Source organism: Prosthecobacter sp. (genome assembly GCF_044222345.1).
Lineage (GTDB): Bacteria > Verrucomicrobiota > Verrucomicrobiia > Verrucomicrobiales > Verrucomicrobiaceae > Prosthecobacter.
The window spans coordinates 57,672-114,126 of the sequence record NZ_JBGANL010000009.1 but is presented as its reverse complement, the minus strand read 5'-3'; the positions used below and the strand labels follow the sequence as shown (position 1 = coordinate 114,126).

The 56,455-nt window shown below is 61.6% G+C and carries 54 protein-coding genes and 1 pseudogene (2 of these 55 only partly in view); 36 read left to right on the top strand and 19 right to left on the bottom strand.

Annotation, left to right across the window (positions count from 1 at the left end):
* Positions 1-487, bottom strand: partial view of a GDSL-type esterase/lipase family protein gene (locus ACILSL_RS07590; protein ID WP_395731403.1) — the beginning only. Its footprint begins 797 nt before the window's first position; 487 of the gene's 1,284 nt are visible here — the first part of the coding sequence; its start codon is at positions 485-487; its stop codon lies off the left edge, out of view.
* Between the two features lie 48 nt (positions 488-535).
* Between ACILSL_RS07590 and ACILSL_RS07585 the strand changes: the two genes are divergently transcribed.
* Positions 536-1,555 (top strand): dihydrodipicolinate synthase family protein, encoded by a 1,020-nt coding sequence (locus ACILSL_RS07585; RefSeq protein ID WP_395731402.1) that lies wholly within the window; start codon positions 536-538, stop codon positions 1,553-1,555.
* A 166-nt stretch (positions 1,556-1,721) separates the two neighbouring features.
* Complete coding sequence (gene tnpA / locus ACILSL_RS07580; protein WP_395731401.1) at positions 1,722-2,168, top strand: IS200/IS605 family transposase; 447 nt, start codon at positions 1,722-1,724, stop codon at positions 2,166-2,168.
* 162 nt (positions 2,169-2,330) lie between these two features.
* Here tnpA and ACILSL_RS07575 read toward each other — a convergent pair whose 3' ends face one another.
* Together ACILSL_RS07575 and ACILSL_RS07570 are read right to left on the bottom strand one after the other, a co-directional pair.
* Positions 2,331-3,572 carry an NlpC/P60 family protein gene (locus tag ACILSL_RS07575; RefSeq protein ID WP_395731400.1) on the bottom strand — a complete coding sequence of 414 codons (1,242 nt, stop codon included), beginning with the start codon at positions 3,570-3,572 and terminating at the stop codon, positions 2,331-2,333.
* A 321-nt stretch (positions 3,573-3,893) separates the two neighbouring features.
* Positions 3,894-4,742: an alpha/beta hydrolase gene (locus ACILSL_RS07570; RefSeq protein WP_395731399.1), complete on the bottom strand. Its 849-nt coding sequence runs from the start codon at positions 4,740-4,742 to the stop codon at positions 3,894-3,896.
* Positions 4,743-4,899: 157 nt separating this feature from the next.
* On the opposite strand from ACILSL_RS07570, the pseudogene rpmH reads away from it, so the two are divergent.
* The 6 genes and pseudogenes from rpmH to ACILSL_RS07540 form a co-directional block, all read left to right on the top strand.
* Positions 4,900-5,034 (top strand): annotated as a pseudogene (gene rpmH / locus ACILSL_RS07565) (50S ribosomal protein L34); the annotation flags it as partial.
* 78 nt (positions 5,035-5,112) lie between these two features.
* Positions 5,113-5,484 (top strand): ribonuclease P protein component, encoded by a 372-nt coding sequence (gene rnpA, locus ACILSL_RS07560; protein ID WP_395731398.1) that lies wholly within the window; start codon positions 5,113-5,115, stop codon positions 5,482-5,484.
* A complete protein-coding gene (yidD, locus tag ACILSL_RS07555) occupies positions 5,481-5,717 on the top strand; it encodes a membrane protein insertion efficiency factor YidD (protein ID WP_395731397.1) in 237 nt (78 codons plus the stop codon). The genes rnpA and yidD overlap by 4 nt, the downstream gene beginning before the upstream one ends.
* Before the next feature lie 156 nt (positions 5,718-5,873).
* Entirely contained in the window at positions 5,874-7,682 is a 1,809-nt protein-coding gene (gene yidC / locus ACILSL_RS07550) for a membrane protein insertase YidC (protein WP_395731396.1), read from the top strand.
* A gap of 6 nt (positions 7,683-7,688) precedes the next feature.
* Positions 7,689-8,144, top strand: a complete 456-nt coding sequence (locus ACILSL_RS07545) for a protein jag (protein ID WP_395731395.1) — start codon at positions 7,689-7,691, stop codon at positions 8,142-8,144.
* Between the two features lie 133 nt (positions 8,145-8,277).
* Positions 8,278-9,897, top strand: coding sequence for a PTPDL family protein (locus ACILSL_RS07540; RefSeq protein WP_395731394.1), 1,620 nt, complete (start codon positions 8,278-8,280; stop codon positions 9,895-9,897).
* A 599-nt stretch (positions 9,898-10,496) separates the two neighbouring features.
* On the opposite strand, the gene rplS is transcribed toward ACILSL_RS07540, so the two are convergent.
* Positions 10,497-10,856 (bottom strand): 50S ribosomal protein L19, encoded by a 360-nt coding sequence (gene rplS / locus ACILSL_RS07535; RefSeq protein ID WP_395731393.1) that lies wholly within the window; start codon positions 10,854-10,856, stop codon positions 10,497-10,499.
* Positions 10,857-11,005: 149 nt separating this feature from the next.
* Between rplS and nadC the strand changes: the two genes are divergently transcribed.
* On the top strand, positions 11,006-11,842 hold the full coding sequence (gene nadC, locus ACILSL_RS07530; RefSeq protein ID WP_395731392.1) for a carboxylating nicotinate-nucleotide diphosphorylase: 837 nt from the start codon (positions 11,006-11,008) through the stop codon (positions 11,840-11,842).
* Between the two features lie 145 nt (positions 11,843-11,987).
* Here nadC and ACILSL_RS07525 read toward each other — a convergent pair whose 3' ends face one another.
* Positions 11,988-12,773: a DUF1080 domain-containing protein gene (locus ACILSL_RS07525; protein WP_395731391.1), complete on the bottom strand. Its 786-nt coding sequence runs from the start codon at positions 12,771-12,773 to the stop codon at positions 11,988-11,990.
* Positions 12,774-12,907: 134 nt separating this feature from the next.
* Between ACILSL_RS07525 and ACILSL_RS07520 the strand changes: the two genes are divergently transcribed.
* Positions 12,908-13,708: an SDR family oxidoreductase gene (locus ACILSL_RS07520; protein ID WP_395731390.1), complete on the top strand. Its 801-nt coding sequence runs from the start codon at positions 12,908-12,910 to the stop codon at positions 13,706-13,708.
* A gap of 91 nt (positions 13,709-13,799) precedes the next feature.
* Complete coding sequence (locus tag ACILSL_RS07515; RefSeq protein WP_395731389.1) at positions 13,800-15,086, top strand: nitrous oxide reductase family maturation protein NosD; 1,287 nt, start codon at positions 13,800-13,802, stop codon at positions 15,084-15,086.
* Positions 15,087-15,137: 51 nt separating this feature from the next.
* Here ACILSL_RS07515 and ACILSL_RS07510 read toward each other — a convergent pair whose 3' ends face one another.
* Together ACILSL_RS07510 and ACILSL_RS07505 are read right to left on the bottom strand one after the other, a co-directional pair.
* The gene (locus ACILSL_RS07510; RefSeq protein ID WP_395731388.1) at positions 15,138-16,268 is read right to left on the bottom strand and encodes a DEAD/DEAH box helicase; all 1,131 of its coding nucleotides are present in this window, start codon (positions 16,266-16,268) and stop codon (positions 15,138-15,140) included.
* Positions 16,269-16,315: 47 nt separating this feature from the next.
* Positions 16,316-17,626: a hypothetical protein gene (locus tag ACILSL_RS07505; RefSeq protein WP_395731387.1), complete on the bottom strand. Its 1,311-nt coding sequence runs from the start codon at positions 17,624-17,626 to the stop codon at positions 16,316-16,318.
* A gap of 55 nt (positions 17,627-17,681) precedes the next feature.
* Between ACILSL_RS07505 and ACILSL_RS07500 the strand changes: the two genes are divergently transcribed.
* From ACILSL_RS07500 to ACILSL_RS07455, 10 genes are all read left to right on the top strand, one after another.
* On the top strand, positions 17,682-18,527 hold the full coding sequence (locus ACILSL_RS07500; RefSeq protein WP_395731386.1) for an alpha/beta hydrolase: 846 nt from the start codon (positions 17,682-17,684) through the stop codon (positions 18,525-18,527).
* A 48-nt stretch (positions 18,528-18,575) separates the two neighbouring features.
* On the top strand, positions 18,576-20,054 hold the full coding sequence (locus tag ACILSL_RS07495; protein WP_395731385.1) for a sulfatase: 1,479 nt from the start codon (positions 18,576-18,578) through the stop codon (positions 20,052-20,054).
* A 45-nt stretch (positions 20,055-20,099) separates the two neighbouring features.
* Positions 20,100-21,572 (top strand): sulfatase, encoded by a 1,473-nt coding sequence (locus ACILSL_RS07490; RefSeq protein ID WP_395731384.1) that lies wholly within the window; start codon positions 20,100-20,102, stop codon positions 21,570-21,572.
* 11 nt (positions 21,573-21,583) lie between these two features.
* Positions 21,584-22,903 (top strand): sulfatase-like hydrolase/transferase, encoded by a 1,320-nt coding sequence (locus ACILSL_RS07485; RefSeq protein ID WP_395731383.1) that lies wholly within the window; start codon positions 21,584-21,586, stop codon positions 22,901-22,903.
* On the top strand, positions 22,900-24,426 hold the full coding sequence (locus ACILSL_RS07480) for a sulfatase-like hydrolase/transferase (RefSeq protein WP_395731382.1): 1,527 nt from the start codon (positions 22,900-22,902) through the stop codon (positions 24,424-24,426). Before ACILSL_RS07485 ends, ACILSL_RS07480 begins: the two co-directional genes overlap by 4 nt.
* Positions 24,423-25,772 (top strand): sulfatase, encoded by a 1,350-nt coding sequence (locus ACILSL_RS07475; protein WP_395731381.1) that lies wholly within the window; start codon positions 24,423-24,425, stop codon positions 25,770-25,772. The genes ACILSL_RS07480 and ACILSL_RS07475 overlap by 4 nt, the downstream gene beginning before the upstream one ends.
* Positions 25,769-27,109, top strand: a complete 1,341-nt coding sequence (locus tag ACILSL_RS07470) for a sulfatase-like hydrolase/transferase (protein WP_395731380.1) — start codon at positions 25,769-25,771, stop codon at positions 27,107-27,109. The genes ACILSL_RS07475 and ACILSL_RS07470 overlap by 4 nt, the downstream gene beginning before the upstream one ends.
* 20 nt (positions 27,110-27,129) lie before the next feature.
* Entirely contained in the window at positions 27,130-28,557 is a 1,428-nt protein-coding gene (locus tag ACILSL_RS07465; protein ID WP_395731379.1) for a sulfatase-like hydrolase/transferase, read from the top strand.
* An 81-nt stretch (positions 28,558-28,638) separates the two neighbouring features.
* Positions 28,639-28,983 (top strand): hypothetical protein, encoded by a 345-nt coding sequence (locus ACILSL_RS07460; RefSeq protein WP_395731378.1) that lies wholly within the window; start codon positions 28,639-28,641, stop codon positions 28,981-28,983.
* Between the two features lie 61 nt (positions 28,984-29,044).
* Positions 29,045-30,604 carry a WD40 repeat domain-containing protein gene (locus ACILSL_RS07455; protein ID WP_395731377.1) on the top strand — a complete coding sequence of 520 codons (1,560 nt, stop codon included), beginning with the start codon at positions 29,045-29,047 and terminating at the stop codon, positions 30,602-30,604.
* Positions 30,605-30,609: 5 nt separating this feature from the next.
* Here the strand turns inward: ACILSL_RS07455 and ACILSL_RS07450 are convergent, their stop codons facing one another.
* Positions 30,610-31,113, bottom strand: coding sequence for a hypothetical protein (locus tag ACILSL_RS07450; RefSeq protein ID WP_395731376.1), 504 nt, complete (start codon positions 31,111-31,113; stop codon positions 30,610-30,612).
* 270 nt (positions 31,114-31,383) lie between these two features.
* On the opposite strand from ACILSL_RS07450, the gene ACILSL_RS07445 reads away from it, so the two are divergent.
* The 12 genes from ACILSL_RS07445 (at position 31,384) to ACILSL_RS07390 (ending at position 42,947) form a co-directional block, all read left to right on the top strand.
* Positions 31,384-31,542: a hypothetical protein gene (locus ACILSL_RS07445; protein ID WP_395731375.1), complete on the top strand. Its 159-nt coding sequence runs from the start codon at positions 31,384-31,386 to the stop codon at positions 31,540-31,542.
* Positions 31,543-31,922: 380 nt separating this feature from the next.
* A complete protein-coding gene (locus ACILSL_RS07440; protein WP_395731374.1) occupies positions 31,923-32,168 on the top strand; it encodes a hypothetical protein in 246 nt (81 codons plus the stop codon).
* 78 nt (positions 32,169-32,246) lie between these two features.
* Positions 32,247-32,990 carry an RNA polymerase sigma factor gene (locus ACILSL_RS07435; protein WP_395731373.1) on the top strand — a complete coding sequence of 248 codons (744 nt, stop codon included), beginning with the start codon at positions 32,247-32,249 and terminating at the stop codon, positions 32,988-32,990.
* A 6-nt stretch (positions 32,991-32,996) separates the two neighbouring features.
* Complete coding sequence (locus ACILSL_RS07430; RefSeq protein WP_395731372.1) at positions 32,997-34,832, top strand: protein kinase domain-containing protein; 1,836 nt, start codon at positions 32,997-32,999, stop codon at positions 34,830-34,832.
* A gap of 81 nt (positions 34,833-34,913) precedes the next feature.
* Positions 34,914-36,476 (top strand): sulfatase, encoded by a 1,563-nt coding sequence (locus tag ACILSL_RS07425; protein WP_395731371.1) that lies wholly within the window; start codon positions 34,914-34,916, stop codon positions 36,474-36,476.
* Positions 36,473-37,531 carry a metallophosphoesterase gene (locus ACILSL_RS07420; protein ID WP_395731370.1) on the top strand — a complete coding sequence of 353 codons (1,059 nt, stop codon included), beginning with the start codon at positions 36,473-36,475 and terminating at the stop codon, positions 37,529-37,531. The genes ACILSL_RS07425 and ACILSL_RS07420 overlap by 4 nt, the downstream gene beginning before the upstream one ends.
* Before the next feature lie 12 nt (positions 37,532-37,543).
* Complete coding sequence (locus ACILSL_RS07415; RefSeq protein ID WP_395731369.1) at positions 37,544-39,190, top strand: sulfatase-like hydrolase/transferase; 1,647 nt, start codon at positions 37,544-37,546, stop codon at positions 39,188-39,190.
* Between the two features lie 63 nt (positions 39,191-39,253).
* Entirely contained in the window at positions 39,254-39,529 is a 276-nt protein-coding gene (locus ACILSL_RS07410) for a hypothetical protein (RefSeq protein ID WP_395731368.1), read from the top strand.
* Positions 39,526-39,912, top strand: coding sequence for a type II toxin-antitoxin system VapC family toxin (locus ACILSL_RS07405; protein WP_395731367.1), 387 nt, complete (start codon positions 39,526-39,528; stop codon positions 39,910-39,912). The genes ACILSL_RS07410 and ACILSL_RS07405 overlap by 4 nt, the downstream gene beginning before the upstream one ends.
* 69 nt (positions 39,913-39,981) lie before the next feature.
* Positions 39,982-40,677 (top strand): family 16 glycoside hydrolase, encoded by a 696-nt coding sequence (locus tag ACILSL_RS07400; protein ID WP_395731366.1) that lies wholly within the window; start codon positions 39,982-39,984, stop codon positions 40,675-40,677.
* Positions 40,678-40,693: 16 nt separating this feature from the next.
* The gene (locus ACILSL_RS07395) at positions 40,694-41,659 is read left to right on the top strand and encodes a peptidyl-alpha-hydroxyglycine alpha-amidating lyase family protein (RefSeq protein WP_395731365.1); all 966 of its coding nucleotides are present in this window, start codon (positions 40,694-40,696) and stop codon (positions 41,657-41,659) included.
* A 115-nt stretch (positions 41,660-41,774) separates the two neighbouring features.
* The gene (locus tag ACILSL_RS07390; protein WP_395731364.1) at positions 41,775-42,947 is read left to right on the top strand and encodes a sialidase family protein; all 1,173 of its coding nucleotides are present in this window, start codon (positions 41,775-41,777) and stop codon (positions 42,945-42,947) included.
* 286 nt (positions 42,948-43,233) lie between these two features.
* On the opposite strand, the gene ACILSL_RS07385 is transcribed toward ACILSL_RS07390, so the two are convergent.
* The 11 genes from ACILSL_RS07385 to ACILSL_RS07335 form a co-directional block, all read right to left on the bottom strand.
* Positions 43,234-43,656 carry a hypothetical protein gene (locus tag ACILSL_RS07385; RefSeq protein ID WP_395731363.1) on the bottom strand — a complete coding sequence of 141 codons (423 nt, stop codon included), beginning with the start codon at positions 43,654-43,656 and terminating at the stop codon, positions 43,234-43,236.
* Positions 43,653-44,201, bottom strand: coding sequence for a ribonuclease H-like domain-containing protein (locus ACILSL_RS07380; protein WP_395731362.1), 549 nt, complete (start codon positions 44,199-44,201; stop codon positions 43,653-43,655). Before ACILSL_RS07380 ends, ACILSL_RS07385 begins: the two co-directional genes overlap by 4 nt.
* Positions 44,202-44,225: 24 nt before the next feature.
* A complete protein-coding gene (gene infA / locus ACILSL_RS07375; protein WP_395731361.1) occupies positions 44,226-44,573 on the bottom strand; it encodes a translation initiation factor IF-1 in 348 nt (115 codons plus the stop codon).
* 342 nt (positions 44,574-44,915) lie between these two features.
* Positions 44,916-45,086 (bottom strand): hypothetical protein, encoded by a 171-nt coding sequence (locus ACILSL_RS07370; RefSeq protein WP_395731360.1) that lies wholly within the window; start codon positions 45,084-45,086, stop codon positions 44,916-44,918.
* 54 nt (positions 45,087-45,140) lie between these two features.
* Complete coding sequence (locus ACILSL_RS07365) at positions 45,141-46,034, bottom strand: hypothetical protein (protein WP_395731359.1); 894 nt, start codon at positions 46,032-46,034, stop codon at positions 45,141-45,143.
* Positions 46,035-46,091: 57 nt separating this feature from the next.
* Positions 46,092-46,340: a hypothetical protein gene (locus tag ACILSL_RS07360; RefSeq protein ID WP_395731358.1), complete on the bottom strand. Its 249-nt coding sequence runs from the start codon at positions 46,338-46,340 to the stop codon at positions 46,092-46,094.
* On the bottom strand, positions 46,333-46,485 hold the full coding sequence (locus ACILSL_RS07355) for a hypothetical protein (RefSeq protein WP_395731357.1): 153 nt from the start codon (positions 46,483-46,485) through the stop codon (positions 46,333-46,335). Before ACILSL_RS07355 ends, ACILSL_RS07360 begins: the two co-directional genes overlap by 8 nt.
* Before the next feature lie 7 nt (positions 46,486-46,492).
* Positions 46,493-47,779 carry an SEL1-like repeat protein gene (locus ACILSL_RS07350; protein ID WP_395731356.1) on the bottom strand — a complete coding sequence of 429 codons (1,287 nt, stop codon included), beginning with the start codon at positions 47,777-47,779 and terminating at the stop codon, positions 46,493-46,495.
* 209 nt (positions 47,780-47,988) lie between these two features.
* Positions 47,989-48,177: a DUF2256 domain-containing protein gene (locus ACILSL_RS07345; RefSeq protein WP_395731355.1), complete on the bottom strand. Its 189-nt coding sequence runs from the start codon at positions 48,175-48,177 to the stop codon at positions 47,989-47,991.
* Positions 48,174-49,175, bottom strand: a complete 1,002-nt coding sequence (locus tag ACILSL_RS07340; protein ID WP_395731354.1) for a TIGR03915 family putative DNA repair protein — start codon at positions 49,173-49,175, stop codon at positions 48,174-48,176. Before ACILSL_RS07340 ends, ACILSL_RS07345 begins: the two co-directional genes overlap by 4 nt.
* A gap of 9 nt (positions 49,176-49,184) precedes the next feature.
* Positions 49,185-50,474, bottom strand: a complete 1,290-nt coding sequence (locus tag ACILSL_RS07335; protein ID WP_395731353.1) for a putative DNA modification/repair radical SAM protein — start codon at positions 50,472-50,474, stop codon at positions 49,185-49,187.
* A gap of 216 nt (positions 50,475-50,690) precedes the next feature.
* Here ACILSL_RS07335 and ACILSL_RS07330 point away from each other — a divergent pair, with 216 nt between their 5' ends.
* The 3 genes from ACILSL_RS07330 to ACILSL_RS07320 all read left to right on the top strand — a co-directional run.
* Entirely contained in the window at positions 50,691-51,077 is a 387-nt protein-coding gene (locus ACILSL_RS07330; RefSeq protein ID WP_395731352.1) for a hypothetical protein, read from the top strand.
* Positions 51,078-51,338: 261 nt separating this feature from the next.
* Positions 51,339-55,529, top strand: coding sequence for a PVC-type heme-binding CxxCH protein (locus ACILSL_RS07325; RefSeq protein WP_395731351.1), 4,191 nt, complete (start codon positions 51,339-51,341; stop codon positions 55,527-55,529).
* Between the two features lie 131 nt (positions 55,530-55,660).
* Positions 55,661-56,455, top strand: the 5' end (the start) of a protein-coding gene (locus ACILSL_RS07320) for a family 16 glycoside hydrolase (RefSeq protein WP_395731350.1). 2,541 nt of this gene lie beyond the right edge of the window; only the first 795 of its 3,336 coding nucleotides appear in the window; it begins with the start codon at positions 55,661-55,663; its stop codon lies off the right edge, out of view.

The following is a 56,455-nucleotide window of genomic DNA, read 5'->3' as shown; positions in this document are numbered from 1 at the left end:
GCATCGCAGGCACCAGCGCTTCAGTCACGGTGTACACAAAGCAGATGTCACACTCCGGCAGTGCCTTCCACGTCTGCCGCACGATGCCTTCCATGCAGCGGAAGATCTGCTCCGGCGAGGCACCACCATCATTCACCGCGAACTCGACGAACATCAGGTCCGGCTTGTGATCCAGCACATCCTGCTTCAAACGAAACACACCCAGGTCCGAGCCTGTGCCACCGATGGCCGCATTGATCTCGCTGAACTTCGCTTTGGGATACGTCTGCTGAAAATACGCCAGCGTCTTCGGCCGCCAGCCAGGCTGCGCCGTGATGGAGCCACCGAGGTAGCCGATCTTGATCTCCGCGCCCGCCGTGTTCGCCTTCGCAAAGAAGTTGGGTAGTCCATTGCGCGGATGGCACTCCTGCGCAGGCACGAGCGGGAACTCATCCGCAGCATGAAGAGTGGCGGTGGCAAAAAGCAGAAACAGGAAGTGGCGCAGCATAAGGACTCAGTTGAAAGGTTGAGTCCTCAGCATGCGAAGCAAAATTTCATGAACAACTTCGACTTTCGCTCCCCGCTCCAGCACGGCATCGCCATCCCCGCCCATCCGCTCGCCTTGAACGCGCAGAGAAATCTCGATGAACGGCGGCAGCGCGCGCTGGCACGCTACTACATCGCCGCAGGTGTCGGTGGCCTCGCCGTCGGTGTGCACACCACCCAGTTCGCCATTCGCGATCCGCAGATCGGTTTGTTCAAGCCGGTGCTCGAACTGGCGAAGGAAGAGATGGACCGCTCAGGAAAACCCCTCGTGCGCATCGGCGGCATCTGCGGAGCCACACCGCAAGCCGTCGGTGAGGCCGAACTGCTGCGCGAGCTCGGCTACCACGCCGGACTTCTCAGCCTCGGCGCGCTGCCTGCGGCCACCGAGGATGAACGCATCGCGCACTGCCGCGCCGTAGCCGAGGTGCTGCCCGTCGTTGGCTTCTACTTGCAACCCAGCGTCGGCGGCCGCGTGCTGCCCTACTCGTTCTGGCGTCGCTTTGCCGAGATCGAAAACATCGTCGCTATCAAGATGGCCCCGTTCAACCGCTATCAAACTCTCGACGTCGTGCGCGCCGTCATCGAAGCCGGGCGCGACGACATCGCCCTCTACACCGGCAACGACGACAACATCGTCGCCGACTTCCTCACCCCCTACCGCTTCGCCGGAAAAGAGCGCCGCATCGTCGGCGGCCTGCTTGGCCACTGGTCCGTGTGGACCCGCCGCGCCGTCGAGCTGCTGGAGCTGTGCCGCAACGCCGAAGCCACCTCCGCCCTCCTGCGCCTCGGCATCGAAGTCACCGACAGCAACGCCGCCTTCTTCGACGCCGCCAACGCCTACCACGGCTGCATCGCCGGCCTCCACGAAGTCCTCCGCCGCCAAGGCCTCCTCGAAGGCCTCTGGTGCCTCAATAAACACGAATCCCTCAGCCCCGGCCAGATGGAAGAGATCAACCGCGTCTATGCCGCCTATCCGCATCTGAATGACGACGCGTTTGTGGCGGAGCACCGGGATGCGTGGCTGCGGTAAGTAGGAGTGACAGGGGAGAGAACGTGTTCTTTGCAGCGGTCCCGGAGGGACCAGAGAAATTAGCCGGTGATGAAGGGAGCGAAGCGACCGAAAATCACCGGACCCATCGCCCACCATCCCGCATAGCAGAAGGTTGCGCCCCGGCAGGGGCGCGAGAAGCTGCCGCATGCCCTCGACGCACCTCTCGCTGCATTACCATTTCGTCTTCAGCACCAAGAACCGTGAGCCCTGGCTGGCCCCCACCGCACGCAAGCGCGTGCATGAATACATTGGCGGCATCCTGCGCAACATGAACGGCGTTGCGCATGCTGTCGGCGGCACGGGAGATCACATCCACATCGCGGCAGGTCTGCGCGCCACGCATTCCGTCGCGGATGTGATGCGTGAGATCAAAAGCGAGTCGTCACGCTGGATTCACGAAGAGCTGCGTTTGGCCGGGTTCACCTGGCAGGAGGGCTACGGGGCGTTCACCTTTGCGGCTCCAGATCTGGAGGCCGTGCGTGCCTATGTGCTGAACCAGGAGGAGCACCACCGCGTGAAAACGTTTCAGGAAGAATATGTGGCGATGCTGAAGCGCGGCATGGTGGAGCATGACGAGCGGTTTGTGTGGTAAGCGAAGGCGCGACGTGGTCCGGACGCTTCTCGCGCCCCTTCAGGGCGCAACCAAAGAACACGATGGGCGTTGCGGCGGGTCCGGTGATTCCCGGTCGCTGCGCTCCCTTCATCACCGGCTAATTTCTCGCGAGCCTCCGGCTCGCAAAGCAGTGCCACACCCTCACTGCTGAAAAAACCTCCGCACCGAACTCACAGCCCGCTCAACCTTCTGCTCAATGACGCTCTTCGGCGGTGCCGGGGGCGTGCGGCGGCGGGTCGTGCTGGCGGCGGTCGTCGAGCGTTTCTTGGTCGTGGTGGCAGTCTTGGGTTTGGTGGAGGACGATGATTTAACGTCTGCGGATGCGACGGCGGTTTTCTTGACCTCCGGTTTTGGAGCGGTGGTGGATGCAGTGGATGTTTCAGGCGAGTCTGTCGATGCTACGATGGCTTTGCGCACTTCCTCCTTGGGTGCGGTCTTTGCTTCTCTGACTGCGGGCGTTTCCTTCGGCGTGGCGGATTCCTTGAGCACCACGGATGTTTTGGACGCAGGTGGTTCCTTCGATGCAGTGGATGTCTTCGGAGCAGGCACTGCCTTGATCACGGTGGTGTCTTCCGAAGCGGTGGCTGATTTCGTCACCGCCGCAATCACCGGCTGCTCCGGCTCAGGCTCCACCGGCAGCAGACCCGGAGCCGGGCCATAACCATAAAAGCGCGAGGTGCTGTCGGGCTTGGGCAGGCTGAAGTCAAAGACGCTGACCCCGCTGCGGCGTTCGCCCATGTAGCTGCGGCCATCGCTGGAGCCGAAGACGACGCGCTTGCCGCTTTTCTTGAGCTCGCCGAGATAGATCATGACATGGGTCACGGGCAGCTTGCGCGTCTTTTCGGTGGTGTTCGTCCAGAACAGCAGGTCGCCGGGTTTGAGGTTTTTGAACTCCTCGCTGTCGAAGCTGGTGGCGGTGGGCGTGAGGTAAAGGTGGCTTTTCTTGTCCACCCACTGGCACATCTCGTCGGACTGGCGCGGCACGTCTTTGAGCCCCTGAAAGTGCAGCACATGATAAATGGTGCCGGAGCAGTCCATGCCGCCTTTGCTGGGTTCACTGGAGCCATACATGTAGCCGAGTTCCAGATGCGTCAGTGCCAGGCAGCTTTGCACCAGGCTTTGAATCTGCTTCGGGTATTGATCAAAACCACGGATGTCCTCGATGCTGAGCGTGGAAACCGCCGCCGGAGTCGGCACGGAGGTGGGGGGATCTTCGTTCACCGGCTCGGATGGCGGAGGCGGGCTCTTTTTCACCGCAGGGGAGTCGGTTTCCGACTTGGAAGACTTTTTCCCCTTCGATGTAGTCGTGGCCCCCAGCAGCGGAGCGCCACCTGTGCCTCCCACGACAAGCATGACCAGCAGAAGGCGCAGAGAAGTGTGCATGAGGTTTCGGGAGGCTGAGAGTTTGTGACACTCTTTTAGACGCTGGAGGGGGGCAAACTGATCAAATCAATTCGAAAGGCCTGCCATGAACAGATCGCAAATGAAAAGGTGCTCGCGTCTATGGAGACAAGCATGGCCCTGGGAAGGATGTGGCGACAGCCCTCCCCTCTGTGAACTTGTGAAGCCGCGACGGACCTCGCCACCCTCAGAGCCGGGTGGTTTGGCGGGACTGGCTGTGGAGATGAAACAGCACGGAGTGCCAGATCCACCTGATGGCCGCACAAACTCCCCTCCGACTTTGGATTCGCCTCGCTCGGCTCTTCACTTCGCCGTCAGCAAACCGCTGTCCGTCAGCCACTCAGTAAACCGCATCGGCCAGCGGGAGGCGGCGGTGGGTTTGGCATCATGTTTGTAGCCGAAGCCATGCCCGGCGTTCGCGAAGATGTGCATCTCCGCCTTCACGCCGGCGGCTTTGTATTTGAGGTAGAGCGTCGCCATGCCTTCGGAGATGTCCGGGCGGTCGCTGTAGCCCGCAGCGATGAAAAGCGGAGGCATGCCCTTGGTGGCATTGAAGAGTCCGGAGGTGCCGGGGTAGATGAGGCCTTGGAAATCCGGGCGGCTGCTCTGCTGCTCGATGGGATCAGCGGCGTCTTTCTGGCCCGGATCATTCGTCATGGCGGCAAAGGCGGCCAGCTCCCCCCCGGCGGAGAAGCCGAGGATGCCGATGCGGTCCGGCTGGATGTGCCACTCGGCGGCACGGCTGCGTATCGTGCGGATGGCCCGGCGCGCGTCCGCCATGGCATGCTCCTGAATGGTGTAGGTGCTGCCGGGTTCGCGGGCCAGGCGGTATTTCAGTACAAAGGCCGCGATGCCGTGATCACGGAACCACTCCGCCAAGGCATAGCCTTCATGCCCAAGGCAGAGCTTCGAGTGCCCCCCGCCGGGGCAGATGATGACGGCAGTGCCGGTGGCTTTGTCCGCAGCAGGAATGTATGGAGTGATCGTGGGCTTGTGCACGTTGCAGACATTGCTGCCCTCGATTTTCTCCGGCTCGGCCGCGCGTGCTTCAGAACCGGGGGCCCCATGGGCCCACAGCGGGAGGGCGGCGGGAGTCTCTGCGGCGCAGAGGGCGAGGGGCAAAAACAGGCTGGCGAGGAGGGGGCGGATCATGGGTCAAATGTAACGCTGAGAAAACCGAAGTTTACTGGAAATCATCGCATGATTGACAAATCAAAGACTCCCGCTAGTTTCGCGCCCCCTTTTCGAGGGGAGGCCGTGATTTGTCCGGTCTGAGCTCCCACTTCCCCTTTCACCACCCCACACGCCCATGCCAAAGACATTCAGGACCTACCAGCCTTCCAAGCGCACGCGCAAGCAGCAGTTTGGTTTCCGCGCACGCACGAAGACCGCGAATGGTCGCGACATCCTGCGCCGCCGCCGCCGTGCCGGCCGCAAACGCCTCCTGCCAAAGGGCGTGGAACTCCACTTCAAGCGTCACACCCAGCAGCACTCCTAATTCTGCTGCGGCGCGCTCCTTATCATGCGCCTTCCCTCAAGCCTGCGGATGAAACTCGCGTGCGATTTCGCACGCGTCAAAACGCAGGGCAGCAGCCAGGCCGGAAAATTTCTGGTGCTGGGTGCTTTGCGTGTGGAGGCGCTGAAGGAGTTCCAGTTTGGTCTCATCACCGGGGGCAAGCTGGGTAATGCCGTGGTACGAAACCGCATCCGCCGGCTGCTGCGCGAGATCGTACGTGCACACCGTGCGGAAATCGCTCCGGGCTGGCAGTTGGTGATCATCGCGCGCTGGCGTGCCCCCAAGGCCACGCTGGCCGAACTTGAAAGTGACTGGCTGCGGCTGGCGCGGCGCATGAATCTGCTCACCCAGAAGCTCCCCGCCCCGCCCGCACCATGAAATGGCTCATCCGAATTTTCATCCGCGGTTACCAAGTGTTCATCTCCCCCGTCATTCACGCCATTGGCGGTCCCGGCTCCGGATGCCGCTACACCCCGACCTGCTCGGTCTATTTTTTGCAGGCGGTGGAAACCCACGGCGTACTGCGTGGCTGCTGGCTGGGCCTCTGCCGCATCGGCCGCTGCCACCCTTGGGGTGGTCACGGGCATGATCCCGTGCCTGAGAAAAAATGACGCATGACGAATTTTGCCAGACAATGTAGTCGCGGAGGCCGGGGTCACTCGCCATTTGTCAGCCTGTTTTCGACATTGTTTGCAAGCCGCGTCTCCGATCTGCCCCAGGAGGCCCGCATTTTAAAAACAACCTCTCTCACCCAAAGCTAAAATTTCATGGATCGCAAAAGTTGGATCATCGTGACGCTCTGCGTCATCCTCGCGGGGGTCAACCTGTACTACGTGCAGGAAAATCAGAAGCTCGCCCAGGCCGAAGCGGCGCGCATCAAGCAGGAGCAGGCCGCTAAAAAGGCCGCCGAAACACCCGCTGCGCCGACGGCCGCCACCCCTGCCGCTGGCACCACTCCTGCAGCCCCTGCGAAACCCACGGCTGCTGACGTGCCGGTGGAAACTCACTCCATCAAAGCGGGCACTGTCACGTTTGAGCTGACCTCCAAAGGCGGCGGTATCGCCCGCGCCGCACTGGCCGGCACGGATCAGGTGACCTTGAACAAGAACGGTCTGGAAGCCATCGGCGCCCTGCGTCGTGAAGCCTCCGGCATGGATGCGCTGGCCTACAAGCTGACGGAAAAGACCGACAAGAGCGCCACCTTTGAAGCCACCACCGCCGAAGGGATCGTGGTGACCAAAAAATACACCCTGACCGAGGGCGAGGGCAGCGACGAGCATCTCATTGATCTCAAGATCACCCTCAAAAACACCGGCACTGCGCAGCATCGCTCCGAGGAATACTACCTCTACGCCGGAGCTGCGACTGCTCTGAAACATGACGAAGGACGCTATGACGGCTTCTTCTGGAACAACGCCGGAGACACAGATCACGAGCTGTCGAAATACTTTGGCAAGGGCGTCTTCAGCGAAGCACCGGCGGAGTACCGCCATTCCTACAATGCACTGCGCTACGCAGGCGTGATGAGCCGCTTTTACACGCACATCATCACCCGCATCGCGGAGAAAGATGCACCGGCAAAGCTCTGGGCGGGCCGCCGGAAACTCGCACAGCCGATTGATGCGGCGAGCGTGGGCAAGGCGGAGATCGAAGACTTCGCCTACGATGCATCGATGGGGCTGCCGGTGGTGGATCTCGCCCCAGGTGCCTCGGTCACGGAAAATTACCAGATCTACCTCGGCCCGAAGGAATACGACCGCCTCAGCCGCATCGGCCACCAGCGCAGCTACGCGATGTTTTACGGCTACTTCAAGATCGTCAGCATCGCCCTCTCCAAAGTCATGCGCTGGATGCACAACATCAGCGGCAGCTGGGGTCTCGCAGTCATCCTTCTGACGATTTTCGTCCGCCTCTGCCTCTGGCCCATCCATGCCAAGTCCACCATGACCATGAAGCGCATGGGCCTCCTCGGTCCGCTCATGAAAGAGCTGCAGGAGAAGTACAAGGACAACCCGCAGCAGCAGCAGATGGAGACGATGAAGCTCTACAAGGACTACGGCGTCAATCCGCTCGGCGGCTGCCTGCCCTTGTTCCTGCAGTTCCCCATTTTCATCGGTCTCTACAGCGTGCTGGAAGTGGCGGCGGAGCTTCGCGGCCAGTCCTTCTGGTGGGTGCGGGACCTTGCCGCAGCCGACACCCAGGGCCAGCTCCTGGGCTTCAACATCAACCCGCTGCCGATCATCATGGGCCTCACCATGGTGGCCCAGATGAAGCTCACCCCGCAGCCCGCCACGGTGGACAAGACGCAGCAGCGCATCTTCATGCTCATGCCGCTGTTCTTCCTGTGGATCAGCTATGACTTCGCCGCCGCCCTGGCCTTGTACTGGTCCACCCAGAACATCTTCAGCGTTTTCCAGACCCGGATCATGAAGCTTTACATGCCTGAGCCCAAGCTGGAAAAGGTGGCGCTGAAGCCCGCAGCCAAAGCCGCGCCGGCACAGAATCCCTTCTTCAACTCAGGAGCCCCCGCAAAAGACAAGAAAAAAGGCCCGAAACCACCACGTCTGGGAGGTTAGAGATCCATGACGCCCCTCGAACACTCACGCCATATTCTTGACACGATGCTCGGCTATCTGGGCTTCGTGGTTCAGATCGAGGAGGACAACGGCCCGGACGGACCCACGTTGCAGGTGCTCACGGATGATTCGGACGCGCTCATTGGCCGCCGGGGTGAAACTCTCGAAGACATCCAGTATCTGGTGAACCGCGTCCTGCAGCGCCATATCAAAGACGCCCCGCGCGTCCGCGTGGACGTCGAATTCTACCGCTCCATGCGCGAGGACAAGATGGTCGCCCGTGCCAAGGAACTCGGCGACCGCGTGCGCGCCACCGGCCAGAGCGCCGACCTGCCGCCGATGAACAGCTACTACCGCCGCCTCATTCACAACGTCTTCGTCAACGATCCCGAAGTCATGAGCGTCAGCCAGGATGGCAGTGCCCGTTTCAAGCGCATCGTGCTCCAACGCCGCTCCAGCTAGCTCATTTCCTCCCTGCACAGAGGAAAATCAGCTTCGTTCTTTACTCGCGGCGTGGTTTTGAGTTATTTCTCGTAACCCGCGCAAATTGCCGCGCGCCTGCCATCCCCCTTCTCTCATCCAACCCCGCATTCCCATGAAATTGAGCCGCTACCAGTCTGTCGTTCTTGCCCTTGCCAGCAGCGCCGGATTTTTGCACGCCGACGTCGTGACCCTCAAAGACGGCAAAAAGCTGGAAGGCAACATTCTCTCCGAGACCCCCACCTCCATTCGGATGAGGTACCACCTGACTCCGAAGATCATGGATGAAAAGGACATCCCACGCACCGACATCGCGGAAGGCGGCATCCTCAAGCAAAAGCCGGAAGAAGTGGAGATTCTCGAAATCCGGAAAGCCGTCCCCACCCCGGACCTGATGTCGGCGGAGAAGTACGAGCAGCTCATTCAGGATCGCCTGCGTCCCTTCGTGAACCGCTACCCCGGCACCAAGGAAGCCGCGGAAGTGGAAAAAATGATCTCCGAAGCTCAGCTCGAAAAAGAAAAGGTCGTGGCCGGCGGCGTGAAGCTCGAAGGCAAGTGGCTCACCCGTGAAGAGGCCAAGGCGGAAGCTCTCAACATCAAGGCCTACACCATCCGTGGGGCGATGCTCGAGAAAATCCAGGCCAAGGACTTCACCGGCGCGCTCAAGGAATTCGACAAACTCAACGATCCCGCCAGCGGCAACACCGCCTCCGTCTATTATCCCAAGGCCGTTGCAGAGATCCTTGCTGTTCTAACATCGTACGACAAGCAGATCGCGCAGATGATTCAGGACCAGCCTGCCTTGCAGAGGATCCGTGAGGAGGGAATCAAAAAGCTCATCGAGCCCGACCTGACACGGATGAAGGACGCCATCAAGAAGGAGAGGGACGCCTGGACCTCCACCTACGAGCAGGAGCGCAAGACCAGCAAATGGTACACCCCTTACAAGTACGATTTGGAGAGCTTGAAGGCCCTTGGCAAGTCCATCGCCGAAGCCAAGGATGCCCTGAGCAGTCTCGACCTTGCCGTCATCACCAAGGTCAACGAAGCCATCCAGCGCATGATTCGTGCGGATGCCAAGGCTGGCAAGGACAAGGCTGAACTCACCAAGATGGGTGAGGCCATCATCGAAGGTGAAGCCGCCGCAGGAACCGCCGATGCCAAAAGCAAAGAATTCTACCGCAGCGTCTTCACCAACTACCGTGCACGCCATGCCTACTTTGCCCAGCAGGTGAACACCCCGCAGGGTCAGACGCAGCCCGCCGCCGCTGGTGCTGCCGGCGGCTCCTCAGCCATCGCTGGCACAGCCGAACCCGGCATGGATGACAAAGTGGCCGCAGCACTTGCTGCCGCCGCTGGTGGCACTCCCGCCCCTGCTGCTGCACCCGGTGCCGCCCCGGCGCCTGGAGCCATGCCCGCAGCACAGCCCAATGGCTACCCAGCCCAGCCGGGTGCCGTTCCCCCTGTCGGCCAGCCCCAGCAGCCCGGCTACGCCCAGCCCCAGCAGCCTGGGTATGCTCAGCAGCCCCAGCAGCCCGGCTACGGCCAGCCTCAGCAGCCAGGATATGCGCAGCAGCCTCAGCAGCCCGGCTACGCCCAGCCTCAGGCAGCAGCGCCAGCGCCTGTCCCAGAGGAAGAAGGCATGAGCATGATGAACATGATCCTCATCGGCATTGGTGTGGTCGCGCTGGTGCTCTTGCTTACCCTCCTCGGCGGTAAGAAGAAGAAAAAGTAATCTCGCTGCGGGTGCGGCGGGCACAGGCCCGCCTCACCGCTGCCGTTAAAAATCTGATTTAGAGCGCTTTTCAAACGGCTTTGTTCCTCGGCACAGCCGGGGTGCGGGCCAGGAATTGAATTCAGCCGCCGTAGGACGGGTGTGGCGACAGCCCGTGCATCCTTCGAAGCACGCAGTGCGAAGAATGGACCCTTCCATCAGCGTGCGGCAAACAATAAGGCCTACGAACGTCCTGGTGACCGGGCGGTTTGGCTGAGAGCGTCGTGGAGCATGAGACGCGCCTGACGCCAAACACACCTCAACCTACGGAACTGAGCACCGCGCCGTTCACCTGTTCGATTACAGCCTCTGCTGCGACAGGAATACAGACCTGTTTTCAACGGCGTTTGGTATGACGCCCTGTGCATCCCGACCCGGCAGGGCCGCGTCATGTCGACGGTCGATCAGTTTTGGGACTCTCTCCATGATGGGTCTGGAATGCCTTTTGATGAGGCTGTCCATTCGCAAAAAATGCCATACCCCTTCAGCCCAGTTCACCGGCACAAAAAAGGGAGAGCCTCGCAGCTCTCCCTTTTTTTAAAATACCAACAATCGGAAAATCAACCTTCGCTCTGGGCCAGTTCCTTGACGGACATGGCTTCCTTGCCCTGGCGCTGACGCAGGTAGTGCAGGCGGGCGCGACGCACGCGGCCGTTCTTGGTCACTTCCACCTTGGCCACCTTGGGGCTGTGCACGGGGAACACACGCTCCACGCCTTCTCCATAGGAGATTTTGCGGACGGTGAAGGCTTCGTTGATGCCGTAGCCTTTGCGGGCGATGACGATGCCAGCGAAGATCTGGATACGTTCCTTGTCACCTTCGACGACTCGGGTGTGGACCTTGACGCTGTCACCCACGGTGAAAGCGGTGACTTCCTTCTTCAACTGCTCTTGATTGATCTTTTCGATGATGTTGCTCATGACACGCTCCTATGGCCACGCTACGCAAGGCCATGAATCAGTCAGGCCGGGGGCGAGGGGCGGGGAAGATGGAGAGTTTTTAAAATTTGGCAACCTGTTTTTCCCCGCACTGGAAACCTCTCCCGGTACAGCCTATGATTCGCGCATCCATGGAACCCTCTGTTTTAGCCCTGATCCGCGCCGCCATTGCCGAAGATGTCGGCACGGGAGACGTCACCTCCCTCTACTTCACGCCCGAAAATTCACGCTCCCGGGCGGAGATCGTCGCTCGGGAACCCGGCATCGTTTCCGGGGCTGAAATCGCCGTGACCGTCTTCAAAGAAATTGACCCTGCGCTCGAAGTCGAGGTCTGCATTCCCGATGGCAGCCCCTTTGTGCGGGGCAGCATCCTCATGAGAGCCGCTGGCAGCACCCGCTCCCTGCTCACTGCCGAACGCACCGCGCTGAACTTCCTCCAGCGCCTCTGCGGCGTGGCCACCCAGACCCAGCGCTACGTGGAGGCCGTGAAGCCACACCCCGTGCAGATCTGGGACACCCGGAAAACCACCCCGGGCTGGCGTTTGATCGAAAAAGCCGCCGTGAAGGACGGCGGCGGCACCAACCACCGCATGGGCCTCTATGACCATGCCATGGTCAAGGACAACCACCTCGCCGCGAACAGCGACCTGCCCTCGCTTCAGGCAGCCATCCACAAGCTGCGCAAGGAACGCCCCGGCACTCGCGTCCAGCTCGAAGCCGACACCCTGGCCCAAGTCTCCCAATTTCTCACCCTTGAAGGCGTGGACATGCTCCTGCTGGACAACATGGGCCCCGCAAAGTTGCGCGAAGCCGTGGAACTCGTGAACGGCAGACTCTGGCTCGAAGCCAGCGGCGGCATCACCCTCGACACCATCAAAGACATCGCCGTCACCGGCGTCAACGCCATCTCCGTCGGCGCGCTCACGCATTCCAGCCGTGCGCTGGATCTGGGGCTGGATTTGTTCTGACCTGAAGTACGATTGACACTCTTGTCCGTCGCTCAGCGCCCTCGCTGGGCGATTCGTCGGCGAGTCACCACAACTGGACGCAGGGTGACGGCGATCTGACGCCTCCACATACTAGGAGTGCCCATCGTATTTCCTGGCAATCCGTTTACTTCTTCTCCAGCGACATCAGCTCAATCTTCCGAAACCACACCGGCTGGCCTTCGGCCTGAAGGGCGATGTGGCCGTAGCCCAGCATCACATCGCCCCCGGCTTCCACGATGTCGATTGCAGGGGCGATCTTGCAGGCCGCATCAAGCTGCGGGCGCTGGTAGCGCAGCACTTCGACGCCGTTGATGCGGTGGATGATCTCGTCGTTGCCGCGCACTTCGACTTCGGCACGCACCCATTCCTCCGCAGGAAAAGTCGGCGCGCTGGATTTGACGATGTGCCTGGTGATCAGCTCGCCTCCCATCACCACGTGCGTACCGGGCGTGCAGAGATTTCCCGTGGAGCGCGGGCCTTTGCCTTCATCCGCCAGAAACTGCATCTCCAGGCTGGAGGGGAAGCCTTGATCAAAGCGCATGCTCTGCGGCGGCTGGGCATGCAGCATCACGCCGCTGTTGAGGTTCACATACTTCGGCGCATCCGTCATCATCTTGCCGGTGAAGCGGTACTCCATGCGCAGGATGTAGTGCGAGTAGGCCAGGTTGGTGAAGAGGTGCCCGTACTGCTGGTCAAACTTGTCGTAGCCATCGTAGCTCACCTTCAGGATGCCATCCTCCACCTGAAACGTCTTCGCATAGTTTTCACCCAGCGGGCGCTTGGCGATCTTGATCGTCCAGCCGGTGAGATCCTTGCCATTGAAGAGGGGGATCCATTTGGATTCGTCGGCCATCGCCACGGAAGTCAGGCATGTCAGGGCTAGAAGGAAGGTGCGGATGGTTGGGATCATGCCGTTCATCTTGGCGGCGGCAGCGCTGTTTCCAATCAGAACCTTTCACGGCATGTGACACTCGCGGCTGAAAAATTTTCACCCAAAACGCACGCATTATTCGACGCCTCGCGAAGTGCCGCTAGGGTCGGCGGATGGACAAACAATGGAACGACAAGATCGTCATCGTCACCGGCGGTGGCGGCGGCATGGGACAGAGCGCAGCGAAGCGATTTGCCGATGCTGGGGCGAAAACATTCATCTTTGGACGCACGCTGGAGTCACTGCAGGCCACGGCGGCGCTTTCCCCGCGCATCACCTCCATCGTGTGTGACGTCGCCGATTCCGCGAGCGTGGCCGCCGCGCTCGCGCAGGTGCTGCAGCACGGGCCGATTGCCGCTTTGATCCACACCGCCGGCATCAACACGCCGGACCGCTTCATGGCGCATGCTGACCCCAGCAAGCTGGCCAGCGAAGCCAGCTGGCGCAGCGTGATGGACGTCAATGTGATGGGCGTGGTGAACATGATCCAGGCCGTGTCCAAACCGATGGCGGAAAGCGGCGGCGGCCGGATCGTCGTCGTCTCCTCCACCGCCGGGCATGGCTTTGATTCGTTTGCCGGCGTGCCTTACACCGCCAGCAAGTGGGCCGTGCACGGCCTGCTCTTCACCGCCCGCATGCAGCTCAGCGCGCATGGCATTGTACTCTCTGAATACGCCCCGGGTGAAGCCCTCACGCCGCTCGTGGAAAAGCGCCCCGTGAAGCCCACCGCCGAGCACCGCAGCGCCATGATCCAGACGGAAGACTGCGCCGAGACGCTCTTCTTCATCGCCTCGCAGGCGCATTGCATGAGCGTCCTCCAGCTCCCCGCCTATCAGCCCTTCGGCGGCATGCCGCCGCAGATTACGGCACCGTGGCTGCCGGGTTTGGAGATCGGCCCGGCAAAGAAGGCCTGAAGTGATGCGGGCACTCCTGCCCGCAAATCGAGGCACCATGGACGTTCGTTGCGGGCAGGAGTGCCCACATCACTCCAGTCAAACCCAGTTTATGCGCTCCTTCATCCTCTCTATCACACTTGCGGCATTCACGGCCAACGCGGCCGACCTCTCCGTCGCCGCCTATCCGTCCATTCAGGAGGCGCTGAATGCGAATCCGAACCGCATGCTCTTTGTGCCAGCGGGGGACTACGTGATCACAGAAAAGATCCGCATCCGCGGTGATCGCAGCGGGTTGTTCGGTCCCGGCCGCATCATTCAGCAGAGCGCGGATCAGCCGATCATCGAGATCGAAAATGCCACCGGCGCGGAGATCCGTGACCTCACGCTCACGAGGTCGGAGGGCAAGATGGAATCCCGCAACGAAGGTGTGCTGGCCATCAAGTGCCGCGACCTGGTGCTTGAGAATGTGCGTGTCATCGACAACCGCAGCCCAGCGGGAGCGATTTCCGTGCGAGAGGGCAAGGACACGCGCATCAGCCGCTGCCTGGTGCGCAACTACATGCGCGTCAGCATTGATGACCGCACACAGAGCAAGGACTGGGGCTACGCCTTCAACTGCACCGACGGCACCGGCATCAATGTGGATTACAGCACCGGCACGCTGATCGAGGGCAACCGCGTCATCGAGGACAACTTTGTTCCCACGCCGGAGGTGAAGGCCAAATACAAGCTGGGCGACTACGTGAAAAAGAACGCCGTCAAAGGCACGATCATGAACCAGCAGGCCTGGGACTCCAACTACACCGACGCCTGGCAGCAGGGCTCCGGCATTGTGGTCAACGCCCCGGAGGTGAACGACCTCACGCGGGTGATCGGCAACCACATCGAGAACGCCGCGCAGGGTTTGGACATTCATGCGGACCACGTCATCGTTTCACAGAACATCATCACGAATGCCTTCATCGGCATGAAAGCCATGCATGGCTCGCGCAATGTGCTCATCACCGGCAATCAGTTCGTGCGCAACTCGCTCTGGGCCATCGGCCTCATGCCCGGTGCCGCCGCGCACCCCGCCACGGCTGACAAGCCGGAGAACTCAGACGGGGGCTCCATCATCAGCAACAACATCATTTCCGACTTCGGTTACGGCGACGCCCACTGGATCTGGGGTGACGAGCGCTCCCCCATCAAATTCGACAACGGCCAGCAGCCTGATGACCCGCCGCTCACCGATGTCATCATCACCGGCAACTTCATCCACAGCAGCGGCAAACCACGCTACAAATACGCCGTCATCATCCCCGGCGGCCCGAACGCGCCGCGGGGGCTGCATTTCTCCGGCAACCTGTTTCATCCGGGGACACAGGGTGTGTGCAATCAGACGCTGCCGGAGTGATCTGGCAGAGGACGGGAAAGCGCACAGAAGTTCCGCGCTCCTCTCCTGCTCCTAACGCCGAAACTCGCTGAACCGTACCTTCAGCTTGTCTTCCAGCTGGGTGATCTGCCATTTTTCTTTGGCATCAATCAGCGCGAGGGACATGCCTTTTTTCCCGGCGCGGGCGGTGCGGCCGCTGCGGTGGGTGTAGTATTCGAGCTGATCGGGAAGCTGGTGGTGGATGACGAAGGAAAGGTCTGCCACGTCGATGCCGCGTGCGGCCACATCCGTGGCGACGACGAACTGGACGCGCTGCTTTTTGAAGGCGCGCATGACTTTGTCGCGCTCCTTCTGCATGAGATCTCCCTGCAATACATCCACGGGCAGGCCAAACTGGGCGAGCTCTTCATACAGCTCCATGGCACCGGCCTTGGTGCGGCAGAAGATGATTCCGCGGCGGTCCTTCTGACGCTGGAGGAAATCCAAGATGAAGGTGGTCTTCTGCTCGCGTTTGCAGATGGCAAAGCGGTGGTCGATGTCACGGTTGACCACATTGGCCTGATCGATCTGGATCGAATGCGCATTGGCGGACATGCAGCCTTTGATGAGGTCCTGGATGCCTGCCGGAAAGGTGGCGGAAAAGAGCCAGGTGCTGCGCCGCATGGCCGCGAGCTTGAGGATTTCCGTGAGCTGCTTCTTGAAGCCCATGCTCAGCATCTCATCCGCCTCGTCCAGCACCACATAGCGGACGAATTCCAGCGTCAGCGCATCCCGCTCGATCAAATCGAGCAACCGGCCCGGCGTGGCGACGACGATGTGTGTGGGACGCTTCAGCGCGTCGGTCTGGCGGTCGATGTTGTCGCCGCCGCTGACCACTTCGATGAAAATTTTCTCCGTGTACTTGGTGAAGCGGAAGAGCTGCTTGCCGATCTGCTTGGCCAGCTCGCGGGTGGGGGCGAGGACGAGGCCCTGGATGTCCCGGTGCTTGGGGTTCATCTTGGTCAGCAGTGGCAGGCCAAAGGCGGCCGTCTTGCCGGTGCCGGTCTGCGCCTGAGCGATGAGATCGCTGCCGTCCTTGAGCAGAAAGGGGATCACCTTCGACTGCACCTCCGTGGGTGTGACGATGCCCAGCTCCTCCAGACCACGGATCATCTCCGGTGGAATTCCAAGGGCAGCAAAGGGATGGGGGGCGGTTTCTGACATCCTGTGTCTTCCATCAGAATGGCCCGGAATGCCAGCAGCAATGCGGTTTAACGCGGCAATCGCCACTCGCTGAAACGGCCGGATTTAACGCTCGTACTTGGAATTGAGAGCCTCACGGGCCCTTTCGTGGCGGGTAGTCGTGCGGCCAGCGAATACTGGTCATGGACAAAGACCTCGACCATGTCGTCTTCGACCACCAACCCGACCTTCAGCAGCCGCCCCTTCGGCAGATCGATGGGCAGTTCGCTCCAGCTTTCGCCAGCGGCATCGAGGATGCGAAGCTGGTCGTGCTTCAAAAGGATCCCGCCAAGAGGATCAAGGCTGATTCGCACCTCACCCGTGCCTTCAGGGAGCGTGAGCGTGAATTCAGCGAGAAAGTGGCGCCATGCACCGGCTTCACGCTGCCAGGGCAGTTTCTCGAAGTGCTTCAGCAGTTTGGCAGGCAAGCGCGTGCCGAGCCTGCCATTTGGCAAGGCATGTACCTCACGAGGCAGCGCAAGATGCCCGCCCCAGGGCTGTTTGCCCGGTTGCGCGGGTGTGAGCGGTATCCAGCCAAACAAAACGGGCGTCGCACCATTCACGGCGATTTGTGCGGCACAGAGGTCTTTGCCGTCCAGCACGCCGTCGGGTTCGTTTTTCCACGGCCCAAGCGGAGAGGTGCTGCTCCAATACACAGGCTGGCCCACCGCACGGGTATAGATGCTTGCGAGCAAATACCAGCGCCCCGCCAGCTGAAACATCTGCGGGCACTCGGGTTCGCCGATGATGCCAGGATCCAGGATGGGACCGTGATCTTTCCAGTGCAGCAAATCAGGCGAGGTGGCGAGGCTGACCGCTCCGCAGGTTTCCTTGGGACGTCCTTTCATCCAAGTGGTCATCACACAACCGTAGTGCTTCATCTCGGGAATCCAAAAGATGAAGGGATCCCGGCGCCGCTGATAGTAGCCAGAGGCAGGCACATGAAATTCCTTCGGCGCGCAGGCCCAGTGTAGAAGATCGTCGCTCACAGAACTGACCATGCGTCCCTGTTCATGCCCGTAGAAACTGCGGAAGACCCTGGCCACCGGGTCATGAAAGACGCCGAGCACGAAATAGGGACTCATCCAGTCCGCGGGTTTTACCTCGTTGTGTGTGAGCGGCGTCTCAGTCCAGCGCAGCCAGTCCTTTGATCGCGCGAGCATGGACTCATACTTCCCGGGCTTCAGGTAGTAGAGGAAGCACTCACCCTGATGGAAGAAGGGGTGTACATCTCCCAGCGGATGATCGCGCGGCTTGAAATGCAGCATCGCCGCCTCTTCCTGCGCTTTGATGAGCGGCGTGAAGAGTTGGATGACAGCCAGGAGCCAAAAAATGCGCATGAATAACAGAGGTAAAATGATGCCTGCCGAGATCGTTCATGCATTGATCCATTTCATGAAGATTTTTCTCCTCACGTTTTTCATCACCAGCGCATCGCTTCTGGCAGCCGAGAAGCCCATCGTGCTGTGGCAGGCTGGAGCGCCAGGGGCATTGGGCACGACGGCGAAAGACATCCCAACGCTCACGCCTTATGTGCCTGCGAAGGCCAGCGGCGCGGCTATGCTGCTCATTCCAGGCGGCAGCTACTCGGGCATCTATGAGGGGCAGGCGGAGCCGTTTGCGCGCTGGCTCAATGAGCAGGGCATCACGGCCTTTGTGCTGCGTTACCGGCTCGGCAGCGCGGGCTACCGCTATCCGGCGCAGCTTCAGGATGCGGTGGAGGCCATGCGGCAGATCCGGGGTAATGCCGACAAGTGGAAGATCGATGCCAAACGCATCGGCGTGATGGGTTTCTCCGCGGGCGGGCACCTCACCTCCACGCTGATCAACCGGCCTGAAGACGGCGAGATCGAAGGGCGCACCCCCGCCGTGAGCGCGAGGCCGGATCTGGCGATCCTGTGCTATCCCGTCATCAGCATGATCACCAAGCCGCATGCGACCTCGCGCAAGATGCTCATCGGTGACAAGCCGAGCGATGAACTCGTGCGCCAGACCTCCAGCGAGCTGCAGGTGCGCCCCGGCCTGCCGCCGTGCTTTCTGTGGCACACTGCGGAGGACAAACTGGTGCCCGTGGAGCACGCGCAGCTCTATGCTGCCGCGCTGCATCAAAACGGCGTCCCCCATGAGCTGCACCTCTACCAGCATGGCGACCACGGAACGGGCCTCATCGGCACGCAGCACCCGTGGTTTGGCGATTTGGTTTACTGGCTGAAGGCGCAGAAATGGATCTCTGAACCTTGAGTTCAACTCGCTGACACAAATTCCGCGTCTTCACGTTCCCTTGAGAACATGAAGTGTGTACTGACCAGCCTTGTCCTTCTGATGATCCACACTGCGGCAGCCGCAGCGGGGCGGAATTTTGTGTGGATCATCGCCGATGACATGTCGCCGGACATCGGAGCCTATGGTTTGCAGGAGGTGAGCACGCCGAATCTGGACCGGCTGGCCGCCCAGGGGCGGCGCTACACGCGTGCCTATGCCACGGCACCGGTGTGCAGCGCCTCGCGTTCGGCCTTCATCCTCGGGTGCTATCAAACGACGACGGGGCTGCATCCGCACGATGTGGAAAACCCGCAGCCGCTGCCTCCGCGCTACAAACCGCTGCCGGACCTGCTGCGCGAAGCGGGCTGGTTTGTCACGAACGCGGCGGCTCCTGACACGGTGCGCAACGGGCGTCCCGTCACCAAGGCCAAGACGCACTACAACTTTGCCCACGATCCGGCGAAAATGTATGATGGCAATGACTGGCGGAAGCGCGGGCCCGGGCAGCCGTTTTTCGCGCAGTTTCAGATCACCGAGCCGCACCGGCCGTTTCCCATTCCGGAGGAGTATGACGAGGCGAAGCTGAAGGCCATCCAGATCCCGCCGAACTACCCCGATCATCCGCTGGTGCGTCGTGACTGGTATGCGTATCAGCGCAGTGTGGAAATGGTGGACCAGCGTGTCGGTGTCATCCTTGATCAGCTCAAGACGGAAGGCGTGCTGGATGACACCCTCGTGATGTTCTTCGCCGATCACGGCCGGCCGATGCCCTGGGGCAAGCAATGGCTGAGCGTGGAAGGGCTGCAGGTACCGCTGATCATGCGCGGCCCGGGCGTGGCTGCCGGGGGCGTGGAGGAGCGGCTGGCCAGCCTCATCGACCTCGCGCCGTCCATGCTCCAGCTCGCAGGCCTGCCCATTCCGCCATGGATGGAAGGGCGGGGTATTTTAGGACGTGAATTTCCCGAGCGCACCATGCTCTTTGCCGCGCGTGACCGCTGTGGTGATGCGATGGACCGCATTCGGGCGGTGATCGAGCCGGACGCGCTGTTTGTGCGCAATTTCCAACCCTCCCGCTCCCGGCTGAACTGGTCCGGTTACAAGGAGTACAGCTATCCCGGCATGCCGCTCCTGCGAGTCCTGAACGAGGCCGGCAAGCTCAATGAATTTCAGGCGCAGTGGCTGATGCCACGCCGCGAGGCGCTGGAATACTATGATCTCAAAGCCGATCCGCAGGGGCTGCACAACATTGCCAAAGATGCCAAGGTGGCGGACCGCATGGCGGCCATGCGCAGCGCCATGGACAAGTGGATCAACACCAGCCCGGACCGTGGGGCGCAGGGAGATCCGCCCACGGAGCCGCCGCTGAGCGCCATCCAGCGGGACAAGCGCCACGAATACGAACGCATCTGGAAATCCCGCGTGAAGAAAGCCCAGCCCAGCGATGCCGAGCGCGTGGCGTGGTGGGAGAAAAGCTACGGGCTCTCTTTAGACCAGCGCATTCCCTGATCTCAGGCGGAAGATCGGTGGCATTGGCTTCGTTCGCAGAGGTTCATGAAATCTGTTTTCGTTTTGTTGTCCTCTCTTTGCCTGGCCGCCTCAGCGGCAGACACGCCCTCCCGCCCGAACATCCTCTTCCTTTTTGCCGATGACCAGCGGTGGGACACGCAGAGCTGTGCCGGGCATCCCATTGTGCAGACACCCACGGTGGACAGTCTCGCAGCACAGGGGGTGCGTTTCAGCAATGCCCATGTGACCACGGCGGTGTGCTGGGTCAGCCGTGCGGTGGTTCTCACCGGCCAGTGGGCGCGGACCCATGCGCAGCGCGATGCCATCCCCACCGTGAAGCCGCAGGCGCTGGCCACCATGTATCCCGTGCTGCTGCGTGCGGCGGGCTACCGTACCGGTCATTTCGGCAAGTGGCACATGATCTCGCCCCAGGGCTTCAAGCCGCAGGAGCAGTATGACGAATACGAGGCCATCGGCCGCAATCCGTATTTCAAAACGATGCCGGACGGCACCAAGCGCCACGAAACCGATCTCGTGTGCGACAAAGGCATCGAGTTCATCAAATCGCAGCCGAAAGACAAGCCCTTCGCGCTGAACCTGTGGTTCAACGCCGCGCATGCGGAGGACAACGATCACCGCCCGGGCATCGGGCTGTATCCCTGGCCGCAGTCCACCGATGGCATGTATGAAGACCGCTCCATCCCGCCTGCACGTTTGGGAGATCCCGCCATCTACGAGGCGCACCCGCAGTTCCTCAAAGACTCCATCAACCGTGAGCGCTGGTTCTGGGGCTACGACACGCCGGAGAAGTTCGAGATTAACCTGCGCGCCTACTACCGCATGATCAGCGGTGTCGACAAAGCCATCGCGCGTGTCCTCGCTGCGCTGAAGGAGGCCGGGCTCGCGGACAACACGATCATCGTCTATTCCGCCGACAACGGCTACTACCTCGGGGACCGCGGCTTTCAGGGCAAGTGGTCGCACTATGAGGAGTCGCTGCGCGTGCCGATGATCGTCTATGATCCGCGCCTGCCCAAGGAACAACGCGGACGCGTGGTGGATGATCTCGTGCTCAATGTCGATCTGCCCGCCACCTTCATTGACTGGGCCGGCGCGAAGCGCCCGGACGCTTACGAAGGCCGGAGTCTTTCGACGCTCATCGAAGGGAAGGGCAGCGACAAACCCTGGCGCGACCACTTCTTCTGCGAGCACCTCGATCTCGCACCCACGCTCACCTGGGAGGGCATTCGCGGCCAGCGCTACGTCTATGCGCGCTACTTTGATCAGAAGCCCGCGTATGAGTTTCTGCATGATCTGGAGACCGACCGCGATGAACTCAAAAACCTCGCCACCGATCCCGCGCATGCTGAGGCCCTGCAGAAAATGCGCGCGCTGTGCGATGCTGAGATGAACGCCCGTGGCGGCCCCCTGCTGCCCATGGACCAGCGCGGTGCACGCAAATTCACCCCCAATAAAAAAGGCGCAGGCAAGAAGGCCAAGGCAGAAGCCGGCAACTGATTCGACACGCGATGAAACGACTTCTCGTTTGCATGGCTCTGTGCATGGCGGCTCCCTGCTCTTTTGCAGCGCCGCCAAACGTGATCGTCATCATGGCGGATGATCTGGGCAGCGCGGATCTCGGCTGCTATGGTGCCAAAGATCTGCACACACCGCACATGGATGCGCTGGCACAGCGCGGGCTGCGTTTCACGCAGTTTTATGCGGGCGCTCCGGTGTGCTCCGCCTCACGGGCCTGCCTGCTCACTGGCCGCTATCCCGTGCGTGCGGGCGTGCCGGGAAATGCGGCGTCGCAGCACGGTCAGAAGGGCGGACTGCCACCCTCGGAGATCACGCTGGCGGAGATGTTCAAGAGCGCGGGCTATGCCACGGCGCACATCGGCAAGTGGCATCTCGGTTACAACGAGGAGATGATGCCAAACGCGCAGGGTTTTGACCACAGCTTCGGGCACATGGGCGGTTGTATCGACAATTACTCGCACTTCTTCTACTGGGGCGGCCCCAATGTGCACGACTTGCACCGCAATGGCGTGGAGGTCTTTGAAGACGGCCATTACTTCCCCGATCTCATGGTGCAGGAGGCATCAGGCTTCATGGAGAAGCACCGCGCCGATCCCTTCTTCATCTACTTCGCCATCAACATGCCGCACTACCCCTACCAGGGTGAGGCCAGATGGCTGGAGCACTTCAAAGACCTGCCGCTGCCACGCCGGCTCTATGCCGCGTTCGTGGCCAGCCTGGATGAGCGCATCGGCAGCCTTGTGGCAAAAGTGGATGAGCTGGGCCTGCGCGAGCGCACGATCATCGTCTTCCAAAGTGACAACGGCCACTCCACGGAGGAGCGTGCTCATTTCGGCGGCGGCAGCGCCGGACCCTATCGGGGTGCGAAGTTCAGTCTTTTCGAGGGCGGCATCCGCCTGCCCGCGATGATTTCCTGGCCGGGTAGGCTGCCGCAGAACGAAACACGCGGCCAGATGGTTCACTCCGCTGACTGGATGCCCACACTGGCCGAACTTTGCGGGGTGAAAACACCCGAAGTGAAGCTCGATGGCCGCAGCCTCGTACCCGTGCTGAAATCTTCCACCGCCCCCGGCCCGCATGACGCCCTGCACTGGCAGATGGGCGACTCCTGGGCTGTGCGCGAAGGCGACTGGAAACTCATCATCAACGCCCGCGACACCACGAAGGGAGACACCGGCAAGGAGCGCGTTCCCCTCTTCCTCAGCAATCCGACCGCCGACCCCGGGGAGAAAACGAACTTCGCCGACCAGCAGCCCGAGCTCACCAAGCACCTGAGACAACTGCATGACACGATCTACGCTCAACCATGAAAGCCCTCGTTCTCCTCCTTGCGTCATTGGGCCTTTTGGCTTCCTCATTTGCCGCTCCTGCAAAGCGCCCCAACATCCTGTTCATTGTCGTGGATGACCAGTCACCCTTTGACTTCAAGTTCTACAATCCGAAGTCGCCGCTGCAGTCGCCGAACATCGACAAGCTCGCGGCGGAGGGCATGGTCTTTGATTCCGCGCGTCACATGGGGTCCTTCAGCGGCGCGGTGTGCACACCGTCACGGCACATGATCATGAGCGGGCGCACCGTGTGGCATCTGCCCATCGGCCCTGGTGCGAAGGAGCACTGCCCGCCGAATCTGGAGCTGAACACGCTGGCCGCCGTGTTCAATCGCGCCGGTTACAACACCATGCGCACCTGCAAGCAGGGCAACTCTTATGAAGGCGCCAATAAACAGTTCACCGTACGGCATGATGCCACCAAACGCGGCGGCACGGATGAAACCGGCAGCACCTGGCATGGCGACCAGGTGATGAATTACCTGAACGAACGCGAGGCGAAGAAAGACACCGACCCCTTCCTCATCAACTTCGGCTTCTCCCATCCGCATGACACTCGCGACGGCCGCCCAGAGCTGCTGGCGAAATATGGTGCCACCAATCACGAAGACCCCAGCACGCTGCCAGCGCTGAACCCCAAGCAGCCCGCGCTACCCGCCAACTACCTGCCCGCCCATCCCTTCAATAATGGCGATGCCAACGTGCGCGATGAAGTCGAAGTCAGCGGCGTGTGGAAGAACCGCGACGAGGCCACCATCCGAAATGAAATCGGCCGTGAGTTCGCTTGCAACGAGAATATCGACATTCAGATCGGCCGCGTGCTGGAGAGGCTCAAGGCCATGGGCGAGCTCGACAACACCTACATCGTCTACACTGCCGATCACGGCATCGCCATTGGGCGTCACGGCCTGCAGGGCAAACAAAATCTCTACGAGCACACCTGGCGCGTGCCCTTCATTGTCAAAGGCCCCGGCATCAAGCCCGGCTCCCGAGTGCCAGGAAACATCTACCTGCTCGACATCGTGGCCACGCTCTGCGACATCGCCGGCATCCCCGCACCGCAGAGCAACGAAGGTGTCAGCTTCAAGCCGGTGCTCGAAGGTAAAAAGACCGCCGTGCGCGATGTGATGTACGGCGTCTACTGCGGCGGCACCAAGCCCGGCATGCGCTGCGTGCAGCAGGGCGACTGGAAGCTGATCAAATACGACGCCATGAACGGCGCCGTGCATGAGACGCAGCTTTTCAATCTCGCCACGAATCCCGATGAACTCCTCAAGGAGCATGGCAGCAAAGACCCGCTGAAAACCAACCTCGCCGGCAATCCCGACTACGCCACCAAGCTCGCCGAGATGGAGGCGCTGCTGCTCGCAGAGATGCGCCGCCTTGATGATCCCTATCGTCTGTGGAACCAGCCGGATGATGGCCTGCCGCCAGTGCCGGAGCCTGCGCCGAAGGCCAAGAATGCGAAGAAGAAACAGGCCAAGCAGCAACCTCTCAAGCCATGAAACCCCTCGCTCTCATCCTCTCATCACTCCTCATTGTAGCTTCGTCTTTCGCCGCAGAGCAGCCCCCCAACTTCCTTCTCATCTACGCCGACGATCTCGGCTATGGCGATGTGTCCACCTACCATCCGTCGGACTGCCACACGCCAAACATCGACAAGCTCGCTGCGGAGGGCATGCTCTTCCGGAACATGCGGGCGAACTGCACCGTGTGCTCGCCTTCGCGTGCGGCGCTGCTTACGGGGAGATACCCGGACCGCGTGGGTGTGCCGGGCGTCATTCGCACAAATCCGGAGGACTCATGGGGTTACCTCGCACCGGGCATTCCGACGATCGGCAATGAGTTGCGGAAGGTCGGCTATCACACGGCGGTGATTGGCAAATGGCATCTTGGCCTGGAATCTCCGAACACACCGAATGAGCGCGGCTTTGATCTCTTCCACGGCTTCCTCGGCGACATGATGGACAGCTACACCACGCACCTGCGCCAGGGGCACAACTACATGCGCCGCAATGCGGAGGTCATCGACCCCAAGGGCCATGCCACGGACATCTTCGCGGGCTGGGCGGCGGATTACTTCCGCGAGCGTGCCAAGGAGAAGCAGCCCTTCTTCCTCTACCTGGCCTTCAATGCGCCACATTTCCCCATCGAGCCGCCGGCGGAATGGATTGCCAGGGTGAAGCAGCGCGCACCGCAGCTCGATGAAAAGCGCGCACTGAATGTCGCGCTGGTGGAGCATCTGGATGATCGCATCGGGCAGCTGCTGGCCGTGTTAAAGGAAGTCGGGCTCGATCAAAACACCGTCGTCGCTTTCGGTTCTGACAATGGCGGATCGCTGCCGCATGCACAGAACAACGACCCCTGGCGCGATGGCAAGACCAGCCACTACGACGGCGGCTTGCGCGTGCCCTTCATGGTGCGCTGGCCCGGGCACATCAAGGCAGGCTCAAGCAGCGACTACGCCGGCCTGAACTTTGACCTCTTCCCCACTTTTCTCGAACTGGCTGGTGTGAAGGCTTCCAAAGAACTCGATGCCATCAGCCTCGTGCCCATTCTCAACGGTGGCACCCTCGAGACGCCACGCGATCTCTACTTCGTCCGGCGTGAAGGCGGTGCGGCGTACGGTGGCAAAAGCTATGAGGCCATGATTCGTGGCGACTGGAAGCTGATGCAAAACACGCCCTACAGCCCGCTGGAACTTTACAACCTCAAGAACGATCCGCAGGAGAAGACCAACCTCATCGGCAAGGCCCCCAAGGTCTTCAAAGAACTCTCCACCGCGCTGCGCACGCACGTGCAGATCGGCGGCGCCACGCCCTGGCAGAAGCCTGAAACTCACGAGCCATGAAAAGCCTCCTGCTGGTCCTTTCGACATTTGTCCTCTGGCATTCGTCTTTCGCGGCGCAGCCGAACATCATTCTCATCATGGTCGATGACTTCGGCTACGAATGCGTCACGGCGAATGGCGGGGAGTCGTATCAGACTCCGAACATCGACAAACTGGCCACGAGCGGGGTGCGTTTCGAAAACTGCCATGTGCAGCCTCTGTGCACGCCCACGCGCGTGCAGCTCATGACGGGGCGCTACAATGTGCGCAACTACCTCAACTTCGGCACGCTGCTGCGCACGGAGACGACTTTTGGTCATCTCATGAAAAACGCAGGCTACGCCACCGGCATCTGCGGCAAGTGGCAGCTGGGCCACGAGGTGGACTCGCCGCAGCACTTCGGCTTTGAGGAATCCTGCCTCTGGCAGCAGACACGCCGCCCGCCGCGCTATGCCAATCCCGGCCTGGAATACAACGGCGTGGAGAAAGACTTCACGCATGGCGAGTACGGCCCCACGCTGGTGAACGACTTCGCGCTCAGCTTCATCACCAAGAACAAAGAGAAGCCCTTCTTTCTCTACTACCCGATGATCCTCACGCACAATCCCTTCCAGCCGACACCGGACAGCCCGGACTGGGATCCCACCATCAGCAGCGAGAACAAGCAGCAGTCGCCCAAGCACTTCGCCGACATGACCGCCTACATGGACAAGCTGGTGGGCCGTGTGATCGCCAAGCTCGATGAACTCGGTATTCGCGACAACACGCTGCTCATTTTTCTCGGAGACAACGGCACGAACACCGGCATCACCAGCCGCTTCAAAGGGGCGGACTACAAGGGCGGCAAAGGCAGCACCATCTCGCACGGCACCCATGTGCCGCTCATCGCCAGCTGGCCCGCCATGATGAAACAGGGCCGCGTGTGCGCCGATCTCGTCAGCAGCACCGATTTCCTGCCGACGCTCTGCGCTGCTGCGGGAGTCAAGGTGCCCGAGAACGTGGATGGCGTCAGCTTCCTGCCACAGCTGAAAGGCGAAGCAGGCAAACGCCGCGAGTGGCTCTACACCTGGTACTCGCCCCGCCAGAGCCAGGACATGACTGTGCGTGAGTACACCTTTGATCATCGCTTCAAACTTTACCGCACCGGCCAGTTCTACGATCTCAGCACAGATGCCCTGGAGAAGCAGGATCTCGCATCCAGCACTCTCACCCGCGATGCCGCTGCGGCGAAGGCGAAGCTGCAGGGCGTTCTCGATCAGTTCAAAGACGCCCGCCCCGCCGGGCTGGACCAGGAGTTCCAGGCCTCAGGCAAAGGGAAGGAGAAGAAAGTGCGGAAGAAAAAGGGGAAGGGGGAGTAAAGTCACACTTACATATCATCATGCGTCTGCTGCTTCTCATCGTCTCGTCACTGGCCCTGTGCCACTCGGCCTCTGCCGCAGAGCCACGCCCAAACATCCTCTTCCTCTTTGCCGACGACTTGACCTACGAGGCCGTGCGCGCCTTTGGCCACACGGACATCGACACGCCCCATCTCGACCGTCTGGCCGCGCGTGGCACCATCTTCACGCGTGCCTACAACATGGGCTCCTGGAGCGGCGCGGTGTGCGTGGCCAGCCGCACCATGCTCAACACCGGGCGCAGTGTGTGGAGCGCGGATGCCGTTTACAATACCACGGACAAGGAGCGCCAGAACGGCGTGCTCTGGCCGCAGCTCATGAGCAAGGCGGGCTACAAGACCTACATGACCGGCAAGTGGCACCTGAAGACCAACGCCGCCAAGTGCTTCGACGTGGCCGCCGACGTGCGCGATGGCATGCCCAAGACGGTCCCCACCGCCTACAACCGCCCCATTGAAAATCAGACCGACTCCTGGAGCCCGTATGACAAAACCATCGGCGGCTACTGGGAGGGCGGCAGGCACTGGAGCGAAGTGGTGCGGGATCACACCCTGGAGTTTTTCACCGATGCGAAGCAGCAGCCAAAGCCCTTCTTCATCTACGCCGCCTTCAATGCGCCGCATGATCCACGGCAGGCGCCCAAGGAGTACCAGGATATGTATCCGCTCAGCCGCATGCAGATGCCGCAGAATTTCATCCCCGAGTATCCTTACAAGGACGCCATGGGCTGCCCGCACTCTTTGCGTGATGAAAACCTCGCACCGATGCCGCGCACGGAGCTTTCCGTGAAGACGCACCGCAGCGAATATTATGCGCTGATCACGCACCTGGACGTGCAGATCGGCAAGATCCTCGATGCGCTGGACCAGTCCGGCCTCGCGGACAACACCTGGATTTTTTTCACCGCCGATCACGGGCTCGCCGTGGGGCACCATGGCCTCATCGGCAAGCAGAACATGTATGATGACAGCGTGCGCGTGCCCTTCATCGTCGCCGGGCCGGGTGTGGACAAGGGCGCGAAAAACGACAACGCCATCTACCTGCAGGATGTCATGGCCACCGCGCTTGATCTCGCCGGGGCCGAGAAGCCGAAGCATGTCTTCTACCACAGCCTGCTGCCGCTGCTGAAGGGCACGCAAAAGCAGTCCAGCTATGACTCCGTGTATGGTGCCTATCTGGAGCTGCAGCGCGCCGTCACCCACGACGGCTGGAAGCTCATCGCCTATCCGAAGGCCAAGGTGCTGCGGCTTTACCACCTCTCTGAAGACCCGCAGGAGATGACCGACCTCGCCGCCAAGACCGAGCATGCCGCGAAGAAGAAGGAGATGTATGAGCGCCTGGTGAAACTCTCCGCCGATCTCGGCGACAAGGTGGATCTGCGGCAGGTGTTTGGAGAGCAGGGACTCTGAGGCAAAACACCTTTTTTTCACAGGCCGCGCAGAGTTGGGCGGTGTTTCGGTAATCCCTTAATGAACCCGAACACCCCTGCCATGAAACACACCCTCTTTACTGCCACCCTCCTCCTCTCCTGCCTGAGCTGCTCCACGCTGTGGGGTCAGACGGCAGCCTCCGCCGCCAAGGCCGCCGCGCCTGCCGAGGTACAGCTCGTTGGCAGGCTGGAGCAGCGTCTCGCCATCGGCGGGGAGACCACCGGCTGGGTGCTGTGCCATGGCGACAAGCAACGTGTGCAAGTCCTCCTGCCTGTGGAGGCCTTTGCCTGGATCAGAGACGGCGTGTACGTGGCGGTGACCGGCGTCTATGGCACCAGGCGCTACCCCGAGCGCGGCGAAGTGGTCGTCTTCATCGTGAAAAAAATCAGCCAGGTGGTGCACTGATTCGTCCGTGTTATGTTTGCACCTGTCGTCGTTCGTTTTTGAACCTCATCCCGCCGCCCCGATGTCCGAAAAAAAATGGCAGATCAAATGCCCGCACTGCCAGCGCTCCACGCTGATCAATTCGGATGAGCTCGGGGCGCGGCACATGATCGGCACCATGGCGGCGCTGAAGGATCCGGCCCATGCGCGGCGCACGCTGGAGGATTACACCATCGCCTGTCCGCATTGCGATGCGCTGATGCCCTTTGAGCCGCGCAGCGAGTACCGCAGGCGCAAGGCGCTCGCGGTCAGCCGGCGCATCGAGCGGCTGGCGTCGGAGGTGGAGAGCATCACGGGCAGCGAGCGCGAATTTCACGCGATGGCCGGGCAGCTGGGCACCATTGTCCTGCAGATGCTGGAGACGGACATGCCGCTCGAAACCCTCTTCGACAGCGAGGACAAGCTGCTCACGGTATTTGCCGAAGAAATCCGCAAAACCAATGCCGAGCCCAAGCGGCACCGCGCCTGGCGCTGGCTGCAGGAAACCTTTGCCATCGCCTGCTCCGGCATCGGCGAGCGCGATGACCTCCCGGCAGCACCCGGCGGTGATGTGGAGGAAAAGCGGGACGCCTTGCTGCGCTCGTTGGATGAGCTTCAGCAAGAGCAGCGCTCAAAGGCGGCCACGATTCAGCCAGCTCCCGCACCTGCAGCCAGGGCGCAGGGAAGCCTGCGCTTTCATTTCAAACGGGCGCACGACAACAATGTGGAAGCCCTGGCGATTTCGCATGATGGCCGCATCGGGCTCTCTGTCGGCTGGAACTCTTTCGTGCGTGTCTGGAATCTGGAGACCGGCCAGGAACTGCCGTCTTTGAAAGCGGACGGCAGTTTTCTCACCTCCGTGATTTTCCTCGGCGATGAAACACGCGTGGCTGCTGCGGGCCAGAGCGGTGCATTGTGGATTTGGGATCTGGCGAGTGGCCGGGTGCTTCACTGCTTGCGCAAGCATTCCTTCACCATCTTCAGCCTCGCGGCATCGGCTGACGGACGACTCGTGATCACCGGCAGTGGCGATGGCACCGCACGGCTGTGGGACACGGTCAAAGGATCGCATGTGCGGAAGTTTGGCGGCTTCTTTGGCGGCACACTCAATGGCAGCGTGGCGGCGGTGGCCTTGTCACCCGATGGCGCATGGGCGCTCACGGGTGGCGGAGATCATGCAGACACGGTCAAAGTCTGGGATGCCAGCAACGGACAGCTGGCCAAAACCGCCCACTTTCCCGCACGGGCAGTCAGTGCGGTCGCCTTTATGTCGGTGCGCTGGAAGGCTCTTGTGCAGTCGGGTTCCAAACTGTGCGTCATGGATGTCACCGAAGGCAGGATCATTGATCGCCTGGCCGATTCCAAGGATGATTATTTCATGGGATTCCAGCTCGCTTCAGGTGGCCAATGGGCGGCAGCTGGATCTGGCGCGGAGGTTTGTGTCATCGAAATAGGTGCCGATCCTCACAGCTGCATCCGGCAACGCCTGCGCGGCCATGAGCCGGGCATGTCGGTCAATGCCTGCGCGATCACGCCTTCGGGCGGACGTGTCATGAGCGGAGGACACGACTGCTCTGTGATGGTGTGGGACACCGGCCTTTGAGGGCATCAGTGGCTCAGCACGCAGAGCACTGCCAGTCCCAGGCTGCCGGCCAGCAGACCCAGGGCGATCACTGCGCACCCGGACTTTCCAGACGCCCCGGAGGCAGGTCCGATCATGAGAGTGCCACCCACATCCGCATTGGCAGAGCCATACCAAAACTCCTTCTGATTTTTGGTCATGTCCTCATCCCACTTCAGGCTTGGCTGGGCATCCAGCAGTTTTTGATATTCGGACGGCACCTGCGTCTCAGGTGACATGCGGCGGATCAGATTGATCAGGTTCCCGAAGCACAGGATGCCGTCGTCCCAGCTGTAAAACAAACGCACCGCCACCACGCGCGCACGGATCTCTTCAACAAGCTTCGCGGCTTCACGCAGGTTGCCCGCTTTGGCCAGCGCAGCGGCCTGGTCGAGCTTTTCTGCCAGCCATTCCTCGCTCGGTGAATCCACATGTCCGCTGCTGGCGGAGCGGCAGAACCTTTGGCGGTCATCCTCCCAGTCGTAAGCCATGATCAGTGCAGGGTGAAATCCTCAATGCCGGAGGAGCGCAGTCGTCGCTGGGTGATGATCCGGCACTGACACATGCCATCGGATAAGCGACGGCGGCACAGTCGTCAATCCGCCGCCGCTGCGCGTGTCATCGCCAGAGGGTCTGCGGCACGAAGTGAAATTATTTTAAAGCCTCACGCAGAGTCGGCGCACGGACCGGTAATCCATCTGCAGAGAGGCAAACCTGCCGATCAAAATTAATCAGCAAAAGACAAACAACATCCGCATCCCATGAAAACGAAACTCATCCAAACGCTCCTGCTTCTCGTCGCCGTCTCCTCCATCACCGGGGCACGCGCTGGCGAATCGCTCTCCGACCGCATCAAGGAAGTCTTCAAAGACCCACCCCATCCCCGTGGGCCCACAGCCGTTGCCGCCGTCCGCGGGTAAGCCTCATCACATCCATCCACCCTTCACCAGCTCCATCCCATGAAAACATCAATGCTTCATCTCTGCCTCCTCACCGCCGCCACGCTCGCCTTTCATTCGAGCGCCCAGGCTGACACATGGATCCGCCCGCTTCCCATCAGCCCGCTGCCCCTGTGTCCGCCACCCATTTACCCGGCGCCCACTCCTGAATTGCCCAGGCCATGCCGCCCCTGCGTGCCGCTGCCACCTACCGCTGATCCCTGGGATCAGCTGGCAGTGACCGGAACGGACGAGGGGTGCGTCAGGCTGCCTGGAAAACCCACCCGTCCGTCTCTCACCAGCACAACGATGATCCCTGCCTGAACCGCCCCTGCATCAAACCACCGACTTCTTTACCCATCATGAAAACATCCTTCCATCTCGCGCTTCTCGTGCTTGTCAGCCTCAACGCTTCGCTCTCAGCAGCGGATTCCGATGACAAGCTCGACGCCGCCAAAAAACTGGTGGAGCGCATCAGCGAGGCGCAGCCGCCGCGTGAAACCGGTGGCACCCGCACTCCGGAACAGGCCATCAAGGAATACAAGGAGTCCGGCCCCGCCTCCAGCTACCACCTGAAGTTCAACCCGGTGCCGCCGCCTTCTCTCTGAGCGGCTGCGTCAAACACAACGGCAGGCCCGGATCCATGCGGGCTTGCCGTTTTCGTTTTGCCTCGTAGCCTGCGCGGCATGAGCAACGACGGCGAGATGTTTCCGCAAACGCGCTGGTCACAGCTGGCGCGGCTGAAGGACGGTGATGAAACCACCCAAAGCGAAGTGCTCGGCACGCTCTACCAGCTTTATCGCAAGCCGGTGCTGGCCTACCTGGCACGGCGCGGCTTTGGCCATGAGAAGGCCGAGGACCTGGTGCAGGACTTCTTCCTCCACTCCATTCAGCACGGCCTGTTTGAAAAAGCCGAAAACTCACGCGGGCGCTTCCGTGGTCTGATGCTCTCCGCGCTGCAGCACTATGCCGCCAATGCCCACCGGCATGATCAGGCGCAGCAGCGGCGTCCGGCGGGCGGATTCATATCCGCAGACCAGGTGCTGGAGGAGGGCGGCAGCACCGCCGTGCTGGGCGTGGACAGCCACACCCCGGAGGATGCCTTCACGCAGTCATGGGCGCGGATGCTGCTGGCACGCGTGGTGGACGCTCTGGAGCGCGAGTGCGCCGCCACTGGCAAGCAGGCGCACTTCAGCATTTTCAGGCGCTTCATGCTCCTGCCCATCCTCGATGGCGTGCCCGCGCCCTCCCAGCGTGAGATGGCCGAAGAACTCGGCCTCACCGAAAAGGAGGTCGCCAACCGCCTCGTCACCGCACGCCGCGCGTACCAGCGGCTGCTGCGCGAGGAGATCGCCCAATACGCGACGGACAGCACCGAGGTGGATGACGAAGTGCGCGACCTCTTTGCCGCGCTGAGCCGCCAGACCTGAAGCCCCATGCCTCCCGATGCTCATTCCCGCAGCCTGCGCGATCTCCTCTCCGCCCTGAAGCGTGGACTGATCGACGCCCCTGAAGCGCGCTCGTCCGTGCGCGGCAGGCTGGAGCATGGCGGCCCGCTGGAGGCCGGGGGACTGGCGGATCTGCTGGGGCTGAACGAGGCCGGGCAGGGCGATGACGAGCTGCTGCGGCAGCTCCAGAGCGAGTGCCAGTTTTTGGAGGGCGTCCCCTTTCAGCCGGGCTCCTGCATCGGCGGAAAATATGAGGTGCGCAAAATCCTGCGCGGGGGCTTTGGCCTGGTGTACCTCTGCCGCAGCCTCGCGCCGGAACGGTACTTTCGGGGCGACTCGCTCGCCGCGCTGAAGTGCCCGCTGCCCCAGCATCTGACGGACCCCGAGCTATGCGAGCTGTTTGTGGCCGAGTCCATGAACTCCGTGGCTCTTACCCCGCATCCCAATCTCGTGCTGGCCTACGGCGTGGAAATGCACAACCGCATTCCCTTTCTGGTGATGGAGCACATCACCGGCGGGCGGACTCTGGCGGAGGAGATCGACCAGGGTCGCACCGACTGGCGCACCACCCTCCGGCACGGCCTCGACATGGCGCGGGGTCTGGCCCATGCCGCTCAGGAGGCGCAGCTGATCCATGGCGACCTCAAGCCCCCCAATGTTTTGATCATGGGCGATGGCGTCGCGAAGGTCAGCGACTTCGGGCTCTCGCTTTCCGCTGATGACATCAGTGCCTCCGGTCTCATCGCCGGTACAGACGGCTTCATGGCGCCTGAAATGGTCGCCCGCCGCACCGGCCGCAGCACGGCGGCGGATGTCTATGCGTATGGCGTCACGCTGCTGTGCGCGGTGCTGGGACGTTTTCCCGAGGTAGCATGCCCGGCGGACCTCTGCACCGCCGCGCACATGCCCGAGCCACTGGCCGCGCTGCTGCGCGAATGCCTTGCCACAGACCCCTCCGCACGGCCTGCGAATTTCCAAATCATCGCCTCACGTCTGGAAGCCTTGCACGCCTCCCTCCTTGGCAGCGCGCCGCCTCAGGCTGCCGCACCCGATGCGCCGCTGCATGCCGATGCCCTGGTGAATGCCGCGCAGACCTGGCTCAATCTCGGTCAGCCGCGCAAGGCCCAGGCTGAGGTGGAGCACGCGCTGCGCCTGGACCCCGCCAACTGGAAGGCGCACCAGATCCAGTGCTGCATCCATCTGGAGCGGCGTGACTTTGACGCCGCCTACCGCAGCGCCATGCAGGCCCGCCAGCTTGCCCCGGATGAACCCGGTCCTGCCGCCAACCTCGCGCAGGCCGCGATGGGTCTTGGCCGCCGTGACGATGCTTTGACCTGGCTGGATCAGGCGCTTGAGCTCGCCTACGAATCCGGTCGCATGGGCGAGCTGGACGGCAGCTCGTTGCTGTTTGTAGAACTCCTGCCCGCTGAGCAGGCTCTTCAGGTGCTGGATGCCATCGTGACGGCGCAGCCCGGCGCGGCGATCACCTGGAACAACCGCGCCATCCTCCTGCGCCGCATGAAGCAGCCCGGGGAGGCGCTGGCCAGTGCGGACCGTGCCATCGCCCTCAACGCCGCCTATGCCAAGGCATGGACCAATCGCGCCAATGCGCTCATCGAGCTGCGCCGGTTTTCAGAGGCGCAGACCTCCGCCTCCACCGCGCTCGATCTCGATCCCTGCCTGCCCGGAGCTTACTGCGCCAAGGCCACCGCACTGGCTCAGCAGGACCGTCTTCCCGAAGCCCGCGCCGCCATCCGCAGTGGCCTGTCACTCCTCCCCGCCGATCCGCTGCTCATGCGCGCGGCGCAGGTGTTTGGCGTGTGATCCATCTTCGGATGGGGGGAATGTTCCTTCAATTCTCTCGCCTTTGCCGAAGGAAGCTCTCCGGCGCATCGTTCCCTCGCCATGCGCCAGCCTGCATCCGTCACCAAACTCAGTCTCCTCATCCTTTCGTCATTCGCTCTCGCTGCATCGTCCTTCGCCGCCGAGCCGCCGCCCAACATCCTCTTTGCCATCGCCGATGACTGGGGCCCGCACGCCAGCGCCTACGGCACGCCCTGGGTCAAGACACCCAATTTTGACCGCGTCGCAAAGGAAGGCCTGCTGTTCCGTCAGGCCTACACGCCCAATGCCAAGTGCGCCCCCTCACGCGCCTGCATCCTCACCGGGCGCAATTCCTGGCAGCTCAAAGAAGCGGCCAATCACATCTGCTACTTCCCGCCCGAATTCAAAGGCTGGGGCGAGGCCCTCGCGGAGAAAGGTTGGAACGTCGGCTACACCACCAAGGGCTGGGGCCCCGGCGTGGCCAACGACGCCAATGGCAAGCCGCGCCAGATGACCGGCAAGCCCTACAACAAACGCCGTGCCGAAGCTCCCACACCCGAGATCCTGAACTGCGACTACGCCGCCAATTTCAGCGACTTCCTCGATGCCGCACCCGCAGGCAAGCCCTGGTGCTTCTGGTACGGCAGCGTCGAGCCGCATCGGGGTTACGAATTCGGCAGCGGCGTGGCCAAAGGCGGCAAGAAACTCACCGACATCGACCACGTGCCCGCCTACTGGCCGGACAACGACGTCATCCGCAATGACATGCTCGACTACGCCTTTGAGGTGGAGCACTTCGACCGCCATCTCGGCCGCATGATCGCCGACCTCGAAAAGCGCGGCCTGCTGGAAAACACCCTCGTCATCGTCACCGCAGACCACGGCATGCCCTTCCCGCGCAGCAAGGGAAATGCAAACGTGCAGGCCAATCACGTGCCGCTGGCCATGATGTGGAAAAAAGGCATCCTCCAGCCCGGCCGCACGCTGGCGGATTTCGTGAGCTTCGTCGATCTCGCCCCCACCCTCATCGAGGTCGCAGGCATGAAGTGGTCAGACACCGGCATGGCCGAGTCTCCCGGCCGCAGCCTCATCGATCTCTTTGCCAACAAGCCCGCCCATGTGCGCGACCACGTGCTGCTTGGCAAGGAGCGCACCGATGTCGGCCGCCCGCACGACTGGGGCTACCCCATCCGCGCCATCGTGACGAAGGACAGCGTCTTCGTCGAAAACTTTGAGCCCACCCGCTGGCCCGGCGGCAACCCCGAGACCGGCTACATGGACTGCGACGCCGGTGCCACCAAGACCTTCATCATTGATGCGCACCGCAAAAACCCCGCCGACCCCTTCTGGCAGCTCTGCTTCGGCCTGCGTCCCGGCACCGAGTTCTACGATCTCAAAACCGACCCCGATTTCGTCAATAACCTCTCTGCCGATCCCCGCGCCACCGCCTTGAAAACTCAGCTCCACGCCGAGCTCACCCAGCAGGGAGATCCACGCATGTCCGGCCAGGGTGCCATCTTCGATGAGTACAAACATGCCAGTCCCGGCAACGTCGGCTTCTATGAAAAATTCATGAGCGGCAAGCCCATGAAAGCCAACTGGATCAATCAGAGCGACATCGAACCGAAGCCCGTGCTGCCATGAGGATCCTGCTCTGCCTTTTCCTCTGCGTCCCCGCCTTTGCCGCGTCCAAAAAGCTCACCGGCACCCAGCCGCTGCCGCCCATGCCTGCGGCGGCCTTCACCGTTGTCATCATTCCAGACACCCAGGCCTACACCGGCAAAGGCTGCAAGGCCACACCCGACAGCACCGCCCCCGTCACCAACGCTCATCTGGAGGCCCAGGTGAAGTGGATCGCTGCGCATCGCGAGGATCAAAACATCGTCTTCGTCAGCCACGTCGGAGACATCGTGGACAAAAACAACGCCAGCGAATGGGCCGTGGCCAGGCAGCACCTCGACACCCTGCGCGGCGTGGTTCCCTTCAGCCTCACCGTGGGAAACCACGACATGACCACCAAGGGCGATGCGCATCTGTTTCAGGAGCACTTCCCGGCGTCCAGCTTCAAAGACTACCCCTGGTATCTCGGCAGCTATACCCACACGCGCAAAGACCAGAACGTCTCCGCCAACAATGTGAACAGCGCCCAGCTCTTCAGCGCCGGCGGCATGGACTTCATCCACCTCAGCCTCGAGTGCAATGCACCCGACGACGTGCTCGCCTGGGCCGGCGACCTCCTCAGCAAAAACGCCGCACGCCGTGCGCTCATCACCACGCACATGGACCTCGGCATTCTCGACAAGCCCAAGACCGAGGAGGGCTTCATCCACGATCCCAAAGGCCGCATGCGCTGGGTCAAAATCCACGGCGCGCGCGGAAACACCGCCGAGCAGATGTGGGACAAGTTCTTCCGCAAGCACCCCAGCCTCCGCCTCATTTTCTGCGGAGACCAGAGCCGCGTCACCGCGCTGAAGCTCACCACCCCTGCAGACGACGGCCACCCTGTCACCTCCATGCTCTCAGACTACCTCTCCCAGCCCGCGCTGCGCCTCCTGCGTTTTGTGCCCGCAGAGAACCGCGTCCACGCCCTCACCTACGATGTGGTGAACAACGTCCTCGTCTCCGACACCCCTTATGTGCACGAGCTCGACCAGCATCAGTTCACGCTCGACTACCCCATGCAGCCCGCCGCGAAATAAGCTTCTTCCGCCATGAGACTTCTACCCCTGCTCACACTGGTTTCGTCATTCGTCATTCCACATTCGTCATTTTCGGCTCCGCCAAACATCCTCTTCGTCCTCTCAGACGACCACAGCTACCCCTTCATCCACTGCTACGGGCGCGAGGAGATGAAGACGCCAAACCTCGACCGCTTGGCCGCAGAGGGCATCATGTGCCGCCGCATGTTCACCGGTGCGCCGCAGTGCGTCCCCTCTCGCGCCACCATCATGACCGGCCGCTCCCCAGTCGCCTGCCGCATGACGCGCTTCTCCTCGCCTCTCCCGCGCGATGAGATCACCTTTCCCGAGATCCTCAAAAAAGACGCGGGCTACTTCGTCGGCTGCTGCGGCCGCACCTATCATCTCGACGGTTCAGGCCGCGGCCCCGAAGCCTCCGCGCAGGTGTTTGATGAGCATCACATGATCACCTTCAAAGACCGCTTCGACTACGTGGACGCCAGCGGTCAGGACACCCTCCCCACCAAGATCAACGAGTTCTTTGATCAGAAGCCGAAAGATAAACCCTACTTCCTCTGGGTCGGCTTCAGCGATCCCCATCATGCTTGGAATTCCGGCAAAAATCCGCCCGATCCCGCCAGGCTCAAAGTGCCCGGCTTCCTGCCAGACCTCCCCGGCGTTCGCAGCGACCTCTCCGCGTATGAAGGCGAGATCGAGCATTGCGACGGCGACTTCCAGCGCGTGCTCGACCTCATCAAGGAGCGCGCCGGTTTAGAAAACACGCTCATCATTTTCATGGGAGACAACGGCATGGCCTTCCCCAGCGGCAAAGGCTCGCTGCACGATCCCGGCTTGAACGTCCCCCTCCTCGCCTGGTGGCCCGGTGTGATCAAACCGGGCGGCGACTCCAGCGCGCTCATCTCCGGCGAGGACATCGCCCCCACCTGCCTCGAAGCCGCCGGCCTTCCCGTGCCCGAGCGCATGAGCGGCGTCAGCTTCCTCCCGCTGCTCAAAGGCGCCAAGTTTGAAAAAGAGCGCCAGCACATCTTCGCCGAACGCGGCCCGCACGGCAGCGCCACCTTCAATGAAAGCACCACCGCCAGCGGCGTGGACTACAGCCGCTGCGTGCGCAGCGCCCGCTACAAGCTCATCTACAACGTCACGCCCAACCTCCGCTACACCCCCGTGGACAGCGGAAACGATCCCAGCTGGAAAGACATCACCAAAGCGCATGAGGACAAGACCCTCGCCACCGAATTTGAAGACCTCTGGTTCACCAGCCCGCGCCCCGTCTATGAGCTCTACGATCTCCAAGAAGACCCCAATGAGCTGCACAATCTCTACGGCCAGAAAGGCCTGGAAGCAGCCACGCTGGAGCTCAAGACCGCGCTGCAAAAGAAGATGATTCTCGACTTCGACTACCTCCCGCTCCCCATCGCTGGCGACGCCAGACCCAAAGGCAAAGCCAACGCCAACGCCAAAAACACCCCCAACCGCGCCGAGCAGTTCAAACGCCTCGACACCGACCACGATGGCAAACTCACCCCCGCAGAATTCAGCGCCAAACGCGCCCCCGCCGATGCCGCCGCCTGGTTCAAAGCCCGCGACGTGGACGGCAGCGGCACCATCGATCAAGCCGAATACACCGCCAGCACCGTCCCCAATCCGCCCAAGCGGTGAAGGCCTTTCTGCGACCGCGATTCCCGCCGTTGCCATCTCGCTCAATGGCATTAATTTCCACCAGTGAGCACCATCGCCCAGACCATTGATCGCCGCTTGAGCCAGTTGCCGCCATCGCGCGCAGCTCGGCTGGAGCTTTTGATCCTGCGTCTGCTGGATTTTGCGGAGCCGGAAGCCCATCCGAATGGCGCTCCGTCAAACGAAGCCGATCGGCGGGCCAAAGCGCTTGCCGCACTTGAGCGCATTGCTTCCCGCGGAGGCATTGCAGGAATGGACGATCCTGCCGCCTGGCAGCGTGAGCAGCGAGTTGATCGTTCCCTTCCAGGTCGTGAGTCATGAGATTGCTCGACAGCAATATTGTCATTTACGCCGCGCAGCCTGCAAACACCTGGCTGCGTATGGATATTCTCTCTCAGCCCTTTGCGGTTTCTCAAGCCACCCGTGTCGAAGTTCTCGGCTGGCATCGCATCACCCCTGCGGATTTGCAGGATCTGGAAGCTTTCCTCGCCGCTGGCACGCTGTTCTCCATCACCGACGCCACTGCAGATCGTGCCGTGACTCTGCGGCAGCAGAAGAAAATGTCCCTGGGCGATGCCTTCATCGCTGCCACAGCTCTTGAATTCGACTGCGAGCTGGTCACGAGAAACATAGATGACTACAAGCACATCGTTGATTTACGGCTGGTGAATCCGTTTGATCAGATGCCGACGGTTGCCTCGTAGCCGGGAACTTCTGAAGAAGATCTCATCTGATCTGCGAGAGCATGATTTCATCTGCGTTTCTACGGTAGAATGAAACCTCTCCTCCTCTTCCTCTCCCTCGCCCTCCCCCTCAACGCCGACTTCATCACCCCGCTCTTCTCCGACGACTTCTCCCGTGATGAAGCCACACCCGGCAAGGAGGACATCGGCAATGGCTGGACCAGCAACAGCGCCTGGCGCGCCAAGGGCCACCAGCAGGTCGATCTCATCGACGGTCACATGCACGTCACCAAGCACGCCGAGGCCGATCATGGCGTCGCCATCTTCCACAACGTGGAGTTTCAGGACGGCATCGTGCAGCTCAAGTTCCGCCTCGGCGAAGGCGATGACCTCGGTGTCGATTTCGTCGATCGTGAGCTCAAAACCGTGCACGCCGGCCATCTCTGCATCGCCCGCGTCACCAACAAGTCCGTGACCATCACCGACTCCAAAACCGGCGGCATGGACAATGAAATCCGCGCCCGCCGCGAGAAGGGAGACAAGTCCCCCGAACTCGCCGCGCTGCTCAAATCCAAAACCAAGACCTTCAAACTCGATCTCAAGCCCAACGAATGGCACACCATGAACATCAAGATCGTCGCCGATCAAATGACCGTCCGCATCGACGAGCTGGATCCCGTCTCCTTCAGCAGCGAAGGCATCGCGCATCCGACGAAACGCATGATCACCCTCGCTGTAAACAAGTCGGCGGACGTGGATGATGTGAAGGTTTCGAAGCTGAAGTGAGTATTTCACTCCTTCCATGCGCTTCATCCTCTTATTCAGCCTCCTCGCCACCGCCTCTCTCGCCCAGCCACAGCACGAGGTCGTCCCCGGCTGGCCGCAGCTTGCAGAGGGCCACACGCTCGGCCTCTGCGCCGGAGTGGGTGTCGATGCGCAAAACCGCGTGTTCGTTTTCCATCGCAGCGGCCGCGTCTGGACCAAGCCCTTTCCCAAAGACCCCATCGCCGTACCCACCGTCAGCGTGTTTGAGGGGGCTACGGGCCGTCTCCTCAGCACCTGGGGCGCCAGCCGCTTCATCATGCCGCATGGACTCACGGTAGATCACGCCGGCAATCTTTGGCTCACCGATGTAGGCCTGCATCAGGTCTTCAAATGCTCGCCCTCAGGTGAGGTGCTGCTCACGCTGGGAGAGGCAGGCGTGCCCGGCGGCGACACATCGCATTTCAATCTGCCCACCGACGTGGCCGTGCTCTCAGACGGCTCCTTCTATGTCAGCGACGGCTACCAAAACACACGCGTGCTGAAATTCTCCGCCACAGGCCGCTTCGAGTTTCAGTGGGGCACCAAAGGAAAGGGGCCGGGCCAATTCCACCTGCCGCACGGCATCACCCTGGACCCCCAGGGCCGAGTCATTGTCTGCGACCGCGAAAACGAGCGTCTTCAGGTCTTCGACGCCAAAGGCGCCTTCCTGCACGAATGGAAAGGCCCGCAGATCGGCAAACCCTACGGTGTCGCGACCGGCCCCGGCGGCCATCTCTTCGTGATTGACGGCGGTTCTCCCTCCCTGCAGCCGCACCTGCGCGGCAAGGCTGTTGAGCTCGATTCTGCTGGGCATGTGCTCGACACCTTCGGCAGCTACGGCAAAGCCCTCGGTCAGTTTCAGCTAGGGCATGACATTGCGGTAGGCCCGGACGGTGCCGTTTATGTGGCGGAGGGAACCGGTGCCCGCGTGCAGAAGTTTGTGCGCAGGAAAGCAGCGGAGTGATGATTGCCTTGTAGCTGTACAACCTTGTGCTGCCGCACAAGCTCTCACTGGTTCAGTGTTCGGACCAAGGGTTTGCTGTGAAAGCAAACAGCGCGCTCGCGTAATCTACAGCGCCATGACCAGCCGCCGCCACTTCCTCGCCACCACCACTTCCGCACTCGCCTTTCCCTTCATTGCCCGCGCTGCCTCGCCTGCGGCGAAGATCCTTGAAACGAAGGTCATTTCCCACCAGCCCGAGTTTTACCATGGCTGGTCCACCGTGGTGCGGCGGCAGAATGGCGAGCTGTGGCTCTCGTGGTCCGGCGGGCGCGAGTCCCACGTGTGCCCCTTTGGCCAGGTGCATGCCATGACCTCCAAGGACAACGGCACCACCTGGACCTGGCCACGCGTGCTGCTGGACACCGCCACGGACGACCGCGACTCCGGCGTGCTCGAAACTGCCAAGGGTTCCCTCATCGTCACCACTTTCACCTCCCTGGCTTATGAGGACTCGTTTAAAAAAGCCGCCGCCATGGCGGAGCTCACAGACAAGGGCTGGGTCTCCAAGGCCATGCCTGCGGAGCGCTACGCCAAGTGGAAGGCCGCGCACGAGCGCCTGAGCGATGAAGAACGCAAGGCCGAGCTGGGAGAGTGGGCCATCCGCTCCACCGATGGCGGCAAGTCCTGGTCCACACGCATCCCCACCATCGTCAACAGCCCGCACGGCCCCATCCAGCTCAAGGACGGACGCCTGCTCTATGCGGGCAAGCAGCTCTGGACCGCCGACAAGAAAGTCGGAGTGGCAGAGTCGAAGGACGACGGCCAGACCTGGCAGTGGCTCGCGGAAATCCCCACCCGCAAAGGCGACAACGCCGTCAGGTCGTATCACGAACTCCATGCGGTCGAGGCTGCGGATGGCACGCTCATCGCGCAGATCCGCAATCACAACGAAGTGAACAAAGGCGAGACGCTGCAGACCGAATCCAAGGACGGCGGCAAAACTTGGAGCGAGCCGCACAGCATCGGCGTCTGGGGCCTGCCCTCCCACCTGCTGCGCCTGCGCGACGGCCGCCTTGTCATGACCTACGGCCACCGCCGCAAGCCCTTCGGCAATCAGGCCCGCGTCAGCAGCGACAACGGCAAGACTTGGAGCGAGCCCATGATCCTCTCCGGCGACGGCATCGGCGGCGACCTGGGTTATCCCAGCACCGTCGAGCTGGCCGATGGCACGCTGCTCAGCGTGTGGTACGAAACCATGAAGGAACCGAAGCTCGCCGTGCTGCGCCAGGCGACGTGGCGGATTGAGTGATGATTCAGCAGGTCTGGATCAGGCAGCTTCCGCCGGAATTTGCACCCGTCGGGGCTGCCACAGCCACCGGACATGCGGTTTTTGAGCGCTTGATGTGTTTGACGGCGTTCTGCGGACTAGAGCATTTTAAATAAAAATGTGGCCTCATCTGGGTTGAAAAATCCAAAGCTATCGCGAGGGCGACAGCAAAGTGGTCCGCACAGTCCCCTGTGCGGCGCTCCGCCACACCCATCAAATCCGCGTCACCGCCGCCGCCCCATTAGGCTATAATATAATTTAAAATGCTCTAATCCGCCGCTGCCGCCTGACGCTTCGTGGTGAAGCAGCGCACAATCCACGTCAGCGTCAGCGTGGTGAGCGCACCCGTTGCATCGGCGATGAGGTCGCGCATGGTTTCGCGGACGCTATGCTGGATATGCGTACCATACACGACATCGGAGAAAAGTTCCGCGAACTCCCAGAACAATCCCACCGTGCAGGCAAGCGCAAAGGTGAAGAGGTAGCGGGCGAAGGGGGTGAGCTGGCCAAACCGATGCGCAAAGCAGTCGAGCGCGTGCCAGAGAAAGAATGAAATGGCCACTCCGCCGCTGTAATGCATGACGAAATCAAGCTGCTGCCGCCATGGCGCGCGCATGATCTTCTGGTGGAAAATCAGAACCGCCAGTGGTGCCCAGCCGGCGCGCAGCAGCAGGCGTAGCAGCGGCGTCATATCTTCCAGTTCACTTTCGCGATCTGCTCGCGGCCATTGCGGTCATGGTACTTCACGTGCCCGTGCTCTGCGCCGTACTCATGCACGCACTTGGTCACCTTCACGTCATAGCAGCAGTATTCAGCGATCTTGGCCACCTCACCCTGCTGCCACCATTTCAGCGCGTCGAGGCCGTCGGCCGTCTTGCCCATGCCGAGCGTGGCAGCGGCCACGGCGTCGAGCTTGATGCGATGTCCGAGAATCTTTTCGAGATCGATGAGGAGATCGAGGCTGTGCGGCAGATCGCTGGGGTCAAAGAGCAGATCGTGACCTTTGAGCACTTCGTAGTCGAATCCGATGTGGTTGAACCCGACGACAAGGTCCGCCTCCTTGAGCTGGCGGATGAGCAGCGGGGTCTCTTCCTGCGTGTAAATGCTGTACTCGTTCTGCCCGGTGCTGAACGTACAGGCCACGGAGATGCCCATCTTGTGCTTGTTGCCCCAGCCGCCGACATCGTTCGCGGTGCGGCGTGTTTCGAGGTCGAAATAAACAATGTCTCCAGCCATGAGATCGCGAGGGCCTGCGTCAGCTTACCCGATGCGATAAACGATGCGCGCCTTGTCCATGTCGTAGGGGGACATTTCGATCTTCACCGCATCACCGATCACGAGACGGATGAATTTCTTGCGCATCTTGCCGGAGATATGAGCGAGCACTTCGTGGCCGTTGCGCAGCTTCACACGGAACATGGTGCCGGCGAGCACGGCGGCGATGGTGCCTTCGAGCTCGATGGCTTCTTCCTTCTGTTTGCCAGCGTCCACAGGCTCTGGCGGACGGGGTGGTGGAACGAAACGAGGAGGGCCATTTCGACGAGGGGGGCCGCCGCTGCGGCGAGGGGGGCCGCCGCGTGAGGGGCCGCGATTAGGGGGGCGTGACATGCGTAAAAAAGTAGGGTTTGAGGATGCTCCCACACGCGGGGAATACAAGGGTAATTTTGTGTCGTGACTGGCGGGAAAGCCCGTTCTGTCAATTCGGATAGACAAAAATCTCGCCGCCATGGGAGGTATTTGCCACGCACACAGACCCGGACCAGGCAGAACCGGCCCAGCGCCTCACCCGCGCTCTCGCTCTGCTGCCGCTGGAGCACCGCAGCGCACGGAGACGCTTCCGCCACACCCGTGAGCAACGCCCCTGTCGTGGTCTGTAGCATTCGCCGACGTGCCAGGGGGTGGGATTCACGCGCATTCACCAGATGCGCTGCGAGTAGGCTCATCTCTCCCTTACAGCGCCGCCTTGTTTCCCTCCATGAACTTCAAAATCGCCGCACGTGAGGGATCTCCCTCGTTGCCCACGCTGCCATGATTGCGGTCGGCGGTGACTTCCAGCGTCACGCGCTTGTCCTCAAAGCGCATCAGCGCGGCAGATCCGCCGCCAGGGCAGGGCTGGCGCAAAGAAGAACGAAAGCAGCGAGGCGGAGCAGAGGCCTGGTCATGGAGCTTTGCAGATTACTTGGGCCGAAGCTCCGCCGCCAAGGCTCGGGCGGCCTTTTCCCACGTTTCCGGCGTGGCGCTGCCAAAGGCGGTGACCATGCGCCAGGTGCCGGTGAATCCGGCGGGCACAGTGGCGCTGCTGAAGCACTTCAGGTAAAACTTCCGGTAGGTGCCGGGCACGTTCCAGATCGTGGCGGTCTGCTCTCCCTGCTCCGGCACCTGCAGCAGGCGGCTCACGGCAAACTGACCGCTCTGCGGCTCATACACGGCCATCCAGTCCACGCGCTGGTTGATGTAGAATTTCCTCGCCACTTCCGCGTCATCACTCAGCGGACCGGAGATGCTTTTATCAGGCGCGGCATCGCTGCCCGCGAGGAAGGCGCTGACCGTGGGCCGCCAGGCGTGCATGAAGTGGTACACCAGCTTCAGCGGCACGGCCTCGGCAGTGTGCACGGTGGTGGTCTCGTACAAGCGGTGCTCTTTGATCTCGGTGACGTTGGTCAGGTCAAAGGCGCGGATGCGGGATTTCCGCTCCAGCCGAAACGTGCCGCCCTTGAGCTCTGCGGCAGGCGCTTCGACTCGTTTGTCATCGAGGAAGAAGTCGAGTGACTGCAGGTTCTCGGGTTCGTTTTCCAAATGAGCCGTGCCAATGAAGCCCACATCGGGAAACGAGAACACGGTTCCATAGGCGCTGCTCTCGGTGGTCATCGCCTTGCCTTGGAAATCAATGCGCCCCGGCGTCCACTGCGTGGCCTGGCGCAGCAGCAGCGTCACATCGCCACAGGTCACGGTGATGCGTGGCAGCCCAGGGCCGAGATTGGGCTTGAAAGGCTCCTTGGCAGAGGACAAAACCGTGAGCGCGAGGCCCAGTGCCAGCAATGAAAAGAGAGGGCGTGAAGATACAAACATGCGCGATGACTACGCGGCAGCCACGCCGCCTTTTGTTTCAAACCTTCTCCTGCGCCGTTATTTCCGGAAAGATTTCAGGAAATTGAAGATCAGCCAGATCTGCGCAAAGCCCACGGCGATGAGCAGGACGCCGAGTTCGACGGCGTTATCCTCCTTGGGCACCGCCAGCCGCAGAATGAACGCCAGCATGATCGCTCCAATAACGGAGAGAACGGCTCCAAACGACCAGCTTCCAGAGGAATGCTCGGGAGTAGGAATGTGTGTTGGGTATTCGTCCTTGCTGAGATCGTCTGGGTCATCACTCATGGCTGTGCGCGGTCACGGGGGTGGTTGGGTCCATGAGGCGCCAGTGTGGCGTGGTGCCATGCCGTGATTTGCCCATGAGTTCCCCGCATAAACGTTCGCGTCCGCCTGAAACTTCCGCAGGCACCAGACAATCAGCGGAAGTCATGCCGGCTTTATTTCACCGGCTTCCACTCGCGCTCCAGCCGGGCGGCCTCGATGACTTGTTCGCGCGTCATGGTCGCCTCCAGCGTCGCCTGATGGACGAAGGCGATGTCGTGGCCTTGCAGAGAAGCCAGACGGCACCACTTCAAGGCTTCCACCGGTTGCTTGTCCACGCCCTCGCCTTTTTCATACATCAGGCTCAGGGCAAACTGCCCGTCCGCATCGCCACGCTCCGCTGCGGCGCGAAACAGCTTCATGGCCTGCGCCTCATCTTTGGGCACGCCGTTGCCACTGAGGAGGCAACCACCAAGCCCGACCTGGGCGATGGTAAAATTTTGCTCCGCCGCTTTGCGAAACCATGCTGCGGCATCCACGGCGTTCTGCGCCACGCCCGTGCCTTCAAGGTAAGCCACCGCCAGCTTCGTCTGCGCCAGGGCATGTCCCTGCCCCGCCGCCTTGCGGTACCAGTCCACGGCCTCGGCAGGGTCCTCCGGTACGCCAGCGCCATGCATGTAGCACTCGCCCAGCTCGAGCTGCGCCGGAGCGTATTTCTGCGCTGCCGAGCTTCTGAGCAGTCTGATCCCTTGTTTCAGATCCTGGGCCACACCTGCTCCCAGGGAATAGGACATGCCCAGCTTGAGCTGAGCTTCAGGGTCTTCTTTTTCCGCTGCCTTGCGGAACCATTTCACCGCTTCGCCAAAATCCAGCGGCACCCGCAAGCCTTGGGCATAGGTCGTACCGAGAAGTTTCTGCGCCTTCAGGTTTCCCTGCTCGGCGGCTTTGCGAAACCACTTCACCGCCTCCGCCGCGTCCTGCGCCACCCCCTCGCCGTCAAAGTAGGCCTTCCCCAGCTCCATCTGCGCATCCGCATCGCCACGCTCTGCCGCCTGCCGAAACCACTTCATGCCCTCGATCGTGTCCTTCGGCACGCTGGAGCCCAGGCTGTAGCAGACGCCTAGCTGTTTCATGGCCGCCACATGATTCTGCGCCGCCGCCAGCCGCAGCCATTTCACCGCCTCCGCCGCATCCTTCGGCACCCCCGTTCCCAGCAGGTAGCACATGCCCAGCTGCTGCAGGGCATCCACATGACCTTGGGTGCCCGCCTTGCGAAACCACTCCACTGCCGCCGCTTCATCCTTGGGGATGCCGTTTCCTTTGGCGCAGCGCAGGCCCATGGCATGCTGCGCCTCCGCATTCCCGTGCTCTGCCTCCGTGCGCGTCTCCTTCAGGCTCTTGGCCACGAGAGTTGCCTCCGCGCAAAACAATCCTGCGAGTAACACCACCATAGGAATTTTCATGGACTGAATGAACATAGATACCTTTGTAGGATCAGAATGGGGTGAGTATTTTTAGAGAGATTCCGCGTATAAGCATCCACTTTCTTCGTTGAAGCGTGCCTCGGCAGCGCGGGTGCGCATCATGCCGACGATGACACGCCCGTCTTCTTCACCCCACGGAACGCTTTGGCCGCTGGACGCCTCTGGCCGTCGTCTGTGATCCCGCCACCTCAGCGATGCGGAGATGGCGGCGCTGGCGAAGCGGCCGAGCTAAGTGCGCTCGCCTTGCTTCGTCGGCAGCGCTCACTGCAAAACTTCACCTCATCCCACACCTTCTCCCACTTCTTGCGCCAGGTGAAGGGCCGCCCGCAGACGAGACAGGGCTTGGAGGGAAGGTCCTGCTTTTTCACGCCTCTCATACCGGGTCTGCTTCGTGGTTCTCTGCCGCGGCTTCGCTCTGATTCATGGCGTGCAGCGATTTCAAATAAGCATTGTTGGGCGCGGGCTTGGCGGCTCGTTCCTCGGTTTCCAGCATGCCCTGCACACGCCCTGTACTCCCGGCGATCAGGCCGGCGATCAGCGAGGCCTCGGGCAGATTCTTCCAGTACTTCTTCGGCATCTCCGACTGCATGGCGCTGATTTTGACCCGGGCTGGATTGAAGATGTTCCGGTAGTAGGTGCGCCACAGGTCATCCAGCGCGTCTTCATCCGGGGCGCTGCTGCGTGACACCCCTGCGGTGAAATGCAGCCGTGTGCCATCCCAGTGCGCGCACTCATACGGCGTCAGGATGGACCAGTCCATTCCCGCAAAGCGCTTCTCAAAAAACGGCGATGCCAGCCGCACGATGCGGTGCTCCGGCTCAAACCACGCCACGAACTGCTCGCGCCCCGTGGTGGCATCCGTGCCCACCAGCCGAAAGCGCACAAACGCATGCATCTTGTGGATGTCCCGCCCCACCGCCTTGCTCCAGTCCTGCAGCTGGCGCACATCGCGGTCCGTGGCCATGCCCAGCAGGTGCCTCTCCGCCCCCCGCGTCAGCCGCCACAGCACTCGGTACAGCATGCCCCAGCGCCGCGCATCCGTATGCGCCGCCACGCTCCGTGCCAGGTCCAGAAAAGCGGCGGGGACTTTGATGATGGAAGCACCGCCTTCCGGCGTAGGTTGGGCGTGTTTGGCGTCGGGCGCACTCCCTCGCTCCAGCACCTCCTCCGCCAAACCGCCCGACTGCGAGGGCGCTCGTAAGCCATCCTGTTCGCCGAACGCGGGCAGACGGGCAGGCTCCTCACAGACAAACAACGACGCCTCCTGGCGGTCGTCCGTCCACAGCACTTCGTCAGGCACCACGCCCTGCGCCAGCAGCCGGCGGGCCGCTGCTCTCCAGGCTCCATACTCGGGCTCGATGACAATGGTGCGCATGACCGGCTTTTATAGCTCCCCGGATCTCACCGAGACGAAGTCGCTCGTGGCAGGTGCGGGCGGTGCGTTGAAGTTGATTTCCAGCTGCTCCGGGGGCGGCAAAAACCGCGCCCGCAGCGAATCGCTGTCCAGTCCCAGCCTTGCCGGATGATGATCCGTCGTGGTGATGAAAGGCAGCAGCTTCTTCATCTGCAGCCGCAGCCGTACCAGATCCGCCAGCCGCAGCCGGGTGTAGCGCCGCGCTCCCAGAATGCGCTCCACATTGCGCACGCCCAGCCCCGGAATGCGCAGCAGCAGCTCCCGGGGTGCCTTGTTAATATCGACAGGAAAAGTGGCCCGATTTCGCAGCGCCCACGAGAGCTTGGGGTCGAGCGCCAGATCCAGATTGGGATCGGCGGCGGAGGCGATCTCCTCCACCTTGAACTCATAAAACCGCAGCAGCCAGTCCGCCTGATACAGCCGGTGCTCGCGGATCAGCGGGGGAGCCTTCAGCGGCAGGATCGCCGACGGTTCCGGGATCGGGCTGAAGGCCGAGTAGTACACCCGGCGCAGGCGGTGTGAGGTGTAAAGCTTGTCTGCACACCCCAGAATCACCGCATCTGTCGAGGCATCGGCTCCGACCAGCATCTGCGTGCTCTGGCCCGTGGCAAAGGGCGGCGGCTTGGGGGCGTCCGGCTTGCGTTTCTCCGCATGCCGCTCCTCGATCTTTCCCCGGATATGCCCCATGGCCTCCTCCGTGCGCGCCAGATTCTTCTCCGGGGCCAGCGTGTTCAGGCTCTGCTGGCTGGGCAGCTCCACATTGATGCTGATGCGGTCCGCATAGCGTCCCGCCAGGGCAATAAGCTCCTGCGAGGCTTCCGGGATCGTCTTCAAATGGATGTAGCCACGAAACTGATGCACCTCCCGCAGCTTCCGCGCGACCTCGATCACCAGCTCCATCGTGTGGTCCGCACTGCGGATGATCCCGCTGCTCAGAAACAATCCCTCGATGTAGTTCCGCTTGTAGAAATCCAGCGTCAGCTGCACCACCTCGTCCGGCGTGAACCGGGCGCGTGTCACATTGCTGGACCGCCGGTTGATGCAGTAATGGCAGTCGTACAGGCAGGCATTCGTCATGAGCACCTTCATCAGCGAAACACAGCGCCCGTCCGGCGTGTAGGAATGGCAGATGCCCATCCCGCCCGTGGAGCCCACGCCCTTCCCACCCCGCGAATCCTTCCGCGCCGCGCCGCTGCTCGCGCAGGAAGCATCATACTTCGCTGCATCGGCCAGGATTTCGAGTTTGCGGGTGATGTCCATCTTGAGGTGGCTCTACGTGCCTGCCGCCTGCGCCGCCGATTTTTAGTGCTCAATGCCTAAACTTGAACGAGAGCAGTCATGCCCCATTCAATACTGTTCTTTAGAACATATTCAATGGCAAACAGGGGCTGCACTTTGCCCCTTTGCCCGAGCCCTCCGGCCAACTCCTGCATCCAAGCTTGACGGACGAACCGCTCTGGATAAAACCGGCGGCCTATGACCTTTAAAATCATCCCACTCCTTTCACTCGCCGCCCTTACGCTCAGCCTCTCCCAATGTGCGGCCCCCGCCAGCAATGACGGCAGCGCTTCTGCGCCGGCTGGGTCTTCTTCCAGTGACGGGACGATCAAGCCCGGAATGACCAAAGCCCAGGTCGTAGCCGCGTGGGGTGAACCCGATGAAAAGAAATCCACCGCCAGCGGCGAAACTTGGCGCTGGGCCCAGCAGGGTTGGAAACGCCATGTGCCGGTCTATGGCACCTGGGCCAAGGTGGAAGAGCATGTCGTGCGCTTCGGAGCCGACGGTAAAGTCATTGGCACCGGCACCGAAGACTACGGCAATGCCTTCCAGGAAGGCTGGCGCCGCTCCCAAGGGGCCCGCTAAGCTGCCCCGCTACTGACCGGCGGAAGCAAAGTATCGAGGGGTGCATGCCCTGAGTTGATCCAGTTGGGGCGACCAGCCTCCCGGCGTGTCACCTCGTGCACCCTCACCGATGCTGCCTGAGGCACCGACCCTTTCACCGTCACAGGCGGAGGTCTCCCATGCCTCCGTTCCAGCACATTTCTCACGCCCATCCCCCATTTTTATTGTCCGGTTTCTCCAGGCCGTGCGGTATAAGCATTCCCCGCCAGTTTTTTCCAACTCATGAAGCATCTCCTGTTCACCCTCCTCCTCCTCGGCTCGGTCGCATCCGCGCACGCGCAGGAATATCTCGAAGTCGCCGCCAATCCGGTTGGTGCCGGCAAAGGCAAAAAGATCGTCCTGGTGGCCGGTGACGAGGAGTACCACACCGAGGAGAGCATGCCCATGCTGGCCAAAATCCTGGCCAAGACCCACGGCTTTAACTGCATCGTGCTCTTCTCCACGGACGAAAAGGCGGGCTACATCGACCCCAACAACCAGAAGAACATCCGTGGCACCGAAATGCTGGATGACGCGGATCTCCTCATCATCGGCACCCGCTTCCGCCAGCTCCCCGACGAAAGCCTCGCGCACTTCGCCAAGTTCCTGAATTCCGGCAAGCCGGTCATCGGTTTCCGCACCGCCACCCACGCCTTCACCGGCAGCGCCAAAACCGGCGACTTCAAGTGGAGCGAATTCGGCCTGAAAATCCTCGGCGAAAAATGGGTGAGCCACCACGGACAGCATAAAAAAGAAGGCACCCGCAGCGTCGTCGTGGAGGCCAACAGCAAGAATGAAATCCTGCGCGGCGTGGGCGAGATCTTCTGCACCACGGACGTCTATGGCGCCCCCGATGTGAAGCCGGAGAGCGACACCATCCTCCTCCGCGGTGCCGTCACCGAGACCCTCGACCCAAAATCCAAGAACGTCGCAGGCTCGAAGAACGAGCCCATGCAGCCCATCGCCTGGCTGCATGACTACACCTCCCCGGACGGCAAGGCCAAAGGCCGCTCCTTCTGCACCACCATGGGTGCGTCGTTGGACTACACCGATGAAAATCTGCGCCGCCTCATCGTCAATGCCGTGCACTCCCTGTTGAAGCTGCCCGTCGCCGCCAAGGCGGATGTCGCCTTCATCGATCCCTTCAAACCCACCGCCTTCGGTTTCACCAAGGACGCCAGCTACTTCAAGCAGCGCAATCTGAAACCCGGCGACTTCGCCACCGGCAGCAGCCCTTCCATGGGCGTGCCCGAAGACAAATCCAAGCCAACAGCCGCCAAGAAGCCTGACGCGAAAAAGCAGGAAGAAGTCAAAGCCCCGCACCAGCCCAGCGTCGAACCAGTCGCAGCCACCTCCGCACGTCCCCAGGCTGTCGCACCACCGAGCAAAGGCGAGCACATCGTGCTCGTCGGCAACGGCCTCGCCGAGCGCGACACCTGGTACAGCCGCATCGAGACCGAACTGCAGCTCCGCTACCCAGACCGCCAACTCTTCTTCCGCAACATGGGCCACGTCGGAGACACCCCCGGCTTCCGCCCCCATCCCTCCCGCGCTTCCCAATGGGCCTTCCCCGGTGCGGAGAAGTTCCATCCGGACAAACCCATCCACAACGGCCAGGGCTTCTACGCCACGCCCGACCAGTGGCTCACCCATCTGCAGGCAGACACCATCGTCGGCTTCTTTGGCTACAACGAATCCTTCGACGGCCCGTCCAAAGTGGGCAATTTCGAAGCCGAACTCGATGCCTGGGTCGTCCACACCCTGAGCAAGGCCTACAACGGCAAGACCGCTCCCCGTGTCGTGCTTGTCAGCCCCATCGCCTACGAAAACCAGAGCGCGAAACGCGACCTGCCCAAGGGCGATGTCGAAAATTCCAACCTGCTTCTCTATGCGAGCGCCATTGAAAAAGTCGCCAAGAAGCACGGCCTCACCTACATCGACCTCTTCACCCCCACGCAGGAAATCGAAGCCAAGGGCGGCGAGTTCTTCACCACCGGCGGCTTCATTCCGACGGACAAAGGTTACGCGGAAGTGGCCAAGATGCTCGCCACCGGCCTCTACGGTCACGCCAGCTACGAGTCGAAGGCAGATCCCAAGCGGGTGCACGAGGCGGTGAAGGAAAAAGACTGGTTCTGGAACACCGACTACAACATCCTCAACGGCGTTCACGCCCACGGTCGCCGCTACAATCCCTACGGCCCGCAAAACTACCCGGATGAAGTGGCGAAGAGCCGCGAGATGACTGCGCTGCGCGACAACCTCATCCACGCCGTCGCCACTGGCAAAACCACCGAACTCAAGGTGGACGACAGCAAGACCCACGCCCTGCCCCCCGTGCCAACGAACTACGTGCCGAGCGTCAAGAACGGCAGCGAGAAGTACCTCTATGGCGAAGACGCCCTGAAGTCCCTCAAAGTCCCAGAAGGCTACAAGGTGGAGCTGTTCGCTTCCGAAAAAGAGTTCCCCAATCTCGCCAACCCGATGCAGATGTCCTTCGACAACAAGGGCCGTCTCTGGGTCGCCACCATGCCGACCTACCCGCACTACAAGCCCGGCGATGCCATGCCGGATGACAAGATCCTCATCTACGAAGACACCAACAACGACGGCAAGGCCGACAAGGAAACCGTCTTCGCCGACAAGCTGCACCTGCCCATCGGCTTCGAATTCACCACCGAAGGCGTCTATGTCACCCAGGAGCCCAATCTCGTCCTGCTGCGCGACACCAATGGCGACGACAAGGCCGACAGCATGGAGATCGTCCTCGGCGGCTTTGACACGCATGACACCCACCACGCCATCAGCGCCTTCACCGCCGATCCCAGCGGCGCCTTCATGCTGTGTGAGGGCGTCTTCCTCCACTCCAACGTCGAGACTCCCTACGGCCCCGTGCGCTGCGTCGATGGTGGCTTCTTCCGCTACAGCCCGCAGCGCGGCATGCTGGAGCGCACCATCCAGATGAGCATCCCCAATCCCTGGGGCTTCGTCTTTGACCAGTGGGGTCAGGACTTCCTGCTCCACACCTCCGGCACCACCATGAACTGGGCCCTGCCCGTCGAAGTGAAGCCCACCTTTGGCAGCAAGACCCCCTCCACCGCCGACCTCGTGCCGGACGGCCACAAAGTGCGCCCCACCAGCGGCCTGGAGATCGTCTCCTCCCGTCACTTCCCCGACGAAGTGCAGGGCGACCTCATCTATTGCAACGCCATCGGCTTCCTTGGCATCAAGCAGGTCAAAATCGAAGACAGCGGCACCGGCTGGAAAACCGCCCACCGCCAGGATCTGCTCGTCAGCACGGACGGCAACTTCCGCCCCGTCGATCTTGAATTCGCCCCCGATGGCTCCCTTTACGTCATCGACTGGCACAACGTGCTCATCGGCCACATGCAGCACAACGCCCGCGATCCCCTGCGCGACCACGTGCATGGCCGCATCTACCGCATCACCTATTCCGGTCGCCCGCTCGTGAAACCAGCACCCGTCGCCGGTGCCCCGCTCAAGACCCTCTTCGAAGACCTCAAGGAACCCGAACTCCGCACCCGCTACCGTGCCCGCCGCGAACTGCGCGCCCGCGATGCCAAGGAAGTGCTCCCCGCCATCAAGACCTGGGCCGCAGACCAAAAGGACACCCACGCCAAACTCGAAGCCCTCTGGGTCACCTGGGGTCTGAACGAGGCTGATGAAGGACTCCTGCGCGAGATGCTCGCCTCCCCCGACTTCCACGCCCGGGCCGCCGCCGTCCGTGTGCTGCGCTACAACACCCACCGCATCGCCGATCACGTCGCCCTGCTTGAAAAAGCCGCCGCTGATGAACACGGCCGCGTCCGCCTCGAAGCCGTCGTCGCCGCCTCCTGGCTGCCGAACATTCCCGCCGCCAAAAACATCGTCGCAATCGCCGCCAAGCTGCCGCAGGATGACTGGAACAAGGCCGCCATCAAAACCGCAGCCGACCGCCTTGCCGGCATCGCCGAAATCGTGAAGCCCGAGCACCCCGTCATTCAGCCGCCTGCTTACCTGAGCGACGCCGCGAAAAAGCAGTTCAAATTCGGCCAGGAAATCTACTTCCGCGAAGGCCACTGCGTCACCTGCCATCAGCCCAACGGCGCCGGCCTTGATCCCGCCTTCCCCAGCATCGTCAGCAGCCCCTGGGTCACCACCGACCGCGACCGCCTCATCAAGATCGCCATGTACGGTCTCATGGGCCCCCTCAAAGTCGGCAACAAGGAATACAACGGCCAGGTCCCCATGACGCCCTTCGGCGGCATGCTCAAAGACGAGGAAATCGCCAGCGTCCTCACCTTCGTCCGCAACCACTTCGGCAACAAAGCCGACCCCATCACCGCCGCCGAAGTCAAAGCCATCCGCGACGCCAACCCCGGCCGCATGATGCTCTACACCACCGATGAACTGCTGAAGCAGCACCCGATGAAGTAAGCAGCAGATACAAAACCAATGATCCCTCAACGCCGGGCCCTCACAGGCCCGGCGTTGTCGTTTTGCTGAATCCGACACAACCTTTGCTGGCAGTTTTTGACAGACGGGCGCGTTTATCCACGCGCTCAACCATGAACCGTCTCCTTTTTCTATCCCTCCTGTTCACCTCCTTCGCCTCCGCGCAGGACGGTTTCAAACCGCTCTTCAACGGCAAAGACCTCACCGGCTGGGATGGCAATCCAGAACTCTGGAGCGTCGAAGACGGTTGCATCACCGGCAAGACCACAGGTCTCGAACAGCTCAGCTACAACCAGTTTCTCATCTGGCGCGGCGGCAAAGTGAAGAACTTTGAACTGCACGCGAAGATCAAAGAAACGGGCAACAACACCGGCATCCAGTACCGATCCAAGGAACTCCCCGAAAACGGCAAATGGTCCATCGGCGGCTACCAGTGCGACATTCATCCGGCCCATCCGAACAACGCAATGGTCTATGAGGAACGCGGGCGCGGCATCATCGTTCAGAACGGCCAGGGCGTGGTGATCGATCCCGAGGGCAAGCGCTGGCTCGCCTCCGAGCATGAACCGGTGAAGGTGGACATCGCCCAATGGCATGAGTACACCGTCATCGCACAGGGCAATCATTTGATTCACAAGATCGACGGCAAGGTGACGATCGACCTGCTCGACTTCGAAGAATCGAAGCGCGCCTTTGAAGGCTTGCTCGCCTTCCAGATTCATCGCGGCCCGGCCATGAACGTACAGATCAAGGATGTCATGCTCAAGGAACTGCCGGACGGTGGTGTGATCTCGTTTGAGAAATCCGCCATCCCCAGCGACGCACAGATCATCGAGGCCAAAGCACCGGCGAAGGGCAAGGGTAAAGGCAAAGCCCAGCCACCCGCACCAGCTCCAGCCAAGGGAGAT

Excerpts from the sequence above, each read along its gene's own strand:
- ACILSL_RS07585 (WP_395731402.1), top strand. The coding sequence starts at position 536 with ATGAACAACTTCGACTTTCGCTCCCCGCTCCAGCACGGCATCGCCATC.
- tnpA (WP_395731401.1), top strand. The coding sequence starts at position 1,722 with ATGCCCTCGACGCACCTCTCGCTGCATTACCATTTCGTCTTCAGCACC.
- ACILSL_RS07575 (WP_395731400.1), bottom strand. The coding sequence starts at position 3,572 with ATGCACACTTCTCTGCGCCTTCTGCTGGTCATGCTTGTCGTGGGAGGC.
- ACILSL_RS07570 (WP_395731399.1), bottom strand. The coding sequence starts at position 4,742 with ATGATCCGCCCCCTCCTCGCCAGCCTGTTTTTGCCCCTCGCCCTCTGC.
- rnpA (WP_395731398.1), top strand. The coding sequence starts at position 5,113 with ATGCGCCTTCCCTCAAGCCTGCGGATGAAACTCGCGTGCGATTTCGCA.
- yidD (WP_395731397.1), top strand. The coding sequence starts at position 5,481 with ATGAAATGGCTCATCCGAATTTTCATCCGCGGTTACCAAGTGTTCATC.
- yidC (WP_395731396.1), top strand. The coding sequence starts at position 5,874 with ATGGATCGCAAAAGTTGGATCATCGTGACGCTCTGCGTCATCCTCGCG.
- ACILSL_RS07545 (WP_395731395.1), top strand. The coding sequence starts at position 7,689 with ATGACGCCCCTCGAACACTCACGCCATATTCTTGACACGATGCTCGGC.
- ACILSL_RS07540 (WP_395731394.1), top strand. The coding sequence starts at position 8,278 with ATGAAATTGAGCCGCTACCAGTCTGTCGTTCTTGCCCTTGCCAGCAGC.
- rplS (WP_395731393.1), bottom strand. The coding sequence starts at position 10,856 with ATGAGCAACATCATCGAAAAGATCAATCAAGAGCAGTTGAAGAAGGAA.
- nadC (WP_395731392.1), top strand. The coding sequence starts at position 11,006 with ATGGAACCCTCTGTTTTAGCCCTGATCCGCGCCGCCATTGCCGAAGAT.
- ACILSL_RS07525 (WP_395731391.1), bottom strand. The coding sequence starts at position 12,773 with ATGATCCCAACCATCCGCACCTTCCTTCTAGCCCTGACATGCCTGACT.
- ACILSL_RS07520 (WP_395731390.1), top strand. The coding sequence starts at position 12,908 with ATGGACAAACAATGGAACGACAAGATCGTCATCGTCACCGGCGGTGGC.
- ACILSL_RS07515 (WP_395731389.1), top strand. The coding sequence starts at position 13,800 with ATGCGCTCCTTCATCCTCTCTATCACACTTGCGGCATTCACGGCCAAC.
- ACILSL_RS07510 (WP_395731388.1), bottom strand. The coding sequence starts at position 16,268 with ATGTCAGAAACCGCCCCCCATCCCTTTGCTGCCCTTGGAATTCCACCG.
- ACILSL_RS07505 (WP_395731387.1), bottom strand. The coding sequence starts at position 17,626 with ATGCGCATTTTTTGGCTCCTGGCTGTCATCCAACTCTTCACGCCGCTC.
- ACILSL_RS07500 (WP_395731386.1), top strand. The coding sequence starts at position 17,682 with ATGAAGATTTTTCTCCTCACGTTTTTCATCACCAGCGCATCGCTTCTG.
- ACILSL_RS07495 (WP_395731385.1), top strand. The coding sequence starts at position 18,576 with ATGAAGTGTGTACTGACCAGCCTTGTCCTTCTGATGATCCACACTGCG.
- ACILSL_RS07490 (WP_395731384.1), top strand. The coding sequence starts at position 20,100 with ATGAAATCTGTTTTCGTTTTGTTGTCCTCTCTTTGCCTGGCCGCCTCA.
- ACILSL_RS07485 (WP_395731383.1), top strand. The coding sequence starts at position 21,584 with ATGAAACGACTTCTCGTTTGCATGGCTCTGTGCATGGCGGCTCCCTGC.
- ACILSL_RS07480 (WP_395731382.1), top strand. The coding sequence starts at position 22,900 with ATGAAAGCCCTCGTTCTCCTCCTTGCGTCATTGGGCCTTTTGGCTTCC.
- ACILSL_RS07475 (WP_395731381.1), top strand. The coding sequence starts at position 24,423 with ATGAAACCCCTCGCTCTCATCCTCTCATCACTCCTCATTGTAGCTTCG.
- ACILSL_RS07470 (WP_395731380.1), top strand. The coding sequence starts at position 25,769 with ATGAAAAGCCTCCTGCTGGTCCTTTCGACATTTGTCCTCTGGCATTCG.
- ACILSL_RS07465 (WP_395731379.1), top strand. The coding sequence starts at position 27,130 with ATGCGTCTGCTGCTTCTCATCGTCTCGTCACTGGCCCTGTGCCACTCG.
- ACILSL_RS07460 (WP_395731378.1), top strand. The coding sequence starts at position 28,639 with ATGAAACACACCCTCTTTACTGCCACCCTCCTCCTCTCCTGCCTGAGC.
- ACILSL_RS07455 (WP_395731377.1), top strand. The coding sequence starts at position 29,045 with ATGTCCGAAAAAAAATGGCAGATCAAATGCCCGCACTGCCAGCGCTCC.
- ACILSL_RS07450 (WP_395731376.1), bottom strand. The coding sequence starts at position 31,113 with ATGGCTTACGACTGGGAGGATGACCGCCAAAGGTTCTGCCGCTCCGCC.
- ACILSL_RS07445 (WP_395731375.1), top strand. The coding sequence starts at position 31,384 with ATGAAAACGAAACTCATCCAAACGCTCCTGCTTCTCGTCGCCGTCTCC.
- ACILSL_RS07440 (WP_395731374.1), top strand. The coding sequence starts at position 31,923 with ATGAAAACATCCTTCCATCTCGCGCTTCTCGTGCTTGTCAGCCTCAAC.
- ACILSL_RS07435 (WP_395731373.1), top strand. The coding sequence starts at position 32,247 with ATGAGCAACGACGGCGAGATGTTTCCGCAAACGCGCTGGTCACAGCTG.
- ACILSL_RS07430 (WP_395731372.1), top strand. The coding sequence starts at position 32,997 with ATGCCTCCCGATGCTCATTCCCGCAGCCTGCGCGATCTCCTCTCCGCC.
- ACILSL_RS07425 (WP_395731371.1), top strand. The coding sequence starts at position 34,914 with ATGCGCCAGCCTGCATCCGTCACCAAACTCAGTCTCCTCATCCTTTCG.
- ACILSL_RS07420 (WP_395731370.1), top strand. The coding sequence starts at position 36,473 with ATGAGGATCCTGCTCTGCCTTTTCCTCTGCGTCCCCGCCTTTGCCGCG.
- ACILSL_RS07415 (WP_395731369.1), top strand. The coding sequence starts at position 37,544 with ATGAGACTTCTACCCCTGCTCACACTGGTTTCGTCATTCGTCATTCCA.
- ACILSL_RS07405 (WP_395731367.1), top strand. The coding sequence starts at position 39,526 with ATGAGATTGCTCGACAGCAATATTGTCATTTACGCCGCGCAGCCTGCA.
- ACILSL_RS07400 (WP_395731366.1), top strand. The coding sequence starts at position 39,982 with ATGAAACCTCTCCTCCTCTTCCTCTCCCTCGCCCTCCCCCTCAACGCC.
- ACILSL_RS07395 (WP_395731365.1), top strand. The coding sequence starts at position 40,694 with ATGCGCTTCATCCTCTTATTCAGCCTCCTCGCCACCGCCTCTCTCGCC.
- ACILSL_RS07390 (WP_395731364.1), top strand. The coding sequence starts at position 41,775 with ATGACCAGCCGCCGCCACTTCCTCGCCACCACCACTTCCGCACTCGCC.
- ACILSL_RS07385 (WP_395731363.1), bottom strand. The coding sequence starts at position 43,656 with ATGACGCCGCTGCTACGCCTGCTGCTGCGCGCCGGCTGGGCACCACTG.
- ACILSL_RS07380 (WP_395731362.1), bottom strand. The coding sequence starts at position 44,201 with ATGGCTGGAGACATTGTTTATTTCGACCTCGAAACACGCCGCACCGCG.
- infA (WP_395731361.1), bottom strand. The coding sequence starts at position 44,573 with ATGTCACGCCCCCCTAATCGCGGCCCCTCACGCGGCGGCCCCCCTCGC.
- ACILSL_RS07365 (WP_395731359.1), bottom strand. The coding sequence starts at position 46,034 with ATGTTTGTATCTTCACGCCCTCTCTTTTCATTGCTGGCACTGGGCCTC.
- ACILSL_RS07360 (WP_395731358.1), bottom strand. The coding sequence starts at position 46,340 with ATGAGTGATGACCCAGACGATCTCAGCAAGGACGAATACCCAACACAC.
- ACILSL_RS07355 (WP_395731357.1), bottom strand. The coding sequence starts at position 46,485 with ATGACTTCCGCTGATTGTCTGGTGCCTGCGGAAGTTTCAGGCGGACGC.
- ACILSL_RS07350 (WP_395731356.1), bottom strand. The coding sequence starts at position 47,779 with ATGAAAATTCCTATGGTGGTGTTACTCGCAGGATTGTTTTGCGCGGAG.
- ACILSL_RS07345 (WP_395731355.1), bottom strand. The coding sequence starts at position 48,177 with ATGAGAGGCGTGAAAAAGCAGGACCTTCCCTCCAAGCCCTGTCTCGTC.
- ACILSL_RS07340 (WP_395731354.1), bottom strand. The coding sequence starts at position 49,175 with ATGCGCACCATTGTCATCGAGCCCGAGTATGGAGCCTGGAGAGCAGCG.
- ACILSL_RS07335 (WP_395731353.1), bottom strand. The coding sequence starts at position 50,474 with ATGGACATCACCCGCAAACTCGAAATCCTGGCCGATGCAGCGAAGTAT.
- ACILSL_RS07330 (WP_395731352.1), top strand. The coding sequence starts at position 50,691 with ATGACCTTTAAAATCATCCCACTCCTTTCACTCGCCGCCCTTACGCTC.
- ACILSL_RS07325 (WP_395731351.1), top strand. The coding sequence starts at position 51,339 with ATGAAGCATCTCCTGTTCACCCTCCTCCTCCTCGGCTCGGTCGCATCC.